51 protein-coding genes are annotated in these 57,671 nt (G+C 60.0%); 27 read left to right on the forward strand and 24 right to left on the reverse strand.

Going from position 1 to position 57,671, the window contains the following annotated elements; translation table 11 throughout:
- The 10 genes from ALP40_RS16615 to ubiE form a co-directional block, all read right to left on the reverse strand.
- Positions 1 to 1,086: methyl-accepting chemotaxis protein (locus ALP40_RS16615; RefSeq protein ID WP_122209320.1), on the reverse strand; the 1,086-nt coding region annotated here is incomplete at its 3' end.
- A gap of 103 nt (positions 1,087 to 1,189) precedes the next feature.
- On the reverse strand, positions 1,190 to 1,897 hold the full coding sequence (locus tag ALP40_RS16620; protein ID WP_122209321.1) for a 16S rRNA (uracil(1498)-N(3))-methyltransferase: 708 nt from the start codon (positions 1,895 to 1,897) through the stop codon (positions 1,190 to 1,192).
- Positions 1,894 to 2,694: a twin-arginine translocase subunit TatC gene (gene tatC / locus ALP40_RS16625; protein WP_122209322.1), complete on the reverse strand. Its 801-nt coding sequence runs from the start codon at positions 2,692 to 2,694 to the stop codon at positions 1,894 to 1,896. Before tatC ends, ALP40_RS16620 begins: the two co-directional genes overlap by 4 nt.
- On the reverse strand, positions 2,691 to 3,152 hold the full coding sequence (tatB, locus tag ALP40_RS16630; RefSeq protein ID WP_122209323.1) for a Sec-independent protein translocase protein TatB: 462 nt from the start codon (positions 3,150 to 3,152) through the stop codon (positions 2,691 to 2,693). Before tatB ends, tatC begins: the two co-directional genes overlap by 4 nt.
- Before the next feature lie 4 nt (positions 3,153 to 3,156).
- Positions 3,157 to 3,438 (reverse strand): twin-arginine translocase TatA/TatE family subunit, encoded by a 282-nt coding sequence (locus ALP40_RS16635; protein ID WP_122209324.1) that lies wholly within the window; start codon positions 3,436 to 3,438, stop codon positions 3,157 to 3,159.
- A gap of 49 nt (positions 3,439 to 3,487) precedes the next feature.
- Positions 3,488 to 3,820, reverse strand: a complete 333-nt coding sequence (locus ALP40_RS16640; protein WP_004882690.1) for a phosphoribosyl-ATP diphosphatase — start codon at positions 3,818 to 3,820, stop codon at positions 3,488 to 3,490.
- 2 nt (positions 3,821 to 3,822) lie between these two features.
- Entirely contained in the window at positions 3,823 to 4,215 is a 393-nt protein-coding gene (gene hisI / locus ALP40_RS16645; RefSeq protein ID WP_122209325.1) for a phosphoribosyl-AMP cyclohydrolase, read from the reverse strand.
- Positions 4,216 to 4,282: 67 nt separating this feature from the next.
- Positions 4,283 to 5,902 carry a ubiquinone biosynthesis regulatory protein kinase UbiB gene (gene ubiB, locus ALP40_RS16650; RefSeq protein WP_122209326.1) on the reverse strand — a complete coding sequence of 540 codons (1,620 nt, stop codon included), beginning with the start codon at positions 5,900 to 5,902 and terminating at the stop codon, positions 4,283 to 4,285.
- Entirely contained in the window at positions 5,899 to 6,522 is a 624-nt protein-coding gene (locus tag ALP40_RS16655) for an SCP2 domain-containing protein (RefSeq protein WP_122209327.1), read from the reverse strand. The genes ubiB and ALP40_RS16655 overlap by 4 nt, the downstream gene beginning before the upstream one ends.
- Positions 6,522 to 7,292 (reverse strand): bifunctional demethylmenaquinone methyltransferase/2-methoxy-6-polyprenyl-1,4-benzoquinol methylase UbiE, encoded by a 771-nt coding sequence (gene ubiE / locus ALP40_RS16660; RefSeq protein WP_004882686.1) that lies wholly within the window; start codon positions 7,290 to 7,292, stop codon positions 6,522 to 6,524. Before ubiE ends, ALP40_RS16655 begins: the two co-directional genes overlap by 1 nt.
- Before the next feature lie 144 nt (positions 7,293 to 7,436).
- Here ubiE and ALP40_RS16665 point away from each other — a divergent pair, with 144 nt between their 5' ends.
- The 3 genes from ALP40_RS16665 (at position 7,437) to ALP40_RS16675 (ending at position 9,143) form a co-directional block, all read left to right on the forward strand.
- Complete coding sequence (locus ALP40_RS16665) at positions 7,437 to 7,715, forward strand: polyhydroxyalkanoic acid system family protein (RefSeq protein WP_122209328.1); 279 nt, start codon at positions 7,437 to 7,439, stop codon at positions 7,713 to 7,715.
- Between the two features lie 167 nt (positions 7,716 to 7,882).
- The gene (locus ALP40_RS16670) at positions 7,883 to 8,356 is read left to right on the forward strand and encodes a phasin family protein (protein ID WP_122209329.1); all 474 of its coding nucleotides are present in this window, start codon (positions 7,883 to 7,885) and stop codon (positions 8,354 to 8,356) included.
- Between the two features lie 10 nt (positions 8,357 to 8,366).
- Positions 8,367 to 9,143 (forward strand): phasin family protein, encoded by a 777-nt coding sequence (locus ALP40_RS16675; protein ID WP_122209330.1) that lies wholly within the window; start codon positions 8,367 to 8,369, stop codon positions 9,141 to 9,143.
- Between the two features lie 115 nt (positions 9,144 to 9,258).
- Here the strand turns inward: ALP40_RS16675 and ALP40_RS16680 are convergent, their stop codons facing one another.
- From ALP40_RS16680 to ALP40_RS16725, 10 genes are all read right to left on the reverse strand, one after another.
- The gene (locus ALP40_RS16680; RefSeq protein WP_122209331.1) at positions 9,259 to 9,873 is read right to left on the reverse strand and encodes a TetR/AcrR family transcriptional regulator; all 615 of its coding nucleotides are present in this window, start codon (positions 9,871 to 9,873) and stop codon (positions 9,259 to 9,261) included.
- A gap of 92 nt (positions 9,874 to 9,965) precedes the next feature.
- Complete coding sequence (gene phaC / locus ALP40_RS16685) at positions 9,966 to 11,651, reverse strand: class II poly(R)-hydroxyalkanoic acid synthase (protein ID WP_122209332.1); 1,686 nt, start codon at positions 11,649 to 11,651, stop codon at positions 9,966 to 9,968.
- A 167-nt stretch (positions 11,652 to 11,818) separates the two neighbouring features.
- Positions 11,819 to 12,676, reverse strand: a complete 858-nt coding sequence (phaZ, locus tag ALP40_RS16690; protein WP_122209333.1) for a poly(3-hydroxyalkanoate) depolymerase — start codon at positions 12,674 to 12,676, stop codon at positions 11,819 to 11,821.
- A gap of 132 nt (positions 12,677 to 12,808) precedes the next feature.
- A complete protein-coding gene (phaC, locus tag ALP40_RS16695; protein WP_122209334.1) occupies positions 12,809 to 14,488 on the reverse strand; it encodes a class II poly(R)-hydroxyalkanoic acid synthase in 1,680 nt (559 codons plus the stop codon).
- Between the two features lie 369 nt (positions 14,489 to 14,857).
- A complete protein-coding gene (locus ALP40_RS16700; protein WP_122209335.1) occupies positions 14,858 to 15,235 on the reverse strand; it encodes a gamma-butyrobetaine hydroxylase-like domain-containing protein in 378 nt (125 codons plus the stop codon).
- Between the two features lie 75 nt (positions 15,236 to 15,310).
- A complete protein-coding gene (hslU, locus tag ALP40_RS16705; RefSeq protein ID WP_122209336.1) occupies positions 15,311 to 16,648 on the reverse strand; it encodes an HslU--HslV peptidase ATPase subunit in 1,338 nt (445 codons plus the stop codon).
- A 41-nt stretch (positions 16,649 to 16,689) separates the two neighbouring features.
- Positions 16,690 to 17,220 (reverse strand): ATP-dependent protease subunit HslV, encoded by a 531-nt coding sequence (gene hslV / locus ALP40_RS16710; protein ID WP_004882674.1) that lies wholly within the window; start codon positions 17,218 to 17,220, stop codon positions 16,690 to 16,692.
- A gap of 174 nt (positions 17,221 to 17,394) precedes the next feature.
- The gene (locus ALP40_RS16715) at positions 17,395 to 18,090 is read right to left on the reverse strand and encodes an SPOR domain-containing protein (RefSeq protein ID WP_122209337.1); all 696 of its coding nucleotides are present in this window, start codon (positions 18,088 to 18,090) and stop codon (positions 17,395 to 17,397) included.
- Between the two features lies 1 nt (position 18,091).
- Positions 18,092 to 19,828, reverse strand: coding sequence for an arginine--tRNA ligase (argS, locus tag ALP40_RS16720; protein ID WP_122209338.1), 1,737 nt, complete (start codon positions 19,826 to 19,828; stop codon positions 18,092 to 18,094).
- A gap of 127 nt (positions 19,829 to 19,955) precedes the next feature.
- Positions 19,956 to 22,175: a primosomal protein N' gene (locus ALP40_RS16725; RefSeq protein WP_122209339.1), complete on the reverse strand. Its 2,220-nt coding sequence runs from the start codon at positions 22,173 to 22,175 to the stop codon at positions 19,956 to 19,958.
- A gap of 165 nt (positions 22,176 to 22,340) precedes the next feature.
- On the opposite strand from ALP40_RS16725, the gene rpmE reads away from it, so the two are divergent.
- From rpmE to ALP40_RS16740, 3 genes are all read left to right on the forward strand, one after another.
- Positions 22,341 to 22,562, forward strand: a complete 222-nt coding sequence (gene rpmE, locus ALP40_RS16730; RefSeq protein ID WP_024686334.1) for a 50S ribosomal protein L31 — start codon at positions 22,341 to 22,343, stop codon at positions 22,560 to 22,562.
- Positions 22,563 to 22,575: 13 nt separating this feature from the next.
- Positions 22,576 to 23,370, forward strand: coding sequence for a thermonuclease family protein (locus tag ALP40_RS16735; protein WP_122209340.1), 795 nt, complete (start codon positions 22,576 to 22,578; stop codon positions 23,368 to 23,370).
- A 183-nt stretch (positions 23,371 to 23,553) separates the two neighbouring features.
- Positions 23,554 to 24,822, forward strand: coding sequence for a malic enzyme-like NAD(P)-binding protein (locus ALP40_RS16740; RefSeq protein ID WP_122209341.1), 1,269 nt, complete (start codon positions 23,554 to 23,556; stop codon positions 24,820 to 24,822).
- 74 nt (positions 24,823 to 24,896) lie between these two features.
- Here ALP40_RS16740 and ALP40_RS16745 read toward each other — a convergent pair whose 3' ends face one another.
- Both ALP40_RS16745 and ALP40_RS16750 read right to left on the reverse strand, forming a co-directional pair.
- Positions 24,897 to 25,352, reverse strand: coding sequence for a YkgJ family cysteine cluster protein (locus ALP40_RS16745; protein WP_122209342.1), 456 nt, complete (start codon positions 25,350 to 25,352; stop codon positions 24,897 to 24,899).
- 292 nt (positions 25,353 to 25,644) lie between these two features.
- Complete coding sequence (locus ALP40_RS16750) at positions 25,645 to 28,086, reverse strand: penicillin-binding protein 1A (RefSeq protein WP_375140024.1); 2,442 nt, start codon at positions 28,084 to 28,086, stop codon at positions 25,645 to 25,647.
- 209 nt (positions 28,087 to 28,295) lie between these two features.
- Between ALP40_RS16750 and ALP40_RS16755 the strand changes: the two genes are divergently transcribed.
- From ALP40_RS16755 to hemE, 12 genes are all read left to right on the forward strand, one after another.
- Positions 28,296 to 29,360, forward strand: coding sequence for a pilus assembly protein PilM (locus ALP40_RS16755; protein WP_122209344.1), 1,065 nt, complete (start codon positions 28,296 to 28,298; stop codon positions 29,358 to 29,360).
- Positions 29,360 to 29,935 carry a PilN domain-containing protein gene (locus ALP40_RS16760; RefSeq protein WP_122209345.1) on the forward strand — a complete coding sequence of 192 codons (576 nt, stop codon included), beginning with the start codon at positions 29,360 to 29,362 and terminating at the stop codon, positions 29,933 to 29,935. The genes ALP40_RS16755 and ALP40_RS16760 overlap by 1 nt, the downstream gene beginning before the upstream one ends.
- The gene (gene pilO / locus ALP40_RS16765; RefSeq protein ID WP_122209346.1) at positions 29,932 to 30,555 is read left to right on the forward strand and encodes a type 4a pilus biogenesis protein PilO; all 624 of its coding nucleotides are present in this window, start codon (positions 29,932 to 29,934) and stop codon (positions 30,553 to 30,555) included. The genes ALP40_RS16760 and pilO overlap by 4 nt, the downstream gene beginning before the upstream one ends.
- Positions 30,552 to 31,079 (forward strand): pilus assembly protein PilP, encoded by a 528-nt coding sequence (locus ALP40_RS16770; RefSeq protein ID WP_122209347.1) that lies wholly within the window; start codon positions 30,552 to 30,554, stop codon positions 31,077 to 31,079. The genes pilO and ALP40_RS16770 overlap by 4 nt, the downstream gene beginning before the upstream one ends.
- A 47-nt stretch (positions 31,080 to 31,126) precedes the next feature.
- Positions 31,127 to 33,232 (forward strand): type IV pilus secretin PilQ, encoded by a 2,106-nt coding sequence (gene pilQ, locus ALP40_RS16775; RefSeq protein WP_183136055.1) that lies wholly within the window; start codon positions 31,127 to 31,129, stop codon positions 33,230 to 33,232.
- Between the two features lie 4 nt (positions 33,233 to 33,236).
- Complete coding sequence (gene aroK / locus ALP40_RS16780; protein WP_122209349.1) at positions 33,237 to 33,755, forward strand: shikimate kinase AroK; 519 nt, start codon at positions 33,237 to 33,239, stop codon at positions 33,753 to 33,755.
- Positions 33,756 to 33,884: 129 nt separating this feature from the next.
- Complete coding sequence (gene aroB, locus ALP40_RS16785; protein ID WP_122209350.1) at positions 33,885 to 34,988, forward strand: 3-dehydroquinate synthase; 1,104 nt, start codon at positions 33,885 to 33,887, stop codon at positions 34,986 to 34,988.
- 10 nt (positions 34,989 to 34,998) lie between these two features.
- Positions 34,999 to 36,603 (forward strand): SPOR domain-containing protein, encoded by a 1,605-nt coding sequence (locus ALP40_RS16790; RefSeq protein ID WP_122209351.1) that lies wholly within the window; start codon positions 34,999 to 35,001, stop codon positions 36,601 to 36,603.
- Positions 36,604 to 36,961: 358 nt separating this feature from the next.
- Entirely contained in the window at positions 36,962 to 41,407 is a 4,446-nt protein-coding gene (gltB, locus tag ALP40_RS16800; protein ID WP_122209352.1) for a glutamate synthase large subunit, read from the forward strand.
- Between the two features lie 121 nt (positions 41,408 to 41,528).
- Positions 41,529 to 42,947, forward strand: coding sequence for an FAD-dependent oxidoreductase (locus ALP40_RS16805; RefSeq protein ID WP_024689070.1), 1,419 nt, complete (start codon positions 41,529 to 41,531; stop codon positions 42,945 to 42,947).
- Positions 42,948 to 43,231: 284 nt separating this feature from the next.
- On the forward strand, positions 43,232 to 46,450 hold the full coding sequence (locus ALP40_RS16810) for a dermonecrotic toxin domain-containing protein (RefSeq protein WP_122209353.1): 3,219 nt from the start codon (positions 43,232 to 43,234) through the stop codon (positions 46,448 to 46,450).
- 167 nt (positions 46,451 to 46,617) lie between these two features.
- On the forward strand, positions 46,618 to 47,685 hold the full coding sequence (gene hemE / locus ALP40_RS16815) for a uroporphyrinogen decarboxylase (protein ID WP_122209354.1): 1,068 nt from the start codon (positions 46,618 to 46,620) through the stop codon (positions 47,683 to 47,685).
- 49 nt (positions 47,686 to 47,734) lie between these two features.
- Here hemE and ALP40_RS16820 read toward each other — a convergent pair whose 3' ends face one another.
- Entirely contained in the window at positions 47,735 to 49,003 is a 1,269-nt protein-coding gene (locus ALP40_RS16820; protein ID WP_122209355.1) for an MFS transporter, read from the reverse strand.
- Positions 49,004 to 49,119: 116 nt separating this feature from the next.
- On the opposite strand from ALP40_RS16820, the gene ALP40_RS16825 reads away from it, so the two are divergent.
- Positions 49,120 to 50,004 carry a LysR family transcriptional regulator gene (locus ALP40_RS16825; protein ID WP_122209356.1) on the forward strand — a complete coding sequence of 295 codons (885 nt, stop codon included), beginning with the start codon at positions 49,120 to 49,122 and terminating at the stop codon, positions 50,002 to 50,004.
- Positions 50,005 to 50,165: 161 nt separating this feature from the next.
- Positions 50,166 to 50,939 carry a ParA family protein gene (locus ALP40_RS16830; protein ID WP_122209357.1) on the forward strand — a complete coding sequence of 258 codons (774 nt, stop codon included), beginning with the start codon at positions 50,166 to 50,168 and terminating at the stop codon, positions 50,937 to 50,939.
- Between the two features lie 17 nt (positions 50,940 to 50,956).
- Here the strand turns inward: ALP40_RS16830 and ALP40_RS16835 are convergent, their stop codons facing one another.
- A complete protein-coding gene (locus ALP40_RS16835) occupies positions 50,957 to 51,352 on the reverse strand; it encodes a PAAR domain-containing protein (RefSeq protein WP_122209358.1) in 396 nt (131 codons plus the stop codon).
- 240 nt (positions 51,353 to 51,592) lie between these two features.
- On the opposite strand from ALP40_RS16835, the gene mdcA reads away from it, so the two are divergent.
- Genes mdcA through mdcH form a run of 7 tightly spaced genes read left to right on the forward strand, consistent with a single transcriptional unit; the run spans position 51,593 to position 57,665 of the window.
- The gene (mdcA, locus tag ALP40_RS16840; protein WP_122209359.1) at positions 51,593 to 53,269 is read left to right on the forward strand and encodes a malonate decarboxylase subunit alpha; all 1,677 of its coding nucleotides are present in this window, start codon (positions 51,593 to 51,595) and stop codon (positions 53,267 to 53,269) included.
- Entirely contained in the window at positions 53,269 to 54,159 is an 891-nt protein-coding gene (locus tag ALP40_RS16845; protein WP_122209360.1) for a triphosphoribosyl-dephospho-CoA synthase, read from the forward strand. The genes mdcA and ALP40_RS16845 overlap by 1 nt, the downstream gene beginning before the upstream one ends.
- Position 54,160: 1 nt before the next feature.
- Complete coding sequence (locus ALP40_RS16850; protein WP_122209361.1) at positions 54,161 to 54,460, forward strand: malonate decarboxylase subunit delta; 300 nt, start codon at positions 54,161 to 54,163, stop codon at positions 54,458 to 54,460.
- Complete coding sequence (locus tag ALP40_RS16855; RefSeq protein WP_122209362.1) at positions 54,453 to 55,304, forward strand: biotin-independent malonate decarboxylase subunit beta; 852 nt, start codon at positions 54,453 to 54,455, stop codon at positions 55,302 to 55,304. Before ALP40_RS16850 ends, ALP40_RS16855 begins: the two co-directional genes overlap by 8 nt.
- On the forward strand, positions 55,301 to 56,101 hold the full coding sequence (mdcE, locus tag ALP40_RS16860; RefSeq protein WP_122209363.1) for a biotin-independent malonate decarboxylase subunit gamma: 801 nt from the start codon (positions 55,301 to 55,303) through the stop codon (positions 56,099 to 56,101). The genes ALP40_RS16855 and mdcE overlap by 4 nt, the downstream gene beginning before the upstream one ends.
- On the forward strand, positions 56,095 to 56,733 hold the full coding sequence (locus ALP40_RS16865) for a malonate decarboxylase holo-ACP synthase (protein ID WP_122209364.1): 639 nt from the start codon (positions 56,095 to 56,097) through the stop codon (positions 56,731 to 56,733). The genes mdcE and ALP40_RS16865 overlap by 7 nt, the downstream gene beginning before the upstream one ends.
- The gene (mdcH, locus tag ALP40_RS16870; RefSeq protein WP_122209365.1) at positions 56,730 to 57,665 is read left to right on the forward strand and encodes a malonate decarboxylase subunit epsilon; all 936 of its coding nucleotides are present in this window, start codon (positions 56,730 to 56,732) and stop codon (positions 57,663 to 57,665) included. The genes ALP40_RS16865 and mdcH overlap by 4 nt, the downstream gene beginning before the upstream one ends.
- Positions 57,666 to 57,671 lie beyond the last annotated feature (6 nt).

A 57,671-nucleotide genomic window follows, 5' to 3' on the forward strand; every position in this document is an offset into this window, starting at 1 on the left:
GCCGCCGACCAGCTCGCGCAGGCTGATGGTCATGCGCTGGATAGTGCTTTGCAGCTTGCCCAGTTCGTCCTTGCGGTTCACGTTCAGGTTACGACTCAGATCGCCAGCGGCGACGCGTTCCACCACTTCCAGGGTTTCCTGCAACGGCGTGGTGATCTGGCGCGTGATGATCCAGGCGGCCAGAATGCTGAACATCAGCGCCAGGGCGGTCGCTACCGCAATCATCATGACGGCATGGTCGCTTTCGGCATCGCGGCTTTTATTCTGTCTATCGATCATTTCGCTGCTGGTAGCCAGCATTTTTACGCCAAGGGCAGTCATCTTCTCCAGTGCAGCCTTGCTGGCGGCCTGGGAGTCACGGTACACACCTACAGCTGCGCGATAGCCTTTCAGGCCCGCGATAGCCTGCTGCAATAAAGGGGTGAATTCAGAGGAAATGTCGCCTGCAAGGGTGTTGATGCCCGTGACAGCTTCATCAATGGCCTGGTTCGCGTTCTTTTCGAATTCCGGCTTGCCGCTGTAGGTGTAGCCGCGTACCTGAAAGCGGGCCTGCTGGATCTGCTTGCTGACACCCACGATGCCGTTAAAGGCCAGGATGTTGTCTTGCTTGAGCAGCTCGGCTTCGATCTTATTGGCCTGGTCGACGGCCTTGTCGGCGTTGTCGCCCATCTGGCTGCGGCTGGACTCGCGGATCTCAATGGCCTTGGTCATGTCGCCGAACGACTGACGGTACTCGCGCGCCGCCTGGATTTGCCCGTCGAGCAACGTAATGTTTTCCGGGGAGCGGAGCAGGTCTCTGGCGCTCTGAAGGGCAGCATCGAGCTGATCGAGCGTAGCCCTGACATCGGTGGCCGTTTCTGCGTTGAACAACGCTTCATAGCGCATACGGTTGATGCGCAACTGCAGAGTCAACTCGTTGATTTCGGCAATCGCCGTGACGCGATCCCCTCGATCGATCAGCGCATGTGTGCTGAACCACGCTGTGGTTGAGATCATCAGGGTCATCAACAGCACGAGGCCGAAGCCGATCGCCAATTTCAAGCTGACACTCGCGTTAGCGAGACTTTGAGTTAACCCGCGATACATGACCACTCCTCGACTTCTGATTCTTGTGCGTATCCATCCCTATCGGCCAGCGTTGACTTAACTGAAGCGATTGAGTGGACACAAACGACTTGAATCAGAAGACTCAGAACAGACGAGCAAGCAGCGCAGTGACGGCGGTTTCAACCCGCAGGATGCGGTCGCCCAGTTGGACCGGTTGCAGGCCGGATAGGCCTAGCAGGTCGACCTCATAGGGAATCCAGCCGCCTTCCGGGCCGATGGCGAGCGTGACCGGTTCATCGACGGCGCGCGGGCAGGCGGGATAGGGGCCTGGATGGCCCACGAGCCCCAGCGTATTGAGCGCCAACTGCGGCAAGCGGTCTTGGACGAAGGGCTTGAAACGCTTTTCGATGATGATTTCAGGCAGCACGCTGTCACGTGCCTGCTCAAGTCCAAGGATCAGTTGCTCGCGAATCGCATCCGGTTCAAGGAAGGGTGTTTGCCAGAAGCTTTTCTCCACCCGATAGCTGTTAAGCAGGATGACTGTTGGCACACCCATCGTCGCAACGGTCTGGAAGACCCGGCGCAGCATTTTCGGACGCGGCAGCGCCAGTAGCAGGGTCAGGGGCAGTTTGGCGGGGGGCTCGGTGTTTAGCGAGACGCGCAATTCTGCTTCGTGAGCCTCAAGACGCAACACCTCGGCGGTGCCAAGCAGGCCGTTGACGCGACCGACCCGCAGGCTGTCGCCGATCTCTGCGCGGTGCACCTCTTGCATGTGCTTGAGGCGGCGGTCACGCAGTATCACCCGGTCGGCCGCAATAAAGTCGGTCTCTTCGAGAAGCAGCAGGTTCACGGCTGGGTCGCGGGCGGCTGGTCTTGCTTGTCAGCTTCTTCTTCCTGATCGTCCGGGTGTTCGCCACGCTTCTTGATCAGTCCACTGCACAGCACGCCCAGTTCGAACAGCAGCCACATCGGCACGGCCAGCAAGGTCTGCGAGAAGATGTCCGGCGGCGTCAGGATCATGCCGACCACGAAGCAGCCGATGATCACATACGGGCGGACCTTCTTCAGGTACTTCACATCGACAATACCGATCCAGACCAGCAGCACCACGGCTACCGGAATTTCGAACGCTACGCCGAAGGCGAAGAACAGCGTCATCACGAAGTCGAGGTAACTGGCGATGTCGGTCATCATCGACACGCCTTCCGGAGTCACGCTGGCGAAGAAGTGGAAGATCAGCGGGAAGACCAGGAAGTAGGCGAACGCCATGCCTGCGTAGAACAGGATGATGCTCGACACCAGCAACGGAATCGCGACGCGCTTTTCATGCTTGTACAGACCTGGCGCAATGAACCCCCAGATCTGATGCAGGATGACTGGCATGGACAGGAACAGCGCCACCATCATGGTCAGCTTGAACGGCGTAATGAACGGCGAGGCCACATCGGTGGCGATCATCGTTGCGCCTTCCGGCAGATAGACACGCAGCGGCGCGGACACCAGCGTGTAGATCTTCTGCGTGAAGTAGAACAGACCGGCAAAAATCAGAAACACTGCGGCGACGCAGCGCAACAGGCGTGTACGCAACTCGGTGAGGTGCGAGATCAGCGGCATTTGCTGATCGTTTTCCGGGTTATCTGCGCTCATGGGGCTCGCGGTGGCAATGACGAATCGTGGGCGGGAGAGGGCGTTGCGTCCGGCGCCGGTGTGGCAGCAGGTTTCGCGGTTTTCTCAAGCGTCAGCGGTGCCTTGGTTGCAGGCTCTGCGGGGCCGATTTCGCCGGTCGATGTTGCCTGGGCAGTTGAGTCCTGTGGGGCTCCTGGCGGAGTCACGGGCTCGTAGGCCACTTCAGGATGCTGCGTTTGAGCGAACATTTTGCGCGCTTCGTCTTCCAGCGAAAGAATGTGCTCGTTATGCAGTTGCCGGCGAATCTCGTCGGCACCGATTTCACGTTCAACTTCCTGTTTGATCGCGTTGAAGCTTCGCTTCAATCGGCCAATCCAAAGGCCTGCGGTGCGTGCGGCGCCGGGCAGTCGCTCGGGGCCCAGCACCAGCAGGGCCACGAGGCCGATCAGCAGCAATTCAGAGAAGCTGATACCGAACATGGTCTTAAACCTGGTCTTTGCGGGTCGGCTCTTCGACTTTATGCGCTTGCGCGTCGATGGTGTGCGGCTGGTTCAGAGGCGATCCCTGAGGCGCGGTGTGCGCCTGTTGGGTCTGAGGCTGCGCTGCGGCGGGGTCAGCAGGCTTATCCTCATCGCTCATCGCCTTGCGAAAGCCCTTGATGGATTCGCCGACATCAGTGCCCAGACCTTTGAGTTTCTTGGTACCGAAAACCAGTACCACGACGATCAGGATGACGATCCAGTGTTTCCAGTCAAAAATACCCATGAAACAGTCCTCGTAGAAGATTCTTCAAGCTCGAAAGGGGGGTAGGCGATCAATCCGCTGTGCGTGCAGCTTTTTCCGCATGACCGGACAGCCCGAACCGGCGATCCAGTTCATCGAGCACGGCTTGTGGATGCTGACCCAGCGCCGCGAGCATTACCATGCTGTGGAACCACAGGTCAGCCGTTTCATAAATCACATCGCTGCAATCACCGCTGACGGCGGCGTCCTTGGCGGCAATGATGGTTTCAACCGATTCCTCGCCGAGTTTTTCCAGAATCTTGTTCAAACCCTTGTGATACAGGCTGGCGACATAGGAACTGTCGGCAGCGGCATCCTTGCGTGATTCCAGCACTTCGGCCAGGCGGGACAGCGTATCAGTCATGTTCAGTGGCCTGCGTGGTAAATAGCGTCAGGATCTTTCAAGACCGGGTCGACGGTCTTCCAGACTGAGTTTTCATACACTCGGTAGAAGCAACTTTCGCGGCCGGTGTGGCACGCGATCCCGCCGATCTGCTCGACCATCAGGATGATGACGTCGGCATCACAGTCCAGGCGCAGTTCATGCAGCTTTTGCACATGACCCGATTCTTCACCTTTGCGCCAGAGTTTGCCACGTGAACGCGACCAATAGATTGCACGATTCTCGGATGCGGTCAGGCTCAGGGCCTCGCGGTTCATCCAGGCCATCATCAGTACGCGGCCGGTCTTGTGGTCCTGCGCAATGGCAGGCACCAGACCGTCGCTGTTCCAGTGAATCTCGTCCAGCCAGTCTTTCATATCTACTCCGGCAGCCGGATTAAAGACCCGGCGGGTTGAACAGTGTGCCAGCGCCATGCGTCGCTGGCTATCGGCGAACGATCAGATACAGGCCTGCAAACAGCATGATCGCCGCAGGCCAGGCCGCCAGCGTCGGCAGCTGCGTGCCGGCCTCGCTGATGACCCAGCCTTGTATGACACCGCCGGCCAACAGGGCCGAGCCGATCAGCCGCAAGGCCCAGCCGTCCTTGTTGTCGCGCCACGGGTTGGGCGGGTCGGAGGCGTGCGGACGAGACAGGCGTTCGAGCAGGTCGCGGGTCATGTTGGCGATGTGCGGCAGTTGCTCGACTTGCGATTGCAGATTGCTCACCAGCGTCTTGGGGCTGACGCGCTCGCGCATCCAGCGTTCCAGATAGGGTTGCGCGGTGCTCCACAGGTCGAGTTCGGGGTACAGCTGGCGACCCAGACCTTCGATGTTGAGCAGCGTTTTTTGCAGCAGGACCAGTTGCGGCTGGACTTCCATGTTGAAGCGGCGCGCGGTCTGGAACAGGCGCATGAGCACCTGGCCGAACGAGATGTCCTTGAGCGGCTTTTCGAAAATAGGCTCGCAAACGGTGCGAATGGCGGCTTCGAATTCATTGAGCTTGGTTTCGGCCGGTACCCAGCCGGAGTCGATGTGCAACTGCGCCACACGCCGGTAATCACGCTTGAAGAAAGCGAACAGGTTGCGGGCCAGGTAGTCCTGATCCTCAGGCGTCAGGCTACCGACGATACCGCAGTCGATAGCAATGTACTGCGGGCTCCACGGGCTGACAGTGCTGATGAAGATGTTGCCTGGGTGCATGTCGGCGTGGAAAAAGCTGTCGCGGAAGATCTGCGTGAAGAAGATTTCCACCCCGCGCTCGGCGAGCAGCTTCATGTCGGTACGCTGATCGGCCAGCGTCGCCAGGTCTGTCACCTGAACGCCGTAGATGCGCTCCATGACCAGCACTTTCGGGCGGCACCAGTCCCAGTAGACCTGGGGGACATACAGCAGCTCGGAGCCTTCGAAGTTGCGGCGCAACTGACTGGAGTTGGCCGCTTCGCGCAGCAGGTCCAGTTCGTCGTAGATCGTTTTTTCGTAGTCCAGCACCACCTGCACCGGGTGCAGCAGGCGCGCATCGGCCGACACGCGCTCGGCGGTGCGGGCCAGGATGAACAGCCAGGCGAGGTCCTGGCTAATGATCGGTTTCAGGCCGGGACGTACCACCTTGACCACTACTTCTTCACCGGTCTTGAGACGAGCGGCATGCACCTGAGCGACGGAAGCCGACGCCAGTGGTGTTTCATCGAAGCGGCTGAACACATCACAAATCCTGGCACCGAGCTGTTCTTCGATCAGCTTGATGGCCAGATTCTGGTCGAACGGCGGTACGCGGTCTTGCAGCAGCATCAGTTCGTCGGCGATGTCCTCGGGCAGCAGGTCGCGCCGGGTCGAGAGCAGTTGCCCGAACTTGATGAAGATCGGCCCCAAATCCTGTAGCGCCAGACGAAAGCGCGCGCCGCGGCTCAGCTCCGACTTGCTGCGCGGCAGCCAGCGCCACGGCAGCACGAAACGCACTGCCAGCATCCACCAGGGCAGGGGCAGGGCGAACAACAGGTCATCGAGGCGGTAGCGAATAACGACACGTTGAATGCGAAACAGACGGCGGACGGCAAGCAGCTTCATGCGTTATCGCTGGAATTGAGGGATCGGGCAAGGCGCGCAAAACGCGCCTCAAGGCGTTCCAGATCGAGCTTGATCTGGTCGAGTTCGGCAAAGCGGGCTTCGGCTTCATGTTTGCCGACCAGAGTGCGCGACTCTTCGCTGAAGAAATCGGCTGCGTTCTGGCTCAGGCTGGCCACACTATCACGCGTCCAGCGCGCCCGGCCGCGCAAATGGCCGCTGAACAGCTGACTGGCCACAGGCCCGAGCCAGCGGGACAGTTCGTGTTCCCAGTCCAGTTCAAGGTCCTGGAGGATGCCAACCAGTTCGAGCAGCACGCCGCTGTCGCCATCCAGCTCGACGTCCGGGCCATGCAGCACGGCGGTTTTGTCTTTGCTCAGGGCCAGACGCAACAGGCTCGAAGCAGGCGCACGCAGGGTGCAATCGGCATCGGCAGCCCACTCCGGCGCGAGCAGCAGGCCTTCGTCGCTAGGCAGAATGAATATCTTCAGGGACGGATCGCGGCAATCAATCTTGATGACATGGCCGGACAGCCGGGCCAGACGCGGCATGGCCGTGCTGTCCAGGCGCAATACGCGGTTTATGCCGTGCTCGACGCTGGCGAGCAGCCCCCGAAGCAGCATTACGGTTTGATGCCGCGGTGCAGGGCGACGATGCCCGAGGTCATGTTGTGATAGGTCACGCGGTCAAAACCGGCTTCTACCATCATCGACTTCAGGGTTTCCTGATTGGGGTGCATGCGGATCGATTCAGCCAGGTAACGGTAGCTTTCCGAGTCGTTGGTGACCAGCTTGCCCATGAACGGCATGAACGCGAAGGAGTAAGCGTCGTAGGCCTTGGACATCAGCTTGTTGGTCGGCTTGGAGAACTCCAGCACCAGCAGGCGACCGCCGGGCTTGAGCACGCGCAGCATGGAACGCAAGGCGTCTTCCTTATGCGTCACGTTGCGCAAACCGAAAGCGATGGTCACGCAATCGAAGTGGTTGTCCGGGAACGGCAGCTTTTCAGCGTCGGCCTGGACGAATTCCACATTGCCCGCAACGCCCAGGTCCAGCAGGCGGTCGCGGCCGACTTTAAGCATTGAGGCGTTGATGTCGGCCAGCACCACATGGCCGGTCGGGCCGACAAGGCTTGAGAACTTGCGGGTCAGATCGCCCGTGCCACCCGCGATGTCGAGCACGCGGTTGCCGGTGCGAACGCCGGAGAGTTCGATGGCAAAACGTTTCCACAGCCGATGCATGCCGCCGGACAGCAGGTCATTCATCAGGTCGTACTTGGCCGCTACCGAGTGGAATACCTCAGCGACTTTTTCTGCCTTCTGGCTTTCCGGTACATTTTTGTAACCGAAGTGAGTCGTAGGTTCGGCATCGCTGCCTTTGCGCTGATCGTTCATATCGCTTCACCGGAATAGATTGCGGGCCATTCTAATCGTCAAGGCTGGCTTTGTCTTGACAAGGCTCACTGCCAACGCTTTCTTGGATGCAGGCGGGTGTATATAGTTGCGCCGCATTTCATCCGACGATCAAGGAGCTTTCTCATGGCGAAGATAACTGTTGAACGCCCTCATTCACTCGGCCGGGAACAGGCGCGCGAGAAGGCGGAGCAGTTGGTAGAGAAACTCGCCGACAAATATGGCCTGGCCCATGAGTGGGTGGGCGATACCGTCAGGCTGGAAGGCAAGGGCGCCAAGGGCAAGGTTGAGGTCGAGGACGAACTGATTCGTATCAATATCGACCTGAACTTCATCCTGTCGACCATGAGCGGGTCGATCAAGTCCGAAGTCGAACGTGTGCTGGACAAGGCACTGGCTGCCTGATTGTCTTTCTGCCTGAACGCCCGCTCCTCCGTCTGCCGAAGGCGGCAGGGTGTCAAATGGCGTCTTGTTTACGTTGACCCTAGGGTGAGCATTCTAATTTTTCTCCGTAGCTTTGAGCTCATGCCCCAATCGGGCGGTTCCTTCAACTTTCGAGCATGAGGTGCACCATGGCCAGAGCGAACACCAAAAGAAAAATCGAAGACGAGCAGGCTTCCACGTTTTCCGACGTCAAATCGTACGCGCGGAAAATCTGGCTGGCAGGCCTGGGTGCTTATGCCAAAGTCAACGAGGAAGGCACGCAATACGTCAAAGAGCTGATCAAAACGGGCGAGCAGGCAGAGAAAGAAGCCAAGAAAACCCTGGATGAGAAGCTTGAAGCCGCGAACAGCGAAATAGACTCGATCAAAGGTGAAGTGTCAGATGCCAAAGGCCGCGTCGAGGCTCAGCTTGACCGAATCGAGAGCGCTTTCGATCGCCGCGTTGCAAAGGCCTTGAACCGGATCGGTATCCCGTCTAAACATGATGTTGACACGCTCTCTGCTAAGCTCGATGAGCTGACGGCATTGCTTGAACGTGTCGGGCCTAAAAAGCTCGAACGCTCTGAGCCTAAACGACTCGAACGTTCTGAGCCTGGACAATAAGGAGAGCAGGATGGCTGGCAAGAAAAAGGTAGAAAAAGAAGGCAGCTCCTGGATGGGCGAGGTTGAGAAGTACTCTCGCCAAATCTGGCTGGCTGGTTTAGGCGCTTACTCCAAGATAAGCAATGACGGCAGTAAGCTTTTCGAGACGTTGGTCCAGGACGGCGAGAAGGCCGAGAAACAGACCAAGGCCGAAGCCCAGAAACAGATCGACGAGGTCAAGGACACCACCAAAGCGGCCAAGTCCCGCGTCGGTGATGTGAAAGACATGGCGCTGGGCAAATGGAGTGAGCTGGAGGGGGCTTTCGACAAACGCCTGAACAGCGCCATTTCGCGTTTGGGCGTGCCAAGCCGTAGCGAAGTCCAGGCCCTGCACAGCAAGGTCGACCAACTGACTCAGCAGATCGAGCAGTTGACCGGTGCCAAAGCCCGTCCGGTTGCTTCACGCGCTACCGCTGCTGCCAAGCCTGCTCCCAAGACCACGGCCAAACCGCTTAAAACTGCAGCCAAGACCGTCGCCAAAACGGCAGACAAGGCTGTGGACAAGGCAGCCGGGGCTAAACCTGCGGCCAGAAAGGCAGCTGCCAAGCCTCTTGATGCTGCTGAGAAAGCTGCGTCCAAAACGGCCAGCAAGGCCAAGGATGCTGCCAAGCCAGCCGCCAAACCGGCTGCGCCGAGAAAGCCGGCCGCCAAAAAAGCCGCCGCGCCCAAGCCCGCCGCTTCGGCCACGGCAGACAGCCCGAAACCGGCTGCCGCGCCAACGCCTCCACCCGCCAACCAGCCTTCGTAAGAAGACCGGAACGCCAAGGCCCGGCCTGCGCAGCAGGTCGGGCTTTTTATTGGGCGGGGAATATAGCTATGCCTTTATGTACTTTTCGGATAAAGGCTGTTCCTGACTTCGCTTCTCACCGCCCCAGATACTCCATCGCCATCTGCTCTGCCGCCTGCCTCGAGGTGGGCAGCAGGTGCGGGGTGACGAGCATCATGATCTGGTAAACCACCACTCGCACGTCGCCTTCTCGTCCAAGAATCCGCTGGTAGTCCAGCGAGAACAGCAGGGTCAGGGTGATCTGTTCCAGCAATTGCCCCAGCGCCTGGGTTTCGCTGACCAGTTGTCCTTGGGATTTCAGGCGGGCCAACAGCGAGGCGAGGGTGCGTTTGAGTGAGTTGAGCAGGTTGCGTATCCCGCGTGCGAGCTTGGGCAGGCGTCCGGCGAGGTTGGATAGGTCCTGAAACAGAAAGCGGTAGTGCGACAGTCGCTCGACGATCAGGTGCAGGAACATCCAGTAATCCTCTGCCCCCAGTCTTGCGTCGGCAGGCGGGTCCAGCAGGGGCGCGAGTTCGACCTGGAAGCGCTCGAACAGCCCTAGAATCAACGGCTCCTTGCCATGAAAGTGGTAGTACAGGTTGCCAGGGCTGATGCCCATCTCATTGGCGATTTCAAGGGTGGAAACGTTGGGTTCGCCCTGCTGGTTGAACAGCGTCAGCGCACATTCGAGGATACGGTCGCGGGTCTTCATCCGGTCTTCTTGTTCGAAAGTCCAAAGGGGAGATGCGGTTTAAGCGTGGGCAAGGGGCGCACCAGAGTGGCTCGCCCCCTGAGGCCATGCCATCAGCGCACGTGCACGTAAGTGCCTGGCGCGGCTTCCATCGGTGGGTACTTTGCGTTGCCCAGCCCCATACGGGTTTCATGCTCGGCCCCTGAGTGCTCCTGAATCCAGGTCAGCCAGGCTGGCCACCAGCTACCGTCATGTTTCTGCGCGTCGTAATACCAGGCGCGGGGATCGCTACTGAGCTTTTCGTTCTCGACGTAGTTGGCTTTCGGGTTGCCCGGCGGGTTGAGGATGCTCTGAACATGGCCGCTGTTAGACAGGATGAAGCGCCGATCGCCGCCCAGCAGCAGGGTCGAGCGGTAGACCGAATCCCAGGGCGTGATGTGATCGTTGATCCCGGCAATGCTGAAGCTGTCCACCGTAACCTTCTGCAAGTCGATGGGCGTGCCGCACACTTCCAGCCCGCCCGGATGGCTGAGCGGGTTGTGCTTGAAGAAGTCCAGCAGGTCGCCGTGCAACGCGGCAGGCAGGCGTGTGGTGTCGTTGTTCCAGTACAAAATGTCGAAGGGCGGCGGTGCCTTGCCCAACAGGTAGTTGTTGACCCAGTAACTCCAGATCAGGTCGTTGGGGCGCATCCAGGCGAACACCCGACTCATGTCGCTGCCGTCCAGCACACCCCGCTGATACGAGCGCCGCTTGGCCGCTTCCAGTGCCTCTTCGTCGATGAATAATGTGGCCGGGCTTTCGATCTGGCTGTCCAGCAGACTGACCATGTAGGTGGCGCTGGCCACTCTGCGGATCTGGCGCTTGGCCTGCAAATGGCCCAGCAGCGCTGCGATGGTCAGGCCGCCCGCACAGGCCCCGACCATGTTGACCTCCCGTGCGCCCGTGATCGCCCGGCAAACGTTCATGGCTTCTTCGGTCGCTTCCACATAGCTGGACAGGCCCCATTCCCGGTGCCGCACGTCCGGGTTGCGCCAGCTGATGACGAAGGTCTGCAGGCCGTTCTTGAGGGCGTATTGCACGAAGCTGTTCGTAGGGCTCAGGTCAAAAATGTAGTACTTGTTGATCTGCGGCGGGACGATCAGCAGCGGTCGGCTGAACTGTTTTTCGCTCATCGGTTTGTACTGGATCAACTCCAGCATCTCGTTGCGAAACACCACTGCGCCGGGCGTGACGGCCACCGTGCGGCCGATTTCGAACGCGTCCCGGGTGGTCTGGCTAGGCAGGCCGTTGTTGTGCAACAGGTCGTCGGCCATGTGACTCAGGCCTTTGATCAGGCTGGCGCCGCCCGAATTGAACAACTCCTTGACCGCCAGAGGGTTGAGCAGCGTGTTGGTGGGCGCTAGGGCGTCGTTGAGCAGATTGAACAGGAAGTGCGCCCGCGCCCGATCATCCTTGGACAGCTCGCAATCATCGATCCAGCGTTTGACCTGGTGCTGCCAGCTCAGATAAATCTGCAACCCACGACGGTACAGCGGGTTGAGGCTCCAGGTCGGGTCGGCGAAACGGCTGTCGCGCGGGTTGGGCGGATAGGGCGTATCGCCCAGCAACATCACCCGGCCTACCTGGCCGCCCAGCGCCAGTGCGTGGCGAGCGCTTCTTAACGGGTGTCGCAAGCCTTGGGTGGCGACGCTGCGCAACGTAGAAAACAGATCGCGCCCGCGCAGGCCTGTCACGGCGCTCTGCACGTTGATGAAGGTGGCCGGAGTCATTTCGGCAACCTTCGTTGGTTTTTCTTGCATGAGGGCAACACTCCTTCGTCAAGCCATCAACCTTGGGGACTGGCGCAGGCCAAATCCCGGCGGCCTGCGTCGTTCTGCGCGGTTCGACACTCCTGTCTCTGGCGCAGTGGGTGAAGCGTCTTTTTGTTCTCGAAGCGTTCCAGTGCCTTCGACCGTGACGGACCGATTCAGCGCGCTCTGGGGGGTGTGGGTTGCGGGTGCATGACTGCGCGTTGTCGTTCCTGTTGCAGAAAACCCATGATGATGGGCGCCACAGCTTCGGCTCGTGTGATCAGAAACAAATGTCCGTCATCGATTATGTGTAGCTGGGCATTGGGGATACGCCAAGCCAGCAGACGCATATTGACCAGCGGAATCAGCGGATCGTCGTCGCCGGCCAGTACCAGGGTGGGTTGATGAATCTTGTGCAGCCAATGGATGCTGGTCCAGCCCATGCCCGCGAACAGTTGCCAGTAGTAGCCCAGTTTGCCGGACGAGCGGACCTTCGCCGCATGACTGGCTGCCAGGTGCGGATCACGCCGAAAGGCGCCGCCATAGATCTCCGGTGCGATACGGATCACGTGTGACGGCTGGATGTACCGCCGCGGGCTTGCCATGAGCCACAGCACTCGCGGCTTGCCGGGCACCATCGCCATGCCCGCAGCCGTGGCCGCCAGTACCAGCTTTTTGCAGCGTTCCGGGTAATCGTGGGCGAACTGCTGCGCCAGCGCGCCGCCCCATGACACGCCGATCGCGTTCACCTGCCCATAATCCAGGTAGTCGAGCATGCGTGCGGCCAGCTTCGCCAGCCCCGGAAAGCGGTAAGGACGGCTGGGCGTCGATGAGCCTCCGACGCCCGGCACATCGAATGCGATGACTTCCAGATCCGGGTCCAGCGCGTCGACGAACGGAAACACCAGCTCAAGGTTTGCACCGATGCCGTTGAAGATCAGCAGCGGCGTCAAATGGCTCTTGCCAGGTCGCACGGCGGTGCGAATGGTGTGGCCGTCCAGGTCAATGGAGCGAAATACAAACGGTTGAGGCATGCGCAAAGCCCTGTTGGTTAAACCGCTGGGAAAGCTGTCCTGCGATTCGACCAGATCGTACGTCTGTCATTCGCCTAACGAGCGCTGCCGATCACTTCCTTAGTGAACGGCCGCGCGCCTTCTTCCTTGAGTCTAGCGTTCGTGAACGTAGGTGCCGGGTGCCGCTTCGCCTGCCGGGAATGTTTTATTGCCCAGTGTGGTGGGCGCTTTCTTGAGCTTGCCTGAGCGCTCAGTCTGCCAGGCCTGCCAGTGCAGCCACCACGAATCGGTGTGCTTGGTGCCGTTTTCCTGCCACTCGTCTGGCGTGGCCGGCAACTCGGCGTTGGTCATGTACCGCGACTTGGGGTTGCCCGGCGGGTTTAGAATGCTCTGGATATGCCCGCTGCTGGACAGCACGAACTCGGTCTTGCCACCGAACAGGCGGGCTGACTTGTAGCAGGAAGGCCACGGCGTGATGTGGTCGTTGGTGCCCGCCAGGCAGAACACATCGGTGGTCACCTGTTTCAGATCGATGGGCGTGCCGCAGACTTCCAGCGCGTGAGGGCGGGTCAGCGGGTTGTTCTTGAACATCTCGATCAGGTCGCCATGAAAAGCCGCTGGCAGACGCGTGGTGTCGTTGTTCCAGAACAGGATGTCGAAGACCGGCGGCTCGTTGCCGAGCAGATAATTATTAACCCAGTAGTTCCAGATCAGGTCGTTGGGCCGCATCCAGGCAAACACCTTGGCCATGTCCCGACCTTCCAGCACGCCCGCCTGATACGAGTGGCGCTTGGCGTTTTCCAACGTCTGCTCATCGACGAAGAGGGCGACATCGTTATCAAGGGTGGTGTCCAGCACGCTGACCAGCAAGGTCATGGCGTTGATCTTCTGCTCGCCAAGGGCCGCGTAATGGCCCAGCAGTGCGGTGCAGGTAATACCGCCGGAGCAGGCACCCAGCACGGTGAGGTCCTTGCTGCCGGTGATCGCCAGCACCACGTCTACCGCTTCCTTGAGCGCCTCGATATACGTTGAAAGGCCCCACTCGCGCTGCGCTTTCGTCGGGTTGCGCCAACTGATGATGAACGTCTGCACGTTGCTGCGCAGGCAGAAGCGCGCCAGGCTCTTTTCCGGGCTCAGGTCGAACACGTAAAACTTGTTGATCTGCGGCGGAATCACCAGCAGCGGCTTTTCGTGAACCTGTTCAGTGATCGGCTTGTACTGGATCAGCTCCAGTACGTCATTGCGAAACACGACAGCGCCTTCGGTCGTGCCCAGATTCTTGCCGACCTCGAACGCGTCCATGTTCACCTGGCTCGGCATGCCGCCGTTATGCACCAGGTCTTTGGCGAGGTGTGACAGGCCATCCAGCAAACTTTTGCCACCGGTTTCAAAGAAACGCTTCACGGCCGCGGGGTTGGCGGCTGAGTTGGTCGGCGACATGGCTTCGGTCATCAGGTTGATCACAAAGTGAGCGCGGCTGATGTCTTGCGGGGTGAGACTGCTGTTGCCTATCCAGTCATGCAATTCCTTGCGCCATGCCAGATAGGTCTGCAAATACCGGCGGTACAGTGGGTTTTGACTCCACGCCGGATCGGCAAAGCGTCGGTCGTCCGGTGAGGGCTGCATGGCGGATTTGCCGAACACCACATTCTTGAGTTCGACACCCAGGTGCGCGACATGCTTGAGGCTGTGGACCGGTTGTTTGATGGCCTGGCGTAGCACCATGCGCGCGGTGCTCAGCAAGTCCTTGCGACGCAAGCCCACCACCGGATTGAGATTCAAGGTGTGTTCAGAGGCCTGGCGCTGCAGGTCATCGTCTTTCGTGCTACTCATCTACGACGCTCCGTTGTCCTGAGACGAGTACCGCAACTACTTCCCTGTGAACCAGTGACACAGGCGAATAGCCGGTACTACTGCTCGTGTGACCTAAGATGGCTTGGCAGCCAATTCCCGATTTTCACGCAGGCTACCGCGAAGGCATCTGAACGGCTGCGCTTCGTGTAACCACTCCTTGCATACCGCGTCTGCGCATCGTTTGGATGCGGAGGAAATTGCCAATGCCATTGGTTACGCGAGATTTCAAAAAATCGCAAGCGGCGTCAGTCATAAGCCGCTGCGCGGAACATTGAAACAAATTGGATTAGAAAGCGCGTCCTAAAACGGCAAGTGGCGTGCCAGAGCGGCTGGGGCGGGGGTTGCAGGTCAGAGCATGAGTTTGACGACGTGTTCGGAAGGGTCGCGGGACTTGCCCGCTTTTTCCAGTTCCTGAAGATAATCCGCCCACAATGCATCCTGGCGCACGGCCAGTTCGTGGAGGTATTGCCAGGTGAACAGGCCGCTGTCGTGACCGTCGTCGAAGGTGAGTTTCAGCGCGTACTGACCGGCGGGCTCGACGTTCGTCAGGCCTACATTCAGTTTGCCGTATTGCAGAATCGGGTTGCCGTGGCCCTGAACTTCAGCTGACGGAGAATGCACCCGCAGCAGCTCGGCAGGCAGATGGTATTCCTCACCCGACGCATATTTAAGCGAGAGGGTTCTGGAGGCCTTGTGCAACTGGATGGCAGTGGGGATCGGGTTCATGAGTTCCGGTTTCGGTGTGCGATCAGACCTTTCCACAGAAGCGCATGGGTGACGCTTCTGTGGAGTCTGGCAGGCTTACAGGATATAGCGCGACAGGTCTTCGTCTTTGGCCAGTTCGCCCAAGTGACTGTTGACGTAATCGGCGTCAATGGCAATCGGCGCGGCATCCGGGCTTGAGGCCATGTCGCCTGCGCTGAACGACACTTCTTCCAGCAGGCGCTCAAGCAGCGTATGCAGACGACGGGCACCGATGTTCTCGGTCTTCTCGTTGACCTGCCAGGCGATTTCCGCCAGACGCTTGATGCCGTCCGGCTGGAATTCGATGTTCAGGCCTTCGGTCTTGAGCAGCGCGCAATACTGCTCGGTCAGCGATGCATGCGGCTCGCTGAGGATGCGTTCGAAGTCCTGTGGCGAGAGGGCCTTGAGTTCGACACGAATCGGCAGACGACCCTGAAGCTCCGGCACCAGATCGCTTGGCTTGCTCAGGTGGAACGCGCCTGAAGCAATGAACAGGATGTGGTCGGTCTTGACCATGCCCAGTTTGGTATTGACCGTGCAGCCTTCGATCAGCGGCAGCAGGTCGCGCTGAACGCCCTCGCGGGACACGTCCACGCCGCCGGAATTACCGCGCTTGGCCACCTTGTCGATTTCGTCGATGAACACGATACCGTGCTGCTCGACGGCTTCCAGCGCCTTGACCTTCAGCTCTTCGTCGTTGACCAGGCGGCCCGCTTCTTCTTCACGGACCAGCTTGAGCGCTTCTTTGACCTTGAGCTTGCGGCTCTTCTTCTTGCCCTTGCCCATGTTGGCAAACAGGCTCTGAAGCTGGTTGGTCATCTCTTCCATGCCCGGTGGCGCGGAGATATCGACGCCCACGGCTTCGTTGATCTCGATCTCGATTTCCTTGTCGTCCAGCTGGCCTTCGCGCAGGCGCTTGCGAAACAGCTGACGGGTGTTGGAATCGTTGGTCTGCACCGGGTCTTCGTTGAAGCCGACACGGGCTGGCGGCAGCAGAGCGTCCAGAATGCGGTCTTCGGCAGCGTCTTCGGCGCGGTGACGGACCTTGACGATTTCCTGCTCACGCAACAGCTTGATCGCGGCGTCGGCCAGATCACGGATGATCGACTCGACATCACGGCCGACATAGCCGACCTCGGTGAATTTGGTGGCTTCGACCTTGATGAACGGCGCGTTGGCCAGCTTGGCCAGGCGACGGGCGATTTCGGTCTTGCCGACACCCGTTGGGCCAATCATCAGGATGTTCTTGGGGGTTACTTCGACGCGCAGCTCTTCAGGGAGCTGCATGCGGCGCCAGCGGTTGCGCAAGGCAATCGCAACGGCGCGCTTGGCATCGTCCTGGCCGATGATATGGCGGTTGAGTTCGTGGACGATTTCGCGGGGAGTCATGGACATAATGATTGACGGTCCTCTAGCGCAAACAAGCCGAAAGCGGCTTATTCGGCGAGGTCCTGCTCCTCAATGGTGATGTTGTGGTTGGTGAACACGCAAATGTCGCCTGCGATGTGCAGGGAGGTTTCCGCGATTTCGCGTGCCGACAGATCGGTCTTGAGCAGCAGGGCGCGCGCAGCGGCCTGAGCGAACGCACCGCCGGAACCCATCGCGATCAAACCGTCTTCCGGTTCGACGACATCGCCGTTGCCGGTGATGATCAGCGATGCGTCCTTGTTGGCGACGGCCAGCATGGCCTCCAGACGGCTCAGCGAGCGGTCGGTGCGCCAGTCCTTGGCCAGCTCGACGGCTGCCCGCACCAGATGGCCCTGGTGTTTTTCCAGTTGGCCTTCAAAGCGCTCGAACAGCGTGAATGCATCGGCGGTGGCGCCAGCGAACCCGGCGATCACTTCGCCGTGGTACAGGCGACGCACTTTCTTGGCGTTGCCTTTCATGACGGTATTGCCCAGGGAAACCTGGCCGTCGCCAGCCATGACGACTTTGCCGTGACGGCGCACTGAAACGATGGTGGTCAAGGGAGAGTCTCCACGCAGCGGGGCGAAAATGCCCTGATGCAGACTCATATGGGGGTGGGGTCGGGTATTTCAACCATTGAGGATGAATGGCTGACTGGATGATATCTTCGACACTGATCGTGCCCACGTGGAGCGATGGGCACGATCAACGATCAAACTATCAGTGCGCGTGCCTTACCGGCTCTGACGCTGCTGCAACAAGAGGTTATTAAATCCACCACTCGCCAGTTGCTTTTGAGCGGTCGTCAATTGCTCGCGGTTGCTGAACGGGCCGACCAGTACGCGGTACCAGGTTTCGTCTTTTACCGTGCCCGACTCCACCGTCGAGGTCTGGCCCAGCAAAATGATCTGCGCACGCACTTTTTCCGCGTCAGCCTGCTTGCGGAACGAGCCGGCCTGCAAGAAGAACGTCGTCACCGCCGCCGGCTTGGTCGCCGCCACCGCAGGCGCCGGTGGTGGCGTCAGACCGCTGAGCGCGGCCTGAGCGCGGGCCGTGTCGATCTTGGCAGCCTGTTCCGGCGAAACCGGGGCTGTCGGTGCGACCGCAGGTGGCGTCTTCTCAGGCACCGCTTCGTTGGGCACGATCACTTCCGACTCAGGCAGCAACGTGTAAAAGTCGTACTTGGGCTTGACCGGAGCCGTGGGGCTCGGTGGCGTCTTGTTCGCTTCAGCGATCTTCGCGGCCTTGGCATCGGCCTTGACCCGCTTGATGTCGTCGCCGCCAGGCTCGAGCTTCATCAGAAAGACAACGAATGCCCCTACGGTCAAGCCGATGACCAGCCACAACCAGCCTGGAATCGGCTGCTTCGCGGGTGCCTGATAACGGCTAGCGCCGCGCTTGGGTGCCGGTTTCTTCTTCGCAACTGCCAACTTACATACGCTCCAGAGTTTCCAGACCCAACAGATCCAGGCCTTGCTTGAGGGTGCGACCGGTCAGAGCAGCCAGACGCAGGCGGCTTTGTTGCTGATCGGGGTTTTCTGCACCGAGGATCGGGCAGTTTTCGTAAAAGCTTGAAAACAGACCCGCAAGGTCATACAGGTAAGCACATAGAACGTGAGGTGTACCTTTTTCTGCGACGTTGTTAAGGGTTTCGGTGAATTGCGCCAGGCGTGCAGCCAGTTCCTGTTCTTGTGGCGCCTGCAGCACGATTTGGCCCTTGCTGGCATCGAACGGCGAACCCAGCTTGCGGAACACGCCGGATACGCGGGTGTAGGCGTACAGCAGGTATGGCGCGGTATTGCCTTCGAAGCTCAGCATCTGGTCGAAGTTAAAGCTGTAATCGCTGGTGCGGTGCTTGGACAGGTCGGCGTATTTCACTGCGCTGATGCCCACCGCCTTGGCAATGCTGCGCAATTCGGCTTCTGCCACATCGGGATTCTTTTCCTTCACCAGCGTGTAGGCGCGCTCTTCGGCTTCATCGAGCAGGTCGATCAATTTCACCGTGCCGCCGTCGCGGGTCTTGAACGGACGGCCATCAGCGCCGTTCATGGTGCCAAAGCCCATGTGTTCCAGCTGCATGCCTTCATGGACGAAGCCTGCACGGCGTGCCACCTCGAAGACTTGCTGGAAGTGCAGGGCCTGACGCTGATCGACGAAATAAAGCACACGATCAGCCTTGAGCACCTTGCTGCGATAGCGGATGGCGGCCAGGTCCGTTGTGGCATACAGATAGCCACCACCGGCCTTTTGCACGATCACCGGCAAGGGCGTGTCTTCGGCCGTGCGGAATTCTTCGAGGAACACGCACTGTGCGCCGTTGCTCTCCACCAGCAGGCCCGTGGCCTTGAGGTCGTTGACCACATTGGCCAGGTCGTCGTTGTAGGCGCTTTCGCCCATGACGTCCGCTGGCGTCAGCTTGACGTTCAGGCGCTCGTAGGTCTTTTGGCAGTGCGACAGCGAAATCTCGTTAAAGCGCTTCCACAGCGCCAGGCACTCGGCATCGCCTGCCTGCAACTTGACCACCAGCGCACGAGCGCGCTCGGCGAACTCTTCGGATTCGTCGAAACGCTGCTTGGCGGCGCGGTAGAAGTTTTCCAGGTCAGACAGTTCGTCGCTGGTAGCGGGCTTTTCCTGAAGGTACGCCAGCAGCATGCCGAACTGCGTCCCCCAGTCACCCACGTGGTTCTGGCGAATAACGGTGTCGCCGAGGAAGTCCAGAACATTGGCCACGCCGTCACCAATGATGGTCGAGCGCAAATGGCCAACGTGCATTTCCTTGGCCAGGTTGGGTGCCGACAGGTCGACTACCACACGCTGCGCCGGGCCGGCCTTGCGCACTGAAAGCTGCGGGTCCGCCAGGGCTGCGTCCAGGCGTGCCGCGAGGGCTTGGGTGTTCTGGAAGAAATTCAGAAAGCCAGGGCCTGCAATTTCGACCTTGCTGACCTGTTCGTCGGCAGGCAGCGCGGCGATCAGTTTTTCAGCCAGGTCCCGCGGTTTCATACCGGCCGGCTTGGCCAGCATCATCGCGATGTTGCTGGCGAAATCGCCGTGGGTCTTGTCGCGAGCGTTCTCTACCTGGATCGCCGGCGTCAGCCCTTCTGGCAAGACGCCCTCGGTGACGAGACGGGTCAGGGCTTGTTGAATCAGCTGGCGAATGGTGTCTTTCATGATGCTCTCTTCGACCGCAAGCGCGGTGGCGCCTGGATGCGCGGGTGGAAAAACTCTGCATTATCCGTTGCTCAAGCCGCCTTGCCAACCGTGTTGGTTTGTAGGAGCGGTGTTTGTGCAGGCTGGGTCAATAAAGATCCACCGGGTCCACGTCCAGCGACCACCGGACCTGTCTGCCGCTTGGCATCTGTTCCAAGGCGATTAGCCACTGGCTCAGCAATTTATGCAGGGGTGCGCGGGCGCTCGATTGCAACAGTAACTGGGCGCGGTAACGTCCGGCACGGCGCTCCATCGGCGCTGGTACTGGCCCCAGCAGCTCGATACCGCCAAGGCTCATGTCCGCCAGCAGTCGCTCCGCTTCACTGCAGGCCTGATCAAGAAATTCTTCAGCTTGCCCCGGCTTGTGCGCTTCGGCGCGCAGCAATGCCAAGTGCGAGAACGGCGGCAGTCCGGCGGAGCGACGTTCGCTCAAGGCCTGTTCGGCGAAGGCAAAATAGCCCTGCTCGGTGAGCTGGATCAGCAGGGGGTGATCGGCCAGGTGCGTTTGAATGATCACCTTGCCCGGCTCTTCCGCCCGACCAGCACGTCCGGCGACCTGGACAATCAACTGCGCCATGCGCTCGCTGGCGCGGAAATCGCCTGAGAACAGCCCGCCGTCGGCATCCAGAATGGACACCAGCGTCACGCGGGGAAAGTGATGTCCTTTGGCGAGCATCTGTGTGCCCACTAGGATGCATGGCTGGCCGCGCTGGATGGTCGCGAACAACTGGTTCATCGCATCCTTGCGCGAGGTGCTGTCACGATCCACCCGCAGCACGGGGTAATCCGGAAACAGAATCGCCAGTCGCTCTTCGGCCCGCTCGGTGCCCGCGCCAACCGGTCGCAGATCCACCTTGCCGCAGGACGGGCACTGACGCGGCACCCTTTCGACATACCCGCAGTGGTGGCAGCGCAGCTCGCCCGAGCGCTGGTGTACGGTCATGCGCGCATCACAGCGCTGGCAGCCGGACATCCAGCCGCAGTCGTGACACAGCAATGTCGGCGCGAAACCGCGTCGGTTAAGGAACACTAGCACTTGCTGGCCTGCCGCCAGCGTCTGGCCAATGGCCTGTTGCATCGGTCCGGAAATGCCGCTGTCCAGCGGACGACTCTTCACGTCCAGGCGCATGAAGCGCGGCTGCTGCGCCCCACCGGCCCGCTGATTCAGACGCAGCAGGCCGTAACGGCCGGTGTAGGCGTTGTGCAGACTTTCCAGCGACGGGGTGGCCGAGCCCAGCACGATCGGGATGTTTTCCTGACGGGCGCGCACTAGCGCCAAGTCGCGGGCGTGATAGCGAAGACCTTCCTGCTGTTTATAGGAGCCATCGTGTTCTTCGTCGATGATGATCAGGCCCGGGTTTTTCATGGGCGTGAACAGCGCCGAGCGGGTGCCAATGATGATGTCGGCTTCGCCATCGCGCGCCGCCAGCCAGGCGTCCAGTCGCTCACGGTCGTTGACTGCCGAATGCACGAGGGCAATGCGCGCATTGAACCGCTGTTCGAAGCGCGCCAGGGTCTGCGGCCCCAGGTTGATCTCCGGGATCAGCACCAACGCCTGCTTGCCCGCTTCCAGCGTCTCGCGGATCAGTTGCAGATAAACTTCGGTCTTGCCGCTGCCCGTGACACCCGCCAGCAGAAACGCATGAAAACTGTCGAACCCGGCGCGGATGGCTTCATAGGCGGCGCGCTGTTCGGTGTTGAGCGGCAGCTCCGGCTGGGCCAGCCAGTGTTCATGTCGTGCGCTGGGTGCATGGCTGCGCACTTCGACATACACCAGCTCCTTGGCCAGCAGCAGGTTGAGGCTGTCCTTATTAAGCATCAACTTGCTGAGCAGTTGATGGGCCACGCCGTGTGGGTGCTGGGCGAGGGTGGTCAACGCTTCGCGCTGCTTGGGCGCGCGGGCGATGCGCGAGTCATCGACACTCGCACCGGGCGATACGTGCCAGAAACGCTCCTGACGGGTTTCGGCCAGTTCGCCCTGGCGCAGCAGCACCGGCAACGCCCAGCTCAACGTGTCGCCCAAGCTGTGCTGATAATACTGAGACGTCCACAGGCATAACTTGAAGAGCGCGGGAGGCAGTGGTGCCTGGCTGTCCAGCAGCGCAATCGCGGGTTTCAATTTGTCGGCAGGGACTTCGCTGTGGTCCACGACCTCGACCAGAATGCCGATCATCTCCCGCCGCCCGAAGGGCACCCGCAGGCGCATGCCGGGCTGCAAGGCACTGCGCGACACGCCAGCGGGGGCGCGGTAGTCGAACAGGCGGCGAAGCGGCGAGGGCAGGGCAAGGCGCAGGATGGCGTTGGGCACGCGGTGTGTTCCTGTGGAGGTCGTGAGCGATGGGCGATCTTAGCAGACGACCGGTGCAAAGGTTCGCTTGCGTCGTTTTGATTGTCTGATACTATCCACGGCCTATTTCCGTGCGGTATTCAACAATAGTGTTGGGTGGCGGCACGCTAGACCGAGGAAGTACCGATGAAAGCTGATATCCATCCAGTTTACGAAGCCATTGACGCTACCTGCAGCTGCGGCAATGTCATCAAGACCCGTTCCACTCTCGCCGCTCCTCTGAGCCTCGACGTGTGCAACGAGTGCCACCCGTTCTACACCGGCAAGCAGAAGACGCTTGACATCGGCGGCCGTGTCGACAAGTTCAAATCCCGTTTCGGTGCGTTCGGCGCAACCAAAGCGAAGTAAGACTGGCTGCCTGATGGGCATCTCCAGACTGCTTGAAAAGGCGCCCCTTGTGGGCGTCTTTTTTATGTCCGCGATTTGGCTGTCCGGCGCCCAGGCATTCTGCCCTGCGCCGGACGGTCTGCCCGTCGTGCAGGTGCAGCGCGTGGTGGATGGCGACACCTTGCGTCTGGACGACGGTCGCAGCGTGCGGATGATCGGCCTCAATACGCCTGAAACCGGCAAGCGCGGCCAGTCTGCCGAGCCGTTTGCCGAGGCGGGCAAGCAACGTTTGCAGGCGCTGGTCAAAGAGAGCGGCGGTCAGGTTCGCCTGCAGGTCGGTGAGCAGGCCAAGGATCGCTACGGGCGCACCCTGGCCAATGTCTACGGCCGTAACGGTGCCAATCTTGAAGCGCAGTTGCTCAGCGAAGGGCTGGGTTATCTGGTTGCCGTCGCGCCCAACACGGCGCGGGTCGATTGCCAGCAGAGTGCCGAACGTCAGGCGCGTCAGGCGGGAGTGGGTCTGTGGCGCAACTCGCCGATAAAGTCGGCTGCGCAGATCGACAAAGGCGGTTTTGCGGTGGTGTCCGGCCAGGTGAAAAGCGTCCAGCGCAATCGGGGCGGTCTCTGGATCGAGCTTGAGGGTTCGATGGTCCTGCGTATATCACCCGAGTTGCTGCCTGCCTTCGATGCGGCGAAGCTCGAACGACTCAAAGGGCGACAAATTGAAGCACGAGGCTGGGTGGTGGACCGTTCCCGACGCGGTGGTCTACAGTCAGGACAGGCTCGCTGGCTGATGCCGCTGACCCACCCGGCCATGCTCAACCTCTAGGCACCGCCTGTCTTTCCGGCTCTTTCGACGAGTGGTTGGGCTTTCTGTATCGCCAGTGCCTTAGCGTAAAGTCTAATTTCTCGCCCCTTGACAGCAGTGACTGGTCAGTCTTGTTAGGACTATGCATCTTGCGTATCCTCGGCGGTCCGTCTGTCCCACAGTAAAAAAAGCGGAATCCACTACATGTCAGATTTGAAAACTGCCGCGCTCGAGTACCATGCCAATCCCCGTCCTGGGAAGCTGAGCGTAGAACTCACCAAGCCGACCGCAACCGCTCGTGACCTGGCTTTGGCCTACAGTCCTGGTGTTGCTGAACCCGTGCGTGAAATTGCCCGTGACCCCGAGCTGGCTTACAAGTACACCGGCAAAGGCAACCTGGTAGCAGTTATTTCCGATGGCACCGCAATTCTCGGCCTCGGCGATCTGGGTCCATTGGCCTCCAAGCCGGTCATGGAAGGTAAAGGGGTTCTGTTCAAGCGTTTCGCCGGTATCGACGTGTTCGACATCGAAGTCGATTCCGAGAGCCCGCAGGCTTTCATCGACACCGTAAAGCGCATTTCGATTACCTTCGGCGGTATCAACCTGGAAGACATCAAGGCGCCCGAGTGCTTTGAAATCGAGAAAGCGCTGATCGAACAGTGCGACATCCCGGTTTTCCACGATGACCAGCACGGCACCGCTATCGTGACCGCGGCCGGCATGATCAACGCGCTGGAAATCGTCGGCAAATCCCTCGATACCGCGAAAATCGTTTGCCTGGGCGCGGGCGCTGCCGCCATCTCATGCATGAAGCTGCTGGTGAGCATGGGCGCGAAGATCGAAAACATCTTCATGGTTGACCGTACCGGCGTGATTCACTCCGGCCGTACCGACCTGAACCAGTACAAGGCTGTCTTTGCACACGCCACCGACAAGCGCACCCTGACTGACGCGCTGGATGGTGCTGACGTATTCGTGGGCCTGTCCGGTCCTAACCTGCTGAGCCCGGAAAACCTGAAGCTGATGGCCAAGGATCCGATCGTGTTCGCCTGCTCGAACCCTGATCCTGAAATCTCCCCGGAACTGGCTCACGCCACTCGCAGCGACGTGATCATGGCCACTGGCCGTTCGGACTACCCGAACCAGGTCAACAACGTACTGGGCTTCCCGTTCATCTTCCGTGGTGCCCTGGACGTTCGCGCCAAGCGCATCAACGAAGAAATGAAGATCGCCGCCGCCAACGCTCTGCGCGAACTGGCCAAGCTGCCTGTTCCTCAGGAAGTCTGCGACGCCTACGGTGGTATCAAACTGGAATTCGGTCGTGAGTACATCATCCCGAAACCAATGGATACCCGCCTGCTGGGCCTGATCGCCGACGCGGTCGCCAAGGCTGCCATCGAAAGTGGCGTCGCTACGCTGCCGTATCCGAAGCACTACCCGCTCACCAGCGTGGACGATGTATTCAAGGGTTGATTCCCTGAGGCAATAAAAAACCCGCAGCGATGCGGGTTTTTTTATGGTTCGGTTTTCTGTGCTGGCGTGATCGTTCAGAACTTGGGGACGGGCGCGCTGGTGGCATTTCGCAGGGAACCGCTTTCCGGGCGCACGACCGCCTTGGGCTTGTACGCGCAATAGCCGGGGCGCGGGCCGATCTTCGGATGGTTGCGGCAGGTGTCAGGACGCTTGTCGTAGATGGTACACAAGCGGCTCTTGCGATCCAGGTACAGGCAGTCGTTGTTGCTCATGCGCTGCAAGGTGAAGATCTCGGACTTCTGGTTGTAGCGCTCGACGATCCCTTCCTTCTGCAACCGCTTGGCAATGTTCTTTGCAGGCTCGCCCCGTTCAAAGTCGTCGACGATGCCGATACGGATCAAGTCCTTGATCTTCACTTCGACCGGCAGCGTGCAGCAGCTGGAGACGCAGCCACCGCACATGTGGCTGGAGTATTTAGCCCAGGTATCGATGCGATCGAGTTCTGCGGCGGCGATCAAGGTGGGTTTCATTTGAATTCAGACTTCCGGGTGAATCGGGCGCGCGATCATACCGGGCTCGAAGGATTTTCAGTAAGTAAAACTTGTCGAGGCGACTGTCGGTCGTGCGGGGATGCGTTACGGACGGCAGCCCAAGCGGCGTTCCGTTTGTCCGCGAAAGTTGGTACATCTCATAAAAATGTAGCGTATGAAACACTGCATTCACGGACAAGTCTGCTCCCACTCTAGGGGCGCATTCCTTCAGGCAGACTTGTATATAAGCGCGGAGCGCGATCTATATGCGCTCCGCGTCCCTTTCAGTGCATCAGAACAAGTCGATCGGGGCCGACTCATCCGCTGGCAGCGGGCTGCCGGGGGCACTGCCGCCGCCCAGCTCGTTGACGCTTGGCGGCGTGTCCTCGCTTTTGAACAGTTCGAAAAATGCGTTCGGCGTGCTCGGTGTTGCTGCTCGGCCGCTCACCGGGTCCACCCGCAGGCTGAGGATGCCATCCGGTTCGGCCTGCTGATGCGGCGGTTTGTCTTTCAAGGCCGCGCTCATGTAGTCCATCCAGATCGGCAGAGAAACCGTGCCGCCGAATTCATGGCGCCCCAGGCTTTCCGGCTGGTCGAAACCGCTCCAGACCGTGGTCACGTAATCGGCGTTGTAGCCCGAAAACCACGCATCCTTGGATTCGTTGGTCGTACCCGTCTTGCCCGCGATGTCAGGCCTGTTCATCGACAGCGCACGGCGTCCGGTGCCGCGCTTGATCACGTCCTGCAACATGCTGTTAAGGATGAAGGTCGTGCGGCTGTCGACGATGCGTTCTGCCACGGCCGGGGTCTGAGGATTGGCAGGTGCGGTTGACGATCCAGTCGTCAGCCCCGGGCTGTCGTGTACCGCAAAGGTCGAGGTGTCCGGAGCGGTCTTGACGTCGTGGGCCGGTACGCTCGGTGGGTTGGCGGCGAACAGCGTCTGGCCGTCACGGTTTTCGATGGTCTGGATCAGGTAAGGACTGACCTTGTAGCCGCCGTTGGCGAACGCACTCCAGCCTGTGGCGATTTCCATCGGTGTCAGTGTTGCCGTGCCCAGGGCCAGCGACAGGTTGCGCGGCAGGTCCTGCTTGGCGAAGCCGAAGCGGGTGATGTAGTCAATGGTGCTGTCTACGCCCAAAGCTTGCAGCAGACGGATCGAAACCAGGTTGCGCGACTTGTAGAGCGCTTCACGCAGACGGATGGGGCCGAGGAACGTGTTGGTGTCGTTTTTTGGACGCCAGACCTTATCCAGGTATTCATCGACGAACACGATAGGCGCATCGTTCACCAGGCTTGAAGCGGTGTAGCCATTGTCCAGTGCAGCACTGTAGATGAAAGGCTTGAAGCTGGAGCCCGGCTGACGCTTGGCCTGCATGGCGCGGTTGTAGTTGCTCTGCTCGAACGCGAAACCGCCCACCAGTGCACGAATGGCACCGTTCTGCGGATCCAGCGACACGAGTGCGCTCTGCGCGACGGGAATTTGACTGAATTTGAGAGCGCCGTCGTCCTGACGCAGCAGGCGAACCAGATCACCGACCTTCGCGACGTCGCCAGGCTGCTTGGGATTGGCGCCCAGGCTGTTGGTGTTCAGGTAAGGGCGGGCCCATTTCATGGTGCTCCATTCGACCGTTTCTTCCTGTTCGCCGTTGCGAGTCAGAACCTTCAGGCCGGTCTTGTCGACCTGCGTCACGATGCCGGGCTCAAGGCCGTTGATCGTGCGTTGTTTGGTCAGCTCCTGAATCCAGTTGGCGCGGGTCATGCCAGGGAATCGGCTTTCCGGACCGCGATAGCCGTGACGCTGGTCATAGTCGATCAGGCCACGCTGGACCGCCTTGTTGGCGTCTTCCTGCAGGCCGCTCGGAACGGTCGTGGTAACCCGGAAACCCTCGGTGTAGGCCTCGCTGCCATAGCGCCCGACCATTTCGGCGCGGGCCATTTCAGCGATGTAAGGCGCGTTAACTTCAGGCGTAGGCACGTGGTAGCTGGCGTTCAATGGCTCGCTCAGAGCGGCCTGGTAGGCAGTCTGATCGATCTTGCCCAGACGGTACATGCGGCCCAGGATCCAGTCGCGGCGTTCCTTGGCACGGGTCGGGTTGGCGAGTGGGTTGAAACGTGACGGTGCCTTCGGCAAACCGGCAATCATGGCCATTTGCGCAAGGCTTACATCGCGAATCGATTTGCCGTAGTAGACTTGCGCCGCCGCCTCGATGCCATAGGCCCGGTTGCCCAGATAAATCTTGTTGACGTACAGCTCGAGGATCTCGTCCTTGGTCAGTTGGCGCTCGATTTGCAAGGCAAGCAGAATCTCGGTGGTTTTACGTGAAAAACTTCTTTCGCTGGTCAGGAAAAAGTTCTTCGCCACCTGCATCGTGATGGTACTACCGCCCGATTGAATGTGGCCGCTCTTCACCAGTTGTGTGGCGGCACGCATCAGGCTGCTTGGGTCGACACCGTAGTGATTGGCGAAATTGTCATCTTCGGCCGATAGCAGGGCGTTGATGAAATTGGGCGGTATCTCGGCAAAGCGAATGGGCGTTCGGCGCATCTCGCCGAATTCGGCGATCAGCTTGCCGTCGCTGCTGTACACGCGCAGGGGAATTTGCAGTTGGATGCTTCGCAGCGCCTCAACGGATGGCAGATTGGGGCTCAGATAAAGGAACGCGCCGCTCAGGCCGAGCAGCAGCGAGCAGAATACCGCGACGAGAGACCACCAGAAAAACTTCAGCAGGCGTATCAAGGCTTTTGGATTTCCAGAAAAAATAATGGGTTAAGCGCAGGCATTTACAAATGAACACGCCTTGAAGCTTTCTCAAATGAAAAAAACGCTGGGCATTATAAGCATTTTTCGTCCCCAAGCGTGATTTGCGCTACTGTCAAGGCTGTTGGCAGTGACGCTGACCCGAAATAACTCCGTAAGTGACGGAAACTCATAGGAATCAGGTTGTGTTCGAACTCTTCGGTAAGAAGGCCAATACCCTTCTAGGGATCGATATTAGCTCCACCTCGGTAAAGCTCCTTGAATTGAGTCGCTCCGGAAACCGCTACAAAGTCGAGTCTTACGCTGTTGAGCCGCTGCCGGCCAATGCCGTCGTCGAAAAGAACATTGCCGAACTCGAAGGGGTTGGCCAGGCGCTCTCACGCGTGATCGTCAAGGCCAAGACCAGCGTCAGAATAGTGGCGGTCGCGGTCGCAGGGTCTGCCGTCATTACCAAGACCATCGAAATGGATGCCGGTCTTTCAGACGACGACATGGAAAATCAGCTCAAGCTTGAGGCTGACCAGTACATTCCTTATCCCCTTGAAGAAGTCGCCATCGATTTCGAGGTGCAGGGCTATTCGGTGCGCAATCCTGAGCGCGTCGAAGTGCTGCTCGCCGCGTGCCGCAAGGAAAACGTCGAGGTGCGCGAGGCTGCGCTGGCGCTGGCCGGGCTGACCGCACGGGTCGTCGACGTCGAAGCGTATGCGCTGGAGCGCTCCTTCGGGCTCTTGACCGCGCAGTTGGGCAATGGCCACGATGAGCTGACCGTTGCAGTCGTCGACATCGGCGCAACCATGACCACCCTGAGCGTTCTGCACCACGGCCGGATCATCTATACCCGCGAACAGCTGTTCGGCGGACGGCAACTGACTGACGAGATCCAGCGCCGCTACGGCCTGTCGATGGAAGAAGCCGGGCTTGCCAAGAAGCAGGGCGGTCTGCCGGACGATTACGTGAGTGAAGTGCTGGAGCCTTTCAAGGAAGCCTTGGTGCAGCAGGTATCGCGTTCCCTTCAGTTCTTTTTTGCGGCAGGTCAGTACAACGCAGTGGATCACATCATGCTCGCAGGCGGTACGGCCTCCATTTCCGGTCTGGAGCATCTGATCCAGCGCCGCCTTGGCACGCCTACCCAGGTCGCCAACCCGTTTGCCGACATGGCCTTAAGTTCCAAGGTCAACGCTGGCGCGCTGGCCAGTGATGCGCCAGCGCTGATGATCGCGTGCGGTCTTGCTTTGAGGAGCTTCGACTGATGGCGCGGATCAACCTTTTACCCTGGCGTGAAGAGCTTCGCGAAGAGCGCAAAAAGCGTTTCCTGACTGCGCTGGTCTGCGTGTTGGTGGTGTCCGTGGGCATCCTGTTTCTGGTCGACCGTTACATCAGCTCGGCCATCGACAGTCAGTTGGCGCGTAATGCGTTCATGCAGAAAGAAATCGCGCAGCTTGACGTGCGCATCAAGGAAATCAGCGATCTGAAAGCCCGACGCAAGCAGTTGCTCGAGCGCATGAAGATCATCCAGGACTTGCAGGGCAACCGGCCGATCACCGGGCGCGTGTTCGACCAGCTTGCCCGCACCCTGCCGGACGGCGTCTATTTCTCGCAGGTCAAGATGACCGACAAGTTGATCGCGATCACTGGCGCGGCCGAGTCCAATAACAGGGTTTCCGATCTTATGCGTAACCTTGAAGCATCCGACTGGCTGGAAGCGCCAAGTCTTACCGAGGTCAAGGCGACCACGGCCGGTGCGGTCGATCAGGCGAATGTCTTTCAGTTGACGGTGCGCCAGACTCAGCCTCAGACCCCGGTTGCCGAAGGAGCCAAGCCATGAACATGAGCGAATGGCTGGAGGGGCTTCGCAAAGTCGAGCTCAACGAGCTCGATCTGAACAACCTGGGTTCATGGCCAGCGGCAGTCAAGGCGATTGCCGGCGTGCTGCTGGCGGTTCTGATTTTTGCGCTGGGCTATTTTCTGTTTATCCAGGATCTGGAAACCCAGCTGGACGCCGCGCAGGCCAGCGAGGTTTCGCTCAAGGAGCAGTTTTCCAACAAGGCATTCCAGGCTGCGAACCTTGAGCCCTACAAGAAGCAGATGGAAGAGATGGAAAACACGTTCGGCGCGCTGCTACGGCAACTGCCCAGCGACACCGAAGTGCCAGGCTTGCTGGAAGACATCACACGCACCGGACTGGGAAGCGGCCTTGAGTTCGAAGAGATCAAGCTGTTGCCCGAGGCGGTCCAGCAGTTCTACATCGAATTGCCGATACAGATCACAGTGGTCGGCGGGTATCACGACCTGGCGACGTTCGTCAGCGGCGTGGCGGGCCTGCCGCGGATCGTGACGCTGCACGACTTCGACATCAAACTGGCTGATCCCAAGGTCCCCGGCAAGTTGCGCATGAGCATTCTGGCCAAGACCTACCGCTATAACGATGAAGGACTGAAGAAATGAGGGTGGCGCGAGTGTTGTGCGTCAGTACCGTCCTGGTGGGGCTGGCCGGTTGCGGTGGCGGTGATGATTTCACCGATCTGAGCGAGTTCGTGACGCAGGCCCAGACGCGCCCTAGCGGCACCATTGAGCCCTTGCCCAAATTCCGGGCCTATGAAGCGTTCACGTATAACGCTGCCAGCCTGCGCAGCCCGTTTCAGCCTGCCGTCAAGGTGGATCAGCTCAATCGCCAGAAGGGCTCGCGCCTCGTGGCACCGGACGAAAATCGGGTCAGGCAGTTTCTGGAAGGCTTCAACATCGAATCGTTCGAGATGGTTGGCACCATCGGTAACGAGTCGGGCACCTTCGCGCTGCTGCGTGGGGCTGGAGGCGTATATCGTGTGAAAGCAGGTGATTATCTGGGCCGTAACAACGGACGGATCGTGTCGGTCAGCGATGGGCAGGTCGATGTCATTGAAATAGTTCCTGATGGAGAGGGGGCCTGGCTTGAAAGGCCGCGCAGCATCACCCTCAAAGAACGCTCATGAAGTGGGCAAGGCCAAGCATGTACAGCAGCGCACAACGGAAATTGATCATGACCCGGATTTTCTCGATTATCGGCGTATCGTTATGCATCGCGATGATGTCGCCGGTTCTCCAGGCGGCCAACCTGAAGACGCTCGACGTCGCGGCCCTGCCGGGTGACCGGATCGAGCTCAAACTTTCGTTCGACGCTCCGGTGCCCGCGCCGCGCGGCTACACCACCGAGCAGCCTGCGCGTATTGCGCTGGACTTGCCGGGCGTGACCAGCCAGCTCGCGACCAAAAGCCGCGACCTGGGAGCAGGCAACGCCCGCAGTGTGGTTGTGGTTCAGGCGCAGGATCGGACCCGGGTCATCATTAACCTGACGACACTCTCGCCCTACAGCTCAAGAGTCGACGGCAATAACCTGTTCGTGGTCATCGGCCAGGGAGCTGCCGCCGCGCAGGCCTCCCAGCCAAGCACGGCCAGGGGCGCCGCCCGGGTGGCTGTGCCGCCGCCTGTGCCTGCATCTGCCAGACCTTATGTACCTGCCGGCGCGAGAGGCATTCGCAATGTCGACTTCCAGCGCGGTGAGCTGGGCGAAGGCAACGTGGTCATCGACCTGAGCAATGCCGGTATCGCGGCAGACATTCAGGAGCAGGGCGGCAAGATCCGTGTCGACTTCGCCAAGACCCAGCTGCCCGAGCCGCTGCGTGTACGGCTCGACGTGAAAGACTTTGCCACCCCTGTGCAGTTCGTCAGCGCTACTGTGTCCGGCGACAAGGCCAGCATTTCCATCGAGCCGTCCGGTGCGTTCGACTACTCGGCGTTTCAGACCGAAAACAAGCTGACCATCAGCGTGCGCCCATTGACCAACGAGGACGTTGACCGTCGTGCCGCCGACAAGCCGGTCTACACCGGCGAGAAGCTTTCGCTCAATTTCCAGGACATCGACGTGCGTTCGGTGCTGCAACTGATCGCCGACTTCACCAACCTCAATCTGGTTGCCAGCGACACCGTTCAGGGCGGCATTACGCTGCGCCTGCAGAACGTGCCGTGGGATCAGGCGCTGGATCTGGTGCTCAAGACCAAAGGCCTGGACAAACGCAAGGTCGGTAGCGTGTTGCTGGTCGCGCCAGCTGACGAAATCGCTGCCCGTGAGCGTCAGGAGCTGGAGTCGCTCAAGCAGATCGCAGAGCTGGCCCCGTTGCGGCGCGAGCTGCTGCAGGTCAACTATGCCAAGGCTGCCGATATCGCCAAGCTGTTCCAGTCGGTGACCAGTGCCGAATCCAAGACGGACGAGCGCGGCTCCATCACCGTGGATGAGCGCACCAACAACATCATTGCCTACCAGACGCAGGACCGGCTCGACGAGCTGCGCCGCATCGTCTCGCAGCTGGATATTCCGGTGCGTCAGGTGATGATCGAGGCGCGAATCGTCGAAGCCAACGTGGATTACGACAAGGAAATCGGCGTGCGCTGGGGCGGTTCCAGCAACCTCAGCGGCAACAGCAAGTGGACGCCTTATGGGCTTGACAACAAAGGCGACGAGGCTGGCAATATCGGTTCCGCTACCGGCCCCAATGTTCCCTTCGTCGATCTGGGCGCTGCAAACGCTACCTCCGGTATCGGTCTGGGCTTCGTGACCAATAACACGCTGCTGGACCTTGAGCTGAGCGCGATGGAGAAAACCGGCAACGGTGAAATCGTCTCCCAGCCCAAAGTGGTCACCTCCGACAAGGAAACGGCGAAGATCCTCAAGGGCACGGAAATTCCTTATCAGGAATCCAGTTCCAGCGGTGCCACGACTGTGAGCTTTAAGGAGGCATCGCTGTCGCTGGAAGTCACCCCGCAGATCACCCCGGACAACCGCATCATCATGGAGGTCAAGGTCACCAAGGATGAACCTGACTACATCAACGCTGTGCTGGGTGTACCGCCGATCAAGAAAAACGAGGTCAACGCCAAGGTGCTGATTTCCGACGGCGAAACCATCGTGATCGGTGGTGTGTTCTCCAATACGCAAAGTAAAGTTGTAGAGAAAGTGCCATTTCTCGGTGATGTGCCGTATCTTGGCCGCCTTTTCAGGCGCGACGTGGTATCGGAGGCAAAATCCGAGCTGTTGGTATTTCTGACACCGCGTATCATGAACAACCAGGCGATTGCTGTGAGTCGTTGATTCTGTGCGAAATTTAATACTTGTGGGGCCGATGGGTGCTGGCAAGAGCACCATCGGCCGTTTGCTTGCCAAAGAGTTGCGACTGCCGTTCAAGGATTCCGACAAGGAAATCGAGCTACGCACCGGTGCCAATATTCCCTGGATTTTCGACAAGGAAGGCGAGCCGGGCTTTCGCGACCGTGAGCAGGCCATGATTGCAGAGCTGTGCGAAGCCGATGGCGTTGTTCTGGCGACGGGCGGCGGTGCGGTCATGCGCAGCGAGAATCGTCAGGCGCTGCACGCCGGAGGGCGTGTGGTGTACTTGCATGCATCGGTTGAACAGCAGGTCGGCCGCACAGCGCGTGATCGCAATCGACCCCTGTTGCGCACCGCAGATCCGGCTCGCGTGCTGAGCGAACTGCTGGCCATTCGCGACCCGTTGTATCGGGAGATCGCCGACCTGGTGGTCGAAACCGACGAGCGGCCGCCCAGGATGCTGGTTCTGGACATACTGGCACGCCTTGCCGAGCTTCCTCCCCGTTAAAGCGCAGGCAAAAATGCGCTATCCTCGGCGACCATTAAAACAGCGACGGTACAGGGCACGCACGGCACAATGGCTGTCCTGACGCACCCAGGTGTGCAACCGCCCAATCGGCAATCAACGTGGGGACACATGCAGACACTCAAGGTCGAGCTTGGTGAGCGTAGCTATCCTATCCATATCGGCGAAGGCCTTCTGGATCAGCCTGAACTCCTGACCCCGCACATCGTCGGGCGCCAGGTCGCCATCGTGTCCAACACGACGGTTGCGCCGCTGTATCTGGAACGACTGACCCGCACGCTCGCTGGTTACAACGTTCTGCCGATCGTGCTTCCCGACGGCGAAGCGTTCAAGAACTGGGAAACCCTGCAAACCATTTTCGATGGCTTGCTGACGGCTCGTCATGACCGTCGCACCACCGTCATTGCACTGGGTGGTGGCGTGATCGGCGACATGGCCGGGTTTGCCGCCGCCTGCTATCAGCGTGGCGTGAATTTCATCCAGATCCCGACGACGCTGTTGTCGCAGGTGGATTCGTCGGTGGGCGGCAAGACCGGCATCAACCATCCGCTGGGCAAGAACATGGTTGGTGCGTTCTACCAGCCGGGCGTCGTGCTGATCGACACCACCTCGCTCAACACCCTGCCTGCGCGTGAACTGTCGGCGGGGCTTGCAGAAGTCATCAAATATGGTCTGATCTGCGACGAGCCGTTTCTGACCTGGCTCGAAGAGCATGTCGACGCGCTGCGCGGGCTGGATCAGGTGGCGCTGACCACGGCCATCGAACGCTCCTGCGCCGCCAAGGCGCTGGTGGTCGGTGCCGATGAGCGCGAGTCGGGTGTGCGGGCCACATTGAACCTGGGTCACACATTTGGTCACGCCATCGAGACGCATATGGGCTATGGTGTCTGGCTGCATGGCGAGGCGGTTGCCGCCGGTACGGTCATGGCGCTGGAAATGTCTTCGCGTCTGGGCTGGATCAGCACACAGGAGCGCGACCGTGGCATTCGTCTGTTTCAGCGTGCCGGGCTGCCTGTGGTGCCGCCGCAAGACATGACCGAGGCGCATTTCCTCGAACACATGGCAATTGACAAGAAAGTCATCGACGGGCGCCTGCGTCTGGTGCTGCTGCGTCAGATGGGTGAAGCGGTTATCACGGACGATTATCCAAAAGAAGTACTACAGGCCACTCTGGTTGCGGATTACCGCGCCCTGGTGGATCAGCTTAGAGGTTAACGGAATACCCATGACTAGTTTGCACGCCGACGAGGCCTTTCTCGGCCATTACCAGTTGAGTCATGACCCCTTTGCAGCGCGGGTACCTGGCTTCAAATTCTTTCCTGCCCAGCGCAAGCCTGTGCTGGGTCAGTTGCATCATCTGGCGCGTTACAGCCAGCTGTTGCTGGCGGTCACCGGGCCTCAGGGCAGCGGCAAGACCCTGCTGCGCCAGGCGCTTGTGGCCAGCACCAACAAGCAATCGGTTCAGAGCGTCGTGGTGTCTGCGCGCGGTGCCAGCGATGCGGCCGGTGTGCTGCAACAGGTTGCGCAGGCGCTGAGTGTTGCCCAGGCTGAAATGCAATCGATCCTGTCGCAGGTCGTTCAGCTCGGGCTGACGGGCCAGGAAGTCTACCTGCTGGTTGACGATGCGGAACAACTGGGCGATTCGGCGCTCGAAGCGTTGCTGGGTCTTGCCGCGGGCACGCCGGAAGGCCGTCCGCATGTGTTTCTGTTTGGCGAACCGTCGCTGCTCGATCGTCTCGATCAGCTGTGCGCCGAACTGCAGGGCGACGTTGAAGGCGAACGCTTTCACGTCATCGAGCTGCAACCTTACACGGAAGAAGAAACCCGGGAGTATCTGGCTCAGCGTCTGGAGGGTGCAGGGCAAGGAATCGCATTGTTTACTGCCGACCAGATCACCGATATCCATGAACAGTCCGATGGCTGGCCTGGGGCGATCAACCAGGTGGCCCGCGATTCAATGATCGAGGCGATGATCGCAAGTCGCTCTGCGGTCAAGCGTCCAAGTGTGGGGTTCAACATGCCGAAAAAACACGTATTGGCTTTGGGTGCAGTCGTGCTCGTGGCCGTGGCAGCCGCTGTGCTGATCCCGGGCCGTGGCGACAAGACTGGCGTTCCGGCCAATGATCCAGCCTCTGCCCAGGCGCAACTGCCTCTGGGACAGGGCACGCCGTCTGCACAGCAATCGAACAACGGTGGCCCGGCCATCGAATTCGCGGGTAATTCCCAGCCAATGCCGCTGCCCATGAACGGCAATTCACAGCCTGTAATGCGCGGTCCGCTGGCCGAAGCGGCAGGTTCTGGTGATACTGACGAAGACGCCGTGCCGATGGGGTCGCCTGCTCAGCCTGCAACGGTGACCACTACCGCCCCGCCTGCGGCGCAGACGCCACGTTCGTCCATCCCGGCACCCACGCCTGCTGCGCCCACTCCTGCTCCGGCTGCCAAGCCTGCGCCAGCTCCGACTCAGGTAGCGACGGCCAAACCGGCGCCGGCTCCGGCCGCCAAGCCAGCCGAAAAGCCTGCGGCTGCCAAGCCAGCTGCCGGTGGTAACTGGTACAGCGGTCAGGCGCCGGGTCATTATGTCGTGCAGATTCTTGGCACCAGCTCGGAAGCGACGGCTCAGGCCTATGTTGCCGAGCAGGGTGGCGAGTACCGTTATTTCAAGAAAACCCTGCAGGGCAAGCCCCTGTATGTGGTGACTTACGGTAATTTTTCTGACCGCGCTGCCGCCCTGGCGGCCATCAAGGTATTGCCAGCGAAGGTTCAGGCTGGTAAACCTTGGCCTCGTACTGTCGCCAGCATCCAACAAGAGCTCGGCGCCACTCGCTGAAGTCGCAGCGGCCCTATCCGGGCCGCTCACCCGGCAAACCTGACTCCACCCGCTTGAGCGCGTCGCCTTTTCGGGGCGCGCCTTGTGGCGTCTGCGTTACAAACGCTCCGCAGTCTCAGTCGCTCCAGTCAGAATTTTGATGAAATATTTTGACTACCACAGCGGCGCGCTTTAAACCTTCATAATTGCGACATTGATTATCGACCAATCGTCGTTAAGTTTGTGAGCACTTGTGTCGCTGTGTACAATGACTTCCGTTTTGCCTGTCCGAAGCCGGCGTACGTTCGGCGTGTCAGGTACTTGGTTGAATTAAAAGGAAATTTGCCTCGTATAGAGGCAGCCTGGTGAGAAAGTGTCTATGAAAGCAGGTCTGTACCAACCAGATGAATTCAAGGATAACTGTGGTTTCGGCCTGATCGCACATATGCAGGGCGAGCCCAGTCATCACCTGTTGCAGACGGCTATCCAAGCCCTGACCTGCATGACCCACCGTGGCGGTATCAACGCCGACGGCAAGACCGGTGACGGTTGCGGTCTGTTGATTCAGAAGCCCGACGCCTTCCTGCGCGCGACTGCCAAGGACCACTTTGGAGTCGATTTGCCGCGCCAATATGCCGTGGGCATGGTGTTCCTCAACCAGGACGACGCCAAGGCCGACGCAGCACGCGAGAACATGAACCGCGAGATTCTGGCCGAGGGCCTGGATCTGGTGGGCTGGCGTCAGGTGCCGATCGATACCAGCGTATTGGGTCGTCTGGCGCTGGAGCGTCTGCCGAAGATCGAGCAGGTCTACATTGGCGGCGAAGGCCTGAGTGATCAGGAATTCGCGATCAAGCTGTTCAGCGCCCGTCGCCGCTCGTCTGTCGCGAACGCGGCCGATGCTGACCACTACATCTGCAGCTTTTCGCACAAGACCATCATTTATAAAGGCCTGATGATGCCGGCCGATCTCACGGCCTTCTTCCCAGACCTGAGCGACGAGCGCCTGCAGACCGCGATCTGTGTGTTTCACCAGCGTTTCTCGACCAACACCCTGCCGAAATGGCCGCTGGCGCAGCCGTTCCGCTTCCTCGCCCACAACGGCGAGATCAACACCATTACCGGTAACCGCAACTGGGCACAGGCGCGTCGCACCAAGTTCACCAACGACCTGATGGAACTGGACGAACTGGGGCCTCTGGTCAATCGCGTGGGTTCCGACTCGTCGAGCATGGACAACATGCTTGAGCTGATGGTCACCGGCGGCATCGACCTGTTCCGTGGCGTGCGCATGATCATTCCGCCTGCGTGGCAGAACGTCGAAACAATGGACCCGGATCTGCGAGCGTTCTACGAGTACAACTCCATGCACATGGAGCCGTGGGACGGTCCGGCCGGTGTCGTGATGACCGAAGGTCGCCACGCGGTCTGCCTGCTTGACCGCAACGGCCTGCGCCCGGCGCGCTGGGTCACCACCAAGAACGGTTACATCACCCTGGCGTCTGAAATCGGCGTATGGGATTACAAGCCTGAAGACGTCATCGCCAAGGGCCGTGTGGGTCCGGGGCAGATTTTTGCGGTGGACACCGAAACCGGTCAGATCCTCGACACCGACGCCATCGACAACCGCCTCAAGTCGCGTCACCCGTACAAGCAGTGGCTGCGCAAGAACGCCTTGCGTATCCAGGCGACGATGGAAGACAACGACCACGGTTCGGCTTTCTACAACAGCGACCAGCTCAAACAGTACATGAAGATGTATCAGGTCACGTTCGAGGAACGTGATCAGGTGCTGCGTCCGCTGGGCGAGCAAGGTCAGGAAGCCGTGGGCTCGATGGGTGACGACACGCCAATGGCCGTGCTGTCGCGTCGTGTGCGCTCGCCTTACGACTACTTCCGTCAGCAGTTCGCGCAGGTCACCAACCCGCCGATCGACCCTCTGCGTGAAGCCATTGTGATGTCGCTGGAAATCTGCCTCGGTGCCGAACGCAACATTTTCCAGGAATCGCCTGAGCACGCTTCGCGCGTGATTCTCAGCTCGCCGGTCATTTCCCCGGCCAAGTGGCGTTCGCTGATGAACCTGGAGCGTCCGGGTTTCGAGCGCTACATCATCGACCTGAACTACGACGAGCAGATGGGGCTTGAAGCCGCTGTCCGCAACGTCGCCGATCAGGCTGAAGAGGCCGTGCGCTCCGGTCATACCCTGATCGTGCTGAGCGACCGTCACATTGCGCCGGGCAAGCTGCCGGTTCACGCGTCACTCGCCGTCGGCGCGGTCCACCATCGTCTGACCGAGCGTGGACTGCGTTGCGACAGCAACATTCTGGTTGAAACCGCGACCGCCCGTGACCCGCATCACTTCGCGGTACTGATCGGTTTCGGTGCTTCGGCGGTCTATCCGTTCCTGGCCTATGAAGTGCTGGGCGACCTGATCCGTACCGGCGAAGTGCTGGGCGACCTGTACGAAGTCTTCAAGAATTACCGCAAGGGCATCACCAAGGGCCTGCTCAAGATCCTGTCCAAAATGGGGATCTCGACCGTTGCGTCGTACCGTGGTGCACAGCTGTTCGAGGCCATCGGTCTGTCCGAAGAGGTTTGCGACATGAGCTTCCGCGGCGTGCCGAGCCGCTTGAAAGGTGCGCGTTTCGTCGACATCGAAGCTGAACAGAAAGCCTTGGCTGCCGAAGCCTGGAGCGCGCGTAAGCCGATCCAGCAAGGCGGTCTGCTCAAGTTCGTGTTCGGTGGCGAATACCACGCCTACAACCCGGACGTGGTCAGCACCCTGCAAGCCGCCGTGCAGCAGGGCGACTACACCAAGTTCAAGGAATACACCTCGCTGGTGGACAAGCGCCCGGTGTCGATGATTCGTGACCTTTTGCAGGTCAAAACCCTCGACCAGCCGCTGAGCATCGATGAAATCGAACCGCTGACCGAGATCCTCAAGCGTTTCGACTCCGCCGGTATTTCGCTGGGCGCGCTGTCGCCCGAGGCGCATGAAGCGTTGGCCGAGGCGATGAACCGCCTGGGCGCGCGCTCCAACTCCGGTGAGGGTGGGGAAGACCCTGCGCGTTACGGCACCATCCGCAGCTCCAAGATCAAGCAGATCGCGACAGGTCGTTTCGGTGTGACGCCGGAATACCTGGTCAACGCTGACGTGTTGCAGATCAAGGTTGCTCAGGGCGCCAAGCCGGGCGAAGGCGGGCAATTGCCGGGTGGCAAGGTCAACGGTCTGATCGCCAAGCTGCGTTATGCAGTGCCCGGCGTGACCCTGATTTCGCCGCCACCGCACCATGACATCTATTCCATCGAAGACCTGTCGCAGCTGATTTTCGACCTCAAACAGGTCAACCCTGCAGCGCTGGTCTCGGTCAAGCTGGTGGCGGAAGCTGGCGTGGGCACGATTGCAGCCGGTGTTGCCAAGGCCTACGCCGACCTGATCACCATTTCCGGTTATGACGGCGGGACCGGTGCTTCGCCACTGACCTCCATCAAGTACGCCGGTGCGCCGTGGGAACTGGGGCTGGCTGAAACCCATCAGACCCTGCGCGGCAACGACCTGCGCGGCAAGGTGCGAGTACAGACCGATGGCGGCCTGAAAACCGGCCTCGACGTGATCAAGGCAGCGATTCTGGGCGCCGAGAGTTTCGGCTTCGGCACTGCGCCAATGATCGCGCTGGGCTGCAAATACCTGCGTATCTGCCACCTGAACAATTGCGCCACCGGCGTCGCGACCCAGAACGAGAAGTTGCGCAAGGATCATTACATCGGCACCGTCGACATGGTGATCAACTTCTTCACCTACGTGGCCGAAGAGACGCGCGAGTGGCTGGCGAAACTGGGCGTTCGTTCGCTGGAAGAGTTGATCGGCCGTACCGACCTGCTGGATATCCTGCCGGGCGAAACCGAAAAGCAGCAGCATCTGGACCTGACCCCCTTACTGGGCAGCGACCATATTCCAGCCGACAAACCTCAGTTCAGCCTCATCGAGCGCAACCCGCCCTTCGACAAGGGCCTGTTGGCCGAGAAAATGGTGGAACTGGCCAAACCGGCCATCGAGAGCCTCAGTGGCGGCGAGTACGAACTGGACATCTGCAACTGCGACCGCTCGATCGGCGCACGGATTTCCGGCGAGATCGCCCGTCTGCACGGCAACCAGGGCATGAACAAGGCACCGGTCACGTTCCGTTTCAAAGGCACTGCCGGTCAGAGTTTCGGTGTGTGGAACGCAGGCGGTCTGAACATGTATCTGGAAGGCGACGCCAACGACTACGTCGGCAAGGGCATGACCGCTGGCAAGCTGGTCATCGTGCCGCCCAAGGGCAGCCCGTTCAAGACCAACGAAAGCGCGATCATCGGCAACACCTGCCTGTACGGCGCGACTGGCGGCAAGCTGTTCGCGGCGGGCACGGCGGGTGAGCGTTTCGCGGTGCGTAACTCCGGTGCCCACACCGTTGTGGAAGGCACGGGCGATCACTGTTGCGAATACATGACCGGTGGCTTCGTCTGTGTGCTCGGCAAGACCGGCTACAACTTCGGTTCCGGCATGACCGGCGGTTTCGCTTATGTGCTGGACCAGGACAACACGTTCGTTGACCGCGTCAATCACGAGCTGGTTGAAATCCAGCGCATCAGCGGCGAGGCGATGGAGGCTTATCGCACTCACCTGCAGACCGTGCTGAACGAGTATGTCGCGGAAACCGACAGTGAATGGGGTCGCAACCTTGCGGAAAACCTGGACGACTACCTGCGTCGCTTCTGGCTGGTCAAGCCCAAGGCTGCCAACCTGAAGTCGCTGCTCTCCAGCACCCGGGCCAACCCGCAATAAGCGCAACTGCACGCGGCGTGAGTCACGCCGCACGACCACAGCAGTGCGCGAATGCCTGCGAACATGATTTCCTGCAGCTTCAGGGCTACTCCCTGAAGCTGTCGTGTAGAGGTTCTAGAAAATGGCCGAGCGTCTAAGTAACGACTTTCAGTTCATCGATGTCGGGCGTAAAGACCCGAAGAAAAAGCTGCTGCGCCAGCGCAAGAAAGAGTTCGTGGAGATCTACGAACCGTTCAAGCCCCAGCAGTCCGCCGATCAGGCGCACCGCTGCCTGGGATGCGGTAACCCCTATTGCGAATGGAAGTGCCCGGTGCACAACTTCATTCCCAACTGGCTCAAGCTGGTCGCCGAGGGCAATATTCTGGCGGCGGCCGAGCTGTCTCACCAGACCAACACCCTGCCGGAAGTCTGCGGCCGCGTGTGCCCCCAGGATCGTCTGTGCGAGGGTGCCTGCACCCTGAACGACGGTTTCGGTGCGGTGACCATCGGTTCGGTCGAGAAGTACATCACCGACACCGCATTCGCGATGGGCTGGCGTCCCGACATGTCCAAGGTCGTGCCGACCGGCAAGCGCGTGGCAATCATCGGCGCAGGACCTGCGGGCCTGGGTTGCGCTGATGTGCTGGTGCGTGGCGGCGTGACGCCGGTCGTGTTTGACAAGAACCCTGAAATCGGCGGTTTGCTGACCTTCGGCATTCCCGAGTTCAAGCTTGAGAAGACCGTACTGAGCCATCGTCGTGAAGTGTTTACCGGCATGGGCATCGAATTCCGCCTCAATACTGAGGTGGGCAAGGACGTCACCATCGATCAGTTGCTCGAAGAGTACGACGCGGTGTTCATGGGCATGGGCACCTACACCTATATGAAGGGCGGTTTTGCCGGTGAAGACCTGCCGGGCGTACACGATGCGCTCGACTTCCTGATCGCCAACGTCAATCGCAATCTGGGCTTCGAAAAGTCGCCTGAAGATTTCGTCGACATGAAAGGCAAGCGGGTGGTGGTGCTGGGCGGCGGCGACACGGCGATGGACTGCAACCGCACCTCGATCCGTCAGGGCGCCAAGTCGGTGACCTGTGCCTATCGTCGCGATGAAGAAAACATGCCGGGTTCGCGCAAGGAAGTGAAGAACGCCAAGGAAGAAGGCGTGAAGTTCCTCTACAACCGCCAGCCCATCGCCATCGTCGGCGAAGACAAGGTTGAAGGCGTTAAAGTGGTCGAGACCCGTCTCGGCGAGCCTGATGCCCGTGGCCGTCGCAGCCCCGAGCCGATTCCGGGTTCCGAAGAAATCATCCCGGCCGACGCCGTGGTCATCGCTTTCGGTTTCCGTCCAAGCCCGGCGGCATGGTTCGAGCCGTTCACCATCAACACCGACAGCCAGGGTCGTGTGATTGCGCCTGAGCAGTCGCAGTACAAGCACCAGACCAGCAACCCTAAAATCTTCGCCGGTGGCGATATGGTTCGCGGGTCCGACCTGGTGGTTACAGCCATCTTCGAAGGCCGTAACGCGGCTGAAGGGATTCTGGATTACCTGGGCGTTTGAGTACGACGTGCCGAGTCATCACGTTTTGACATAACTGCGACTTGGCTTGGCGACACACTTTCCGATTGACGCCGTCCCGTCCGGGGCGGCGGCTGCAGACCTGAAACCCCCTTTTTTCCATGTGGACATGATGTGCGCAGGCACCCGCGTGTCCAAAGAATTTTTTGCGTGCTGTTTCGGCGCCCTTTTCCTGTTCGCTTAAGACGCTAGGATCCTGCGCTTTCACCGGGAGTTCATCCTCAGGATCGATCTTCTGTCACCCATGTCGCTATAAGGAAATAGCCATGTTGAAAGCAGCACCTCTGGGCAAGCTCGCCGTGTCCTATGATCAGCAGTCTTTGGGAACGAAGTGGTTTTCACCCAGCACCGTCGCAGTACGTGAACACCGAGCCCGTGAGCGGGCAGACCGGATCACGGAACAGTTCGTTACCCGCTTCAAGGAAAGGGACTACATCCCTGATGGCGGCGATAACGCGTTATTCGCCTTGCTGGTCCAGTTGCCGGACTGGCCTGCGGACTTATCCATCAATGTGGTGGACGAAGATGGCGAGCCGCTCGCCATTTACCTCAAGGGCCGAGATGGGCGCGTGGTCCGGCACACAATTCTGTTGGCTCAGAGCGGCGATGACAGCTATGTCGCCCCGGGAAACGTTTCCGTGTCCGACGAGGAGTCACTGCTGCAACTGGTGCTCAGCCAGCTCCCTGCCGGTTCGACCCTTGCGACGGGCGGCGATTTTCCAGGCAGCGCCAGCATGGCGGGGCGGATCGTGACCCTGCGTGAGCAGGTCGCCGGACTCGCGCTGACGCAGCGCCCCTTGCTGTTCGATGCCTTGTTGGCAGATTGCTACGCCACCAAAGATCAGTCTCCCGCCAGTCTGCCCAATCCCTTCCTGCCATTTTGGTCGCGCTCGCAAGCGCAACTCACCCCGCTCTTGAGCATGTTGCATGTACTAAGCCCTGAAGTGCCGCTTGGACGCCTTGAGGAACTGCTGGAGCGTCTACCCGTGTCGACAGAGGAGGAAGCTGTCTTTTTGGAAAGCGGCCTTCTGCCGGATCCTTTCGTCGAAGCCATGAGTATTTCGCTGGGCGAGTGGAGTTGCAGTGTTGCTATCGATGGCGTGTTACGTACCCGAATCTACAATCCTCATGCCGATCTGCTGGCGCGTGAGTGTGCCCGTCAGATGCTGGCCAACAGGCTGGGGCGCGAACTGGTGATCCTCGAAGCTGGCATGGACAAGCATGTACCAACCGGGCCTGACGATTCACGTGTCGTGTTGCTGCATGATGACGCTGGTAATTACCGTGCCCTGCACCCTGTCAGCGGGGAGATTACTGAGTTCAAAAAGGGCACCGACAGTTTCTATATGGCGATCAGTTCGCTGTTACAGCCCCATGAGCGCTCGCTCATGGGTATGCAGTTCGAGCATGACGTGGAAGGGTTTCGTCACACCCTGACCTTACGCGCCATTGAGGAAAATGGGGGCTGGTTCGACCCGCAGAAACCGACCGAGATCGACAGCGGTTTCTTACCGGAATGGTTCAAGGACGCCTCAACGCACGACCGGCTCAGTTGGAAGACCGCAGTGCAGGATTACAGCCAGGCACTGCTTGAGGCGCAGGCGCCTGACCTCCTTGATCCGCAGTTGTATGGCTCACGCGAACAGCTTCGTAAATATGCCCGCGAAAAGCTTGAAGAGCGCATTGCGCTTGATCACGGCATTGCGGTGAACGCTGATGAGATCGTGGTTGAAACCATCCACAGTGAGATGAATGCAGGCGGGTTTTTTGACACCGATTATGTGTACGTCGGCCCTTCGGAAGTAGAAACGCATTACACCGCACAGCGCCGAAGTCTTACGGATTTGTGCCTGGAAAACATTACGGTCACCAACATCAATTTTCTGCTGACCAGTCGGGCATTCGACAGCGATGACCGACTGATCGGTTTTCTCAATGCCGGGTATCTGTTCAGGCTGGTTCGTGACTTGGATATCGGCGAAGACTATCCAAGGTTTCTCCGTTTCAACTTGTCGACCTCGCCGTCGGGGCAATGGCACCGGGAGCGCTATGCGCGTGTCATGCAGGCCCAGATGCGGCTGGATGCGATCGAAGCGCGGATGGCCGGTGATTTTGTGAACGGCGGCGGATTGCCCTCGGAACGGGCGCACAGAAGTTACAAATGGGTCACGGCCGTTCTGAACAATCCGTTAAATGATCACCGTCGTGAACGTGTGGAAGGGCATCCTGTTGAAGTGCATCGGCTCCAAATCAATGGCGCTGCCTTGAGAGGAATACTGGTGATCGGGACAGCGTCGCGCGCAAGCGTGGCGTCGCTCGTACTTTTTACGCCACAGGCCCCCGACGGCAAGTGCTTTCGCGAGCTGAGCAATCCTGATGATCTGCTGCGTCAGGTTCTGCATGAGCCAGTATTACTCGATTACCTGGTGAGCAGGGCTGCGCTGTCCTCCCGGTCGGATATTCGGCATGCATTGACGGCTGCCAGACACAGCCTATACATGGATCTGGTGCCTTGCGTCGGCAATTTTCTGGAAGCGGTCTATGACGCCGAAGTGGAATGGGTCGTTGAGGCTGTCGATGAACAAACCACCAGCACTTGGGAGAGCAACTGGGAAAGTGTGTGGGAAATCACCCGCACCGTAGGTGAGTTCGCGCTCACATTCGCTCCGTTCAAGGTAAGGCTGCCCATCGCTGCAATCCGCAGTTTTCATGCGATATGGCAAGGCATCGAGAAGGCCGCCGACAATGACACAAATGCTTCGCTGTATTTCGTTCAGGCAGCGCTGTTGCTGGCCGACGGGTTGACGCTGCCTAAGGGTCGACGTGTGAAACCTGCCAGCGCCACGTCTTCCGGTTTTCCTGTTCTTGATCCCAGCCAAGCCTTGTTGAAAACACCCGCAGGGCTGACGTTGCGCGGCGACGGTATTTACAAAGGTGTGTACGAAAAAATTCAGGAAGGCGCGGCAGCCCGCTACTACACCGTCCAGGCAGGCAAAGCCTACGCGGTGCGGTATGACAGTAGTTTTTCAACATGGAGGGTGATTGACGCAAGGCGGCCTGACGCTTATTACCAGATGCCGATCCGCCTCAATGAGCAGGGTAGTTGGACTTATGCCCCGGTAGGCTTGCGTGGCGGGAAAAAAACATCCAAAGCCAAGCCTTCCGACGGTTCCGGCGATAAAGGCGGCTCAAGCGCTGGCGGCGCAAAAAAGCTGTTTCAGTTGGATCTCGACAACTTTTTTGAAGGCAGCGCTTTCAGGAAAGCCCAGAAAAACATTGAGGGCGATCTGACGGTTGCCGTAAAAAAAGCCGTTGAGCGCTATAGGGTGGAAGGAAAGGGCAACCTTCATCCCTCCAAGCATGGACTTTACTCGCTGGATCTTCCCGGGGTCGGGCGCAGTACGGGGCGCGGTGCATGGCGCCTGATGTTCGAGCCACCCAAAAACGGCGTCATGAAAGCCTATGGTGTGATGGACCCGCACTGACGGGCCTATGCCTCACCTAAACAGCGCTTCTGGCAAGGCGATGGCAGCACGTGTGTAACGCTGCATTACCGCTACAAATCGAGACGATAGATAAAAGGCACGGCTCTTGCCGTGCCTTTTGCGTCGCGCTCTGAGAAAATGCCCGCACTTTTATAGCGGATGCCCACATGACTGCCCTGAAGAACGACCGTTTCCTGCGCGCCTTGCTCAAGCAGCCCGTGGACGTGACCCCTGTCTGGATGATGCGTCAGGCAGGCCGCTACTTGCCGGAATACCGCGCCAGCCGCGCCAGTGCCGGTGATTTTATGAGCCTGTGCAAGAACCCGCAGTTCGCCTGTGAAGTCACGCTGCAGCCATTGGATCGCTACCCGCTGGACGCTGCGATTCTGTTCTCCGACATTCTCACCATTCCCGATGCAATGGGCTTGGGCCTGTACTTTGAAACCGGCGAAGGTCCGCGCTTCAAGAAAACCGTCAGCACCCTGGCCGACATTGAGGCGTTACCGATCCCTGATGCGCAAAAGGATCTGGGCTATGTGATGGATGCTGTCAGCACCATCCGCCGCGAACTCAATGGCCGTGTTCCGCTGATCGGCTTCGCCGGCAGCCCTTGGACACTTGCGACCTACATGGTCGAGGGCGGCTCGTCGAAGGATTTCCGCAAATCCAAGGCGATGCTTTACGACAACCCGCAGGCCATGCACCTGTTGCTGGACAAGCTGGCACAGTCGGTGACCAGCTACCTCAATGGCCAGATCCTGGCGGGCGCGCAAGCGGTACAGATTTTCGACAGCTGGGGCGGAAGCCTGTCGTCGGCGGCTTATCAGGAATTCTCTCTGGCTTACATGCGTAAAATCGTCAACGGTCTGATCCGTGAGCACGATGGGCGCAAGGTTCCGGTGATTCTGTTCACCAAAGGCGGCGGGCTGTGGCTGGAAAGCATTGCCGATGCCGGAGCGGACACACTGGGCCTGGACTGGACGTGCGACATCGGCGAAGCGCGTCGCCGTGTCGGCAGCAAGGTTTCATTGCAAGGCAACATGGACCCGACCGTACTCTACGCACGTCCAGAAGCCATTCGCCAGGAAGTCGCCCGCATCCTCGCCAGCTACGGTAGCGGCACGGGCCACGTGTTCAACCTGGGGCACGGCATCACCCCGGAAGTCGATCCGGCCAACGCGGGTGCGTTTATTGAAGCGGTACATGAGTTGTCGGCGCAGTATCACCAGAACTGAGTAATCGCCCTTTGACCGTGCCCACTTGAGTGGGCGCGGCCATCGTCAGTCAGCCTCTTCCCGCCAGCGGTTGCAGCCTGGCCAGCCGCCACGCCACACCCAGCGCCATTACCAGCAATACGGCAATGAACAGCCCGATGCCGTTCCAGCCTGCGTAATGCCAGAAAACGCCACCCCCGGTTCCCGCCACGCTTGAGCCTGCGTAGTAGCAGAACAGGTACAGCGATGTCGCCTGGCCCCGGGCGACGGTTGCCCTGCGGCCTACCCAACTGCTGGCTACCGAATGAGCGCCGAAGAAGCCGAAGGTGAACATCAATACGCCCGCCACAACGACAGGCAGCGCGGTGAACAGGGTCAGGCTCAGGCCCAATAACATCAGAACGATGACCGCCCACAACACGCGGCGACGTCCCAGACGATCCGCCAGTGCGCCAACCTTTGCCGAGCTGTAAATGCCCGAGAGGTAGACCACCGAAAAGACGCCGACCACTGCCTGGCTCAAGTTGTACGGTTCGCTCAACAACCGATAGGCGATGTAATTGAACAGGGTGACAAACGCGCCCATCAGCAGGAACCCGGTCAGAAACAGCAGCGGCAGGCCCTTATCGCGAAACTGCACCACGAAACCGTCCAGCAAGCTGCGTGGGTGCAAGGAGCGAGCGCGGAAGTTGCGCGATTGCGGCAGGATTCGCCAGAACACCGCTGCCGCGATCAAAGCGAGGCCCCCGACTGCCAGCATCGCCGCGTGCCAACTGACGTAATCGATCATGACACCGACGATCAGCCGACCGCTCATGCCCCCGACCGCGCTACCCCCGATATAAAGCCCCATCGCCAACCCCAGGTGGGTGGGGTGGATCTCTTCGCTGAGGTAGGTCATGGCCACGGCAGCAAGGCCGCTCAACGACAGGCCGACCAGTGCCCGTGTGACCAGTACGCCTTCCCAACTTGGCATCAATGCGCTGGCGATGGTGAATAGCGAGGCGCAGAACAACGCCATGACCATTACCGATTTTCGCCCCAGCCGGTCAGAAATCGGGCCGGTGATCAGTAGGCCGATGGCGAGCATTGCCGTGGCCACCGACAGGATCAGGCTGCTCTGGGCCGCCGTGATCGAGAACTCCTGAGAGAGCATCGGCATCATCGGTTGCACGCAATACAGCAATGTAAACGTTGAAAAGCCGCCAGCGAACAGCGCCAGCGCCGTGCGTTTGAACAGCGGTGTATTTTTCTCGATGTAAGTGTCACCCAGCGGGACGGATGCCCCGGCGGGTGAGGTGTCTGGATGAAGGGAAGAGGGAGCGACGGCAGGGTTCACGGTAAACCTCGGAGCACGGTCAGGCAGGCAGTGAAAAAATCATATAGCTGGCTAATGATTCAATCCAATATATTGTTCGACTCGTTTGATAGGTAAAACGACTTGATAGGGCTTTTATGGAACTGCGCCACCTGCGTTACTTCATTGCTGTCGCAGAAGAACTGCATTTCGGTCGAGCGGCTATGGCTCTGGGTATTTCTCAACCCCCTTTGAGCCAGCAGATTCAGGCGCTTGAGCAGGAACTGGGCACGCGTCTGTTCGACCGCACAAACCGGCGTGTCGAACTGAGTGATTCGGGGCGTTTGTTTCTTGAAGAGGCGCGTCTTGTACTGGCACAAGTCGACAAGGCCGCAGACGTGGCACGGCGTGCGCAACGGGGTGAGTTGGGTGAGCTGAAAATCGGCTTTACGTCGTCTGCACCGCTGACATCGAACATCCCGGAGGCGATTTTCGCCTTTCGCCAGGCTTACCCGAATGTGCATCTGGACCTGGCGGAAATGACCAGTCAGCAGGTGGCGCAAGGTCTTGAGGACAAAAGCATCCAGGTCGGCATCATGCGGCCGCTGGAATTACCCGACTCACTGGTGGTGTTCGAACTCTTGAACGAGCCGCTGGTGGCGATCATGCGTGCCGATCATCCCTTGGCAGCAGGGAGTGAGGAAGGCATTCAGATGGCGGCGTTGGCGGCCGAGCCATTCGTGTTCTTTCCCCGCACTTACGGCAGTGGTATCTACGGTCAAGTCTTGAGTCTGGCCCGTGCGGCAGGGTTCAACCCGCTCATCACCCAGGAAGCAGGGGAGCCGATGACCATTATTGGCCTGGTCGCCGCAGGGCTCGGCGTAACGGTACTGCCTGCGCCGTATCGCAGAATGCGTATCGATGGGGTTGTTTACCGCAACCTGCTGGATGCGGGTGCTACCAGCCCTGTCTGGCTGGTGACGCGAAAGGATGAGCAGTCGGCGATGGCCAAGGCGTTTTTTGAGCTGGCAACCAAAGGGTAGCGGCGGGCCAGGCCTGTTTTCGCAAGGTAGGCTCGGGTCTGGCAGATAGAGGCCGTTTTTGCGGTAAGCTCGCCGTTGTCATGTGCATCGCCTAGACTCGACCGCTTGCAAGGCCTTATCGGTCAGTCCTGTCATTTCCAATCTTTCAAGGAATTCAAAGCATGCGTCGCGTCGTATTCAATCAGAAGGGTGGTGTCGGCAAATCGAGCATTGCCTGCAATCTGGCTGCTGTCAGCGCTAACGAAGGCTATCGGACCCTGTTGATCGACCTTGATGCTCAGGCGAACTCTACCCAGTACCTCACCGGTCTCACCGGCAATGACATCCCGATGGGGATCGCAGAGTTCTTCAAGCAGACGCTGTCCTCGGCACCCTTCGGCAAGAAGAATCATGTCGACATCTACGAAACACCTTTCGACAATCTGCATGTGGTGACCGCCACGGCAGAGCTTGCCGACCTGCAGCCAAAGCTTGAGGCCAAGCACAAGATCAACAAGCTTCGCAAATTGCTCGATGAGCTGAGCGAGGACTATGAGCGTATCTACCTGGATACACCGCCTGCGCTCAATTTCTATGCGGTTTCTGCGCTGATCGCCTCCGATCGCGTATTGATCCCGTTTGACTGCGACAGCTTCTCCCGGCAGGCGCTCTACGGGCTGTTGCGGGAGATTGACGAGCTGAAAGAGGATCACAACGAAGCGCTGCAGGTAGAAGGGATTATCGTCAATCAGTTCCAGCCGCGTGCCAGTCTGCCTCAACAGATACTGGACGAACTCATTGCCGAGGGTCTGCCGGTACTGCCTGTCTACCTCAACGCTTCGGTGAAAATGCGTGAATCACACCAGGCTAACCTGCCGTTGGTTCACCTTGATCCACGCCACAAACTGACTCAGCAGTTCGTGGACTTGCATCATTTGCTGGAAACCAACGCCTGAACGTGATGCGCCTGTTGTCACGCACTCGGCTGGATTTCAGGCAACTGATAAGTGCCGCTCTGAAGTGAGTGCGTCAGGCCCTCGGCACGCAGGCGAGCCTTCATGCCCAACTCGTCAGGGAGATTGATGGCGGCGTCCATGTCGGCCTGGAATTTTTTCTGCGAGGCGATCAATCGGTTGCTGCCGGGCGCACAACCGCATTCAACTGCGTGTCCGTGGGTGGCAACGGCCACCAGCTCATCGATGTAGGTTGGGTTCCCCTGGGCGATGAAACCCACACTGTCGCATGCCGGGCACCAGACGGGATCGCCCATGCGAGCCACGCGTACCATGTCGATGTACACGCTCGACGATGTATTCAATACAACGCCGTCGCTCGTGGTCGGATCACCTTCCCTGACTAAAAATGGCATGTGCTGACTCCTTTGGATTGTGGGGAGCCCAGATGCTAGGTGCAAAAATCATCCGTTGGGGGGCTGAAAAGCGGTTAAAGACCGTTCCTACAAGAAAGTCATCCATGCGTTGGGAAATGTAGGGACAGGATTATTAACGCGAACGTTACTCCAGGCGTAATGATCATGCGGTCTGCTTGATTGATGCGTTGCCTCGATCACTCCTAAGGTGACCCACGACAGCGAATTCGTGGAGCGATCATGACAACAACAACTTCCCCCGACGCGCGCTGGACGCGTCGCCGCACCGAGAAGCAGCGGCGGCTCGAGCAGGTGCGGGCCTTGGCTGATGGCGTTGTGCTGCCAACCGACAAGATCGTCGCGGCGCTAGAGGCCTTGCTGGTGTCCGGTGATCGCGTGGTGCTTGAGGGCAATAACCAGAAGCAGGCCGACTTTCTGTCTCGTGCGCTGGCGAAGGTCGACCCTGCCAAGGTCCACGACCTGCACATGATCATGCCCAGCGTTGGGCGTTCGGAGCACTTGGACCTGTTCGAGCAGGGCATCGCTCGCAAACTGGATTTCTCTTTCGCCGGCACGCAAAGCCTGCGCATCAGCCAGTTGCTGGAAGACGGCCTGCTGGAAATCGGCGCGATTCATACCTACATCGAGCTGTATTCACGACTGGTGGTCGATCTGATCCCCAACGTGGTGCTGGCGGCCGGCTTTATGGCCGACAAGGCGGGCAATATCTACACCGGTCCGAGCACCGAAGACACCCCCGCGCTGATTGAACCGGCGGCCTTCAGTGATGGCATCGTCATCGTGCAGGTCAACCAACTGGTTGACGATGTCAGTGACCTTCCGCGTGTGGACATTCCGGCGTCGTGGGTCGATTTCGTGGTCGTCGCCGACAAGCCGTTCTACATCGAACCCCTGTTCACTCGCGATCCGCGCCATATCAAGCCGGTGCATGTGTTGATGGCGATGATGGCTATCCGGGGCATTTACGAGAAACACAATGTCCAGTCGCTGAACCACGGCATCGGCTTCAACACCGCTGCCATCGAGCTGATCCTGCCGACATACGGCGAGTCACTGGGCCTCAAAGGCAAGATCTGCCGCAACTGGACGCTCAACCCGCACCCGACCCTGATCCCGGCCATTGAAAGCGGCTGGGTCGAAAGCGTGCATTGCTTCGGCACCGAACTGGGCATGGAAAACTACATCGCTGCGCGCCCGGACGTGTTCTTCACCGGGCGCGACGGCTCGCTGCGCTCAAACCGGCAACTGTGCCAACTGGCCGGACAGTACGCGGTGGACTTGTTCATCGGCGCGACGTTGCAGGTGGATGGCGACGGGCATTCCTCGACCGTGACCCGAGGCCGCCTGGCCGGTTTCGGCGGTGCGCCGAACATGGGCCATGACCCGCGTGGACGCCGCCACGCAACCCCGGCCTGGCTCGACATGCGCCAGCAGACCGATGACGGCCCGGCCGCCTATCTGGAACGCGGCAAGAAGCTTGTAGTGCAGATGGTCGAAACCTTTCAGGAAGGCGGCAAACCGACTTTCGTCGAAACCCTCGACGCTGTGGAAGTGGCCCGTAAGAGCGGCATGGCGCTGGCACCGATCATGATCTACGGCGATGACGTGACCCACCTGCTGACTGAAGAAGGCATCGCCTATCTCTACAAGGCGCGCAGTCTGGAAGAGCGTCAGGCGATGATCGCTGCCGTGGCAGGCGTGACAGCCATCGGCTTGCGCCACAACCCCAAAGACACCGCCCGTATGCGCCGCGAAGGCCTGATCGCCTTGCCCGAAGACCTCGGCATTCGTCGCACGGACGCCAGCCGCGAGTTGCTGGCGGCGAAAAGCATCGCCGATCTGGTCGAGTGGTCTGGCGGCCTCTACAACCCGCCTGCCAAATTCAGGAGCTGGTGATGAGCGCACTTCAACGGACACCGCAACCCGTTTCGCTGGCCGAGCATCTGGCTGATCTGGCCGTCGATGCGCTGATGGACGAAGCCAACCTGTCGCCCAAGCCCGCATTGGTAGACCGTCGTGGTAACGGCGCACACACCGACCTGCACCTGGGGTTGATGCACGCGTCTGCGCTGTCGCTATGGCCGACGTTCAAGCTGATGGCCGAGGCCGCTGCGCAATTTGAAGCTCTCGAACAACCGCTGCGTGAAGAGCTAGGTCGGCTGGGCCGCGAAGGTGAAGCCGCAATGCTGCGCACCACCGGCGGCGTGAACACCCATCGCGGCGCGATCTGGGCATTGGGGTTGCTGGTGACGGCGGCGGCGCTGGACGTCACCGATTGCACGCCCGCTGCGGTTTGCCAGCGAGCTGGCCGTCTGGCGCTGATCGAGGATCGGCAGGTGGCCATTAACCGCAACAGCCACGGCAGCGTGGTTGCCCGTCGCTACGGTGTGATGGGGGCTCGCGAACAGGCGCAACAGGGTTTTCCTGCGGTGATGCATGCCGCGCTGCCGCAATTGCGACGCAGCCGTACGGCGGGCAGTGGCGAGCAGAATGCGCGCCTGGACGCGCTACTGGCCATCATGACCACGCTGGCTGACACCTGCGTGCTGCATCGCGCCGGGCCTGAAGGTTTGCAGGCCATGCAACAGGGCGCTCAGCGCGTGCTGGACGCCGGTGGCAGCGCCAGTTTGGCCGGACGTCGTGAGCTGCATGAGCTTGATCAGCAACTGCTGGCCCTCAACGCCTCGCCCGGCGGCGCTGCCGACCTGCTGGCGGCCTGCCTGTTTATCGATGGTCTTGAGCCTGCGCTCGGCCATGCGTCGAGTCCTGCACCGAGGAGTGCCTGATATGGAAACCCTGTCTTTTGAATTCCCCGCCGGACAGCCGCCTAAGGGGCGTGCTCTGGTGGGCTGCGTCGGCTCGGGCGATCTGGAAGTGCTGCTGGAGCCCGGTCAGCCGGGCAAGCTGACGATTGAAGTGGTGACCTCGGTCAACGGTGCATCGCTGCGCTGGAAGCACTTGTTCGAACGCATGTTCGACGGTCAGAACCCGCCTGCGTTGAGCATCGACATTCACGACTTCGGCGCGACACCCGGTGTGGTGCGGCTGCGCCTGGAGCAAGGTTTCGAGGAGGTCGGCCATGACTGATACCGCTCGCTTGTTGAATCAACACAGTTTCATCGAGCTTGGCGCCCGTCAGCGTGCCCGTGCCTTGCTGGATGCGGGCACTTTTCGCGAGCTGATCGATCCTTTCGACCGTGTCATGTCGCCGTGGCTGGCCCGTCAGGGCGTGGTGCCACAGGCCGATGATGGTGTCGTGGTCGCCAAAGGCACCGTTGACGGCTTGCCGGTGGTGATCGCGGCCATCGAAGGCTCGTTCCAGGGCGGCAGTATGGGCGAAGTGGGCGGCGCGAAAATGGCTGGCGCACTGGAGCTGGCCGCCGAAGACAACCGCAACGGCATCCCGACCGCCGCCATCGTGCTGCTGGAAACCGGCGGCGTGCGTTTGCAGGAAGCTAACCTGGGGCTGGCCGCGATTGCCGAGATTCATGCCGCGATCGTCGATCTGCGTCAGTACCAGCCCGTGATTGGTGTGGTGGCAGGCAGCGTCGGTTGCTTTGGCGGCATGTCCATCGCGGCAGGGCTGTGCAGCTATCTGTTGGTGACTCAGGAAGCACGCCTTGGTCTGAACGGTCCGCAGGTGATCGAGCAGGAAGCCGGGATCGAAGAGTACGACTCCCGCGACCGGCCGTTCATCTGGAGCCTGACCGGTGGCGAGCAGCGTTTCGCCAGTGGTCTGGTGGACGGTTTTGCTGCCGATGACGTGGCGGCTATCAAGCAACAGGTTGGCGCCTGGCTCAAGCAGGGCGTGCCTGCCAAACATCGCAGCGGCCAACATGCGTTGTTTCTGGAGCGGTTGGCGAATCTGGACACTGCGTCGCAGATCGATCCGCAGACCGTCCGCACCCTCTTGCAAGGAGTCCGCTCATGAGCGTTCAACAACGGGGTTTGAACTGGTTCAACGCACTGAGCGCAGGCGCCACGCCGGTCGGCGGTCTGCCTGCCTCGCTTAAAGTAGCCGACGGCAGGCTGGGCGAACAATCCGTGCGCTTTCTCGCGGTGGTGGCCGATCCGGACAACCGCTTTCCTCGGGCGCGCCAGGGCGAAGTGGGCTTGCTGGAAGGCTGGGGCCTGGCCAAGGCGGTGGATGAGGCTATCGAGCTGGACCGTGAGCGGCCTGACAAGCGTGTGTTGATCGCCATCGTCGATGTGCCGAGCCAGGCCTACGGCCGTCGCGAAGAAGCGCTCGGCATTCATCAGGCGTTGGCGGGGGCAGTGGACAGTTATGCGCGGGCTCGTCTGGCAGGTCATCCCGTTATCGGGCTGCTGGTCGGCAAGGCGATGTCGGGTGCATTCCTGGCTCACGGTTATCAGGCCAATAGACTGATCGCCCTGCGTGATCCGGGCGTGATGGTGCATGCGATGGGCAAGGCGTCGGCGGCCCGCGTCACCCTGCGCAGTGTCGAAGAGCTGGAAAAGCTCGCGTCGACGATCCCGCCGATGGCCTATGACATCGAGAACTACGCCAGCCTCGGGCTGCTGTGGGAAACCCTGTCGGTCAGCCAGATTGAACAGCCGGGCGAGGACGATCTTGCTCAGGTGCAAGACGTGCTGAACAGCGCGATCAAGGACGTGAAAGCCGTTGGCACTGATCTGAGCAGCCGTTTGGGCGCCAGCAACCGAGCGGCATCGGCCTACGTGCGTCAACTGCTGCGTGCGCAGTGGTGAGTAACCGGTCGCCGGCCGTGCTGCCCCACGATTTGTTGTGGGGCATGCCGCTGTCCGCCTTGTCGGAAAACGCGCCCGACTGGGCCGTCGAAACGGTGCTGGCCGGTCAGCCGGTGGTGGTGCGCCGTCAGCAGGTTGCGGCGGGTCATGTCGCAGTCGGCTTGCGTGGCCGTGCCCGGGAACAGCGTTACGCGGCGATCATGTCCAGAACGGATATCGTGTGCCGGGTCAGCCCCGAGCAACTGGTGAATCTGGTCGATGGCTGCCTGCACGACTGGCCTGCACTGATGGCCTTGCGTCTGGTTCGTCCGGTCATGGATTCGCTGGAGCTGAACTGGGGCGTGGGTGGCAGTGCCGGGTTTGAATTGGCCAGCGGCTTTGCAGCGCTGCATCAGGACAGCGATCTGGATTTGATCCTGCGCACGCCGCAGCCTGTCGCGCGATGCTGGGCTGCCGAGCTGGTGGAAGCGCTGGAAACATCCGTCTGCCGGATCGATGTTCAGTTGCAGCTCGATCAGGGCGCCGTGGCGTTGCGTGAGTGGGCAGGGCCATCGGGGCGGGTCCTGCTCAAGGGCGCTGGCGGCGCTCGACTGGTTGCCGATCCCTGGCTGTTGGCCGAGGTGTGCGCATGAGCAGCTTTTGGGTGTTCCCCGGCCAGGGCGCTCAGCAGGCAGGCATGCTGCATCAATTGCCGGACGATCCAGCCGTTGCCGAGTGCCTGAGCCAGGCTTCGGCTGCGCTGAGTGAAGACGTCATGGCGCTGGACACCGCTCAGGCGCTGCAATCGACCCGCGCCGTTCAACTGTGCCTGCTGATCGCGGGCGTGGCCAGTGCCCGGTTGTTGCAGGCGCGTGAATGCAAACCTGATTACGTGGCCGGGTTGTCCATCGGTGCCTACCCGGCTGCCGTCATCGCCGGTTCGCTGGCGTTCGACGATGCGGTGCGTCTGGTGGCGTTGCGCGGTGAACTGATGCAGAGCGCCTACCCCGAAGGCTACGGCATGACGGCAGTCATCGGCCTGGATCAGACGTACGTCGAGACGATGATCGCTCAGGTTCATACGGCTGACACACCGGTCTTTCTCGCCAATATCAATGCCGACAATCAGCTCGTCATCGCGGGCAGCGCCGAGGCCATGCATCAGGTGGGTCGGTTGGCGAAAAGCGCAGGCGCGGCCGCCATCAAGCGGTTGGCCGTCAGCGTGCCGTCGCATTGCTCGCTGCTTGAAAAGCCGGCGCAGACACTGGCCGAAGCATTCGCCAAGGTCGACATCAGGAGGCCGAACCTGCGCTACCTCAGCGGCAGCTCCGCTCGGCCGGTGATGGACGCTGAAAAGCTGCGTGACGATCTGGCGTTCAACATGTGTCGGGTCGTGGATTGGCGCAGCACCGTGGAAACCGCCTATGAGCGAGGCGTGCGCCTGCAGATCGAATTGCCGCCCGGTGCCGTGTTGACCGGACTGGCGCGCCGGGTGTTTGAACAGGGAACCGCCGTGGCCTTTCAGGCGGCGCGCGTGGACAGCCTGGTCGCGCTATCGCGAGAGGAGGGCGCCCGTACCCTATAGAGACGC

This window comes from Pseudomonas viridiflava (genome assembly GCF_003702045.1).
GTDB classification, from domain to species: Bacteria; Pseudomonadota; Gammaproteobacteria; order Pseudomonadales; family Pseudomonadaceae; genus Aquipseudomonas; species Aquipseudomonas viridiflava_C.

Bases quoted from the DNA above. Each gene is read 5' to 3' on its own strand.
- tatC (WP_122209322.1), bottom strand. From the start codon at position 2,694: ATGAGCGCAGATAACCCGGAAAACGATCAGCAAATGCCGCTGATCTCG.
- tatB (WP_122209323.1), bottom strand. From the start codon at position 3,152: ATGTTCGGTATCAGCTTCTCTGAATTGCTGCTGATCGGCCTCGTGGCC.
- ALP40_RS16635 (WP_122209324.1), bottom strand. From the start codon at position 3,438: ATGGGTATTTTTGACTGGAAACACTGGATCGTCATCCTGATCGTCGTG.
- ALP40_RS16640 (WP_004882690.1), bottom strand. From the start codon at position 3,820: ATGACTGATACGCTGTCCCGCCTGGCCGAAGTGCTGGAATCACGCAAG.
- hisI (WP_122209325.1), bottom strand. From the start codon at position 4,215: ATGAAAGACTGGCTGGACGAGATTCACTGGAACAGCGACGGTCTGGTG.
- ubiB (WP_122209326.1), bottom strand. From the start codon at position 5,902: ATGAAGCTGCTTGCCGTCCGCCGTCTGTTTCGCATTCAACGTGTCGTT.
- ALP40_RS16655 (WP_122209327.1), bottom strand. From the start codon at position 6,522: ATGCTGCTTCGGGGGCTGCTCGCCAGCGTCGAGCACGGCATAAACCGC.
- ubiE (WP_004882686.1), bottom strand. From the start codon at position 7,292: ATGAACGATCAGCGCAAAGGCAGCGATGCCGAACCTACGACTCACTTC.
- ALP40_RS16665 (WP_122209328.1), top strand. From the start codon at position 7,437: ATGGCGAAGATAACTGTTGAACGCCCTCATTCACTCGGCCGGGAACAG.
- ALP40_RS16670 (WP_122209329.1), top strand. From the start codon at position 7,883: ATGGCCAGAGCGAACACCAAAAGAAAAATCGAAGACGAGCAGGCTTCC.
- ALP40_RS16675 (WP_122209330.1), top strand. From the start codon at position 8,367: ATGGCTGGCAAGAAAAAGGTAGAAAAAGAAGGCAGCTCCTGGATGGGC.
- ALP40_RS16680 (WP_122209331.1), bottom strand. From the start codon at position 9,873: ATGAAGACCCGCGACCGTATCCTCGAATGTGCGCTGACGCTGTTCAAC.
- phaC (WP_122209332.1), bottom strand. From the start codon at position 11,651: ATGCAAGAAAAACCAACGAAGGTTGCCGAAATGACTCCGGCCACCTTC.
- phaZ (WP_122209333.1), bottom strand. From the start codon at position 12,676: ATGCCTCAACCGTTTGTATTTCGCTCCATTGACCTGGACGGCCACACC.
- phaC (WP_122209334.1), bottom strand. From the start codon at position 14,488: ATGAGTAGCACGAAAGACGATGACCTGCAGCGCCAGGCCTCTGAACAC.
- ALP40_RS16700 (WP_122209335.1), bottom strand. From the start codon at position 15,235: ATGAACCCGATCCCCACTGCCATCCAGTTGCACAAGGCCTCCAGAACC.
- hslU (WP_122209336.1), bottom strand. From the start codon at position 16,648: ATGTCCATGACTCCCCGCGAAATCGTCCACGAACTCAACCGCCATATC.
- argS (WP_122209338.1), bottom strand. From the start codon at position 19,828: ATGAAAGACACCATTCGCCAGCTGATTCAACAAGCCCTGACCCGTCTC.
- rpmE (WP_024686334.1), top strand. From the start codon at position 22,341: ATGAAAGCTGATATCCATCCAGTTTACGAAGCCATTGACGCTACCTGC.
- ALP40_RS16735 (WP_122209340.1), top strand. From the start codon at position 22,576: ATGGGCATCTCCAGACTGCTTGAAAAGGCGCCCCTTGTGGGCGTCTTT.
- ALP40_RS16740 (WP_122209341.1), top strand. From the start codon at position 23,554: ATGTCAGATTTGAAAACTGCCGCGCTCGAGTACCATGCCAATCCCCGT.
- ALP40_RS16745 (WP_122209342.1), bottom strand. From the start codon at position 25,352: ATGAAACCCACCTTGATCGCCGCCGCAGAACTCGATCGCATCGATACC.
- ALP40_RS16760 (WP_122209345.1), top strand. From the start codon at position 29,360: ATGGCGCGGATCAACCTTTTACCCTGGCGTGAAGAGCTTCGCGAAGAG.
- pilO (WP_122209346.1), top strand. From the start codon at position 29,932: ATGAACATGAGCGAATGGCTGGAGGGGCTTCGCAAAGTCGAGCTCAAC.
- ALP40_RS16770 (WP_122209347.1), top strand. From the start codon at position 30,552: ATGAGGGTGGCGCGAGTGTTGTGCGTCAGTACCGTCCTGGTGGGGCTG.
- pilQ (WP_183136055.1), top strand. From the start codon at position 31,127: ATGACCCGGATTTTCTCGATTATCGGCGTATCGTTATGCATCGCGATG.
- aroB (WP_122209350.1), top strand. From the start codon at position 33,885: ATGCAGACACTCAAGGTCGAGCTTGGTGAGCGTAGCTATCCTATCCAT.
- ALP40_RS16790 (WP_122209351.1), top strand. From the start codon at position 34,999: ATGACTAGTTTGCACGCCGACGAGGCCTTTCTCGGCCATTACCAGTTG.
- gltB (WP_122209352.1), top strand. From the start codon at position 36,962: ATGAAAGCAGGTCTGTACCAACCAGATGAATTCAAGGATAACTGTGGT.
- ALP40_RS16805 (WP_024689070.1), top strand. From the start codon at position 41,529: ATGGCCGAGCGTCTAAGTAACGACTTTCAGTTCATCGATGTCGGGCGT.
- ALP40_RS16810 (WP_122209353.1), top strand. From the start codon at position 43,232: ATGTTGAAAGCAGCACCTCTGGGCAAGCTCGCCGTGTCCTATGATCAG.
- hemE (WP_122209354.1), top strand. From the start codon at position 46,618: ATGACTGCCCTGAAGAACGACCGTTTCCTGCGCGCCTTGCTCAAGCAG.
- ALP40_RS16825 (WP_122209356.1), top strand. From the start codon at position 49,120: ATGGAACTGCGCCACCTGCGTTACTTCATTGCTGTCGCAGAAGAACTG.
- ALP40_RS16830 (WP_122209357.1), top strand. From the start codon at position 50,166: ATGCGTCGCGTCGTATTCAATCAGAAGGGTGGTGTCGGCAAATCGAGC.
- ALP40_RS16835 (WP_122209358.1), bottom strand. From the start codon at position 51,352: ATGCCATTTTTAGTCAGGGAAGGTGATCCGACCACGAGCGACGGCGTT.
- mdcA (WP_122209359.1), top strand. From the start codon at position 51,593: ATGACAACAACAACTTCCCCCGACGCGCGCTGGACGCGTCGCCGCACC.
- ALP40_RS16845 (WP_122209360.1), top strand. From the start codon at position 53,269: ATGAGCGCACTTCAACGGACACCGCAACCCGTTTCGCTGGCCGAGCAT.
- ALP40_RS16850 (WP_122209361.1), top strand. From the start codon at position 54,161: ATGGAAACCCTGTCTTTTGAATTCCCCGCCGGACAGCCGCCTAAGGGG.
- ALP40_RS16855 (WP_122209362.1), top strand. From the start codon at position 54,453: ATGACTGATACCGCTCGCTTGTTGAATCAACACAGTTTCATCGAGCTT.
- mdcE (WP_122209363.1), top strand. From the start codon at position 55,301: ATGAGCGTTCAACAACGGGGTTTGAACTGGTTCAACGCACTGAGCGCA.
- mdcH (WP_122209365.1), top strand. From the start codon at position 56,730: ATGAGCAGCTTTTGGGTGTTCCCCGGCCAGGGCGCTCAGCAGGCAGGC.